At 71.4% G+C, this 57,671-nt stretch carries 44 protein-coding genes (1 of these 44 running past the window's edge); 27 read left to right on the top strand and 17 right to left on the bottom strand.

From position 1 onward, the window contains the following. Window positions 1-70: 70 nt before the first annotated feature. Entirely contained in the window at window positions 71-979 is a 909-nt protein-coding gene (locus ACGFZQ_RS32130; protein ID WP_393843444.1) for a lysylphosphatidylglycerol synthase domain-containing protein, read from the top strand. A gap of 64 nt (window positions 980-1,043) precedes the next feature. On the opposite strand, the gene ACGFZQ_RS32135 is transcribed toward ACGFZQ_RS32130, so the two are convergent. From ACGFZQ_RS32135 to ACGFZQ_RS32150, 4 genes are all read right to left on the bottom strand, one after another. Continuing rightward, on the bottom strand, window positions 1,044-1,790 hold the full coding sequence (locus ACGFZQ_RS32135) for a response regulator transcription factor (protein WP_393843264.1): 747 nt from the start codon (window positions 1,788-1,790) through the stop codon (window positions 1,044-1,046). 146 nt (window positions 1,791-1,936) lie between these two features. Next, window positions 1,937-4,588, bottom strand: coding sequence for an ABC transporter permease (locus tag ACGFZQ_RS32140; RefSeq protein WP_393843265.1), 2,652 nt, complete (start codon window positions 4,586-4,588; stop codon window positions 1,937-1,939). Between the two features lie 67 nt (window positions 4,589-4,655). Next, entirely contained in the window at window positions 4,656-5,318 is a 663-nt protein-coding gene (locus ACGFZQ_RS32145) for an ABC transporter ATP-binding protein (RefSeq protein ID WP_393843266.1), read from the bottom strand. After that, window positions 5,305-5,892 (bottom strand): ABC transporter ATP-binding protein, encoded by a 588-nt coding sequence (locus ACGFZQ_RS32150; protein WP_393843267.1) that lies wholly within the window; start codon window positions 5,890-5,892, stop codon window positions 5,305-5,307. The genes ACGFZQ_RS32145 and ACGFZQ_RS32150 overlap by 14 nt, the downstream gene beginning before the upstream one ends. Between ACGFZQ_RS32150 and ACGFZQ_RS32155 the strand changes: the two genes are divergently transcribed. The 3 genes from ACGFZQ_RS32155 to ACGFZQ_RS32165 all read left to right on the top strand — a co-directional run bounded on the left by ACGFZQ_RS32155 (window position 5,870) and on the right by ACGFZQ_RS32165 (window position 9,634). Beyond that, window positions 5,870-6,706: a sensor histidine kinase gene (locus ACGFZQ_RS32155; RefSeq protein WP_393843268.1), complete on the top strand. Its 837-nt coding sequence runs from the start codon at window positions 5,870-5,872 to the stop codon at window positions 6,704-6,706. The genes ACGFZQ_RS32150 and ACGFZQ_RS32155 overlap by 23 nt on opposite strands. 289 nt (window positions 6,707-6,995) lie before the next feature. Continuing rightward, the gene (locus tag ACGFZQ_RS32160; RefSeq protein ID WP_393843445.1) at window positions 6,996-8,801 is read left to right on the top strand and encodes a hypothetical protein; all 1,806 of its coding nucleotides are present in this window, start codon (window positions 6,996-6,998) and stop codon (window positions 8,799-8,801) included. Further along, the gene (locus tag ACGFZQ_RS32165) at window positions 8,798-9,634 is read left to right on the top strand and encodes a hypothetical protein (RefSeq protein ID WP_393843269.1); all 837 of its coding nucleotides are present in this window, start codon (window positions 8,798-8,800) and stop codon (window positions 9,632-9,634) included. Before ACGFZQ_RS32160 ends, ACGFZQ_RS32165 begins: the two co-directional genes overlap by 4 nt. 36 nt (window positions 9,635-9,670) lie before the next feature. Here ACGFZQ_RS32165 and ACGFZQ_RS32170 read toward each other — a convergent pair whose 3' ends face one another. Both ACGFZQ_RS32170 and ACGFZQ_RS32175 read right to left on the bottom strand, forming a co-directional pair. Then, window positions 9,671-11,164, bottom strand: coding sequence for a sensor histidine kinase (locus ACGFZQ_RS32170; RefSeq protein WP_393843270.1), 1,494 nt, complete (start codon window positions 11,162-11,164; stop codon window positions 9,671-9,673). Continuing rightward, on the bottom strand, window positions 11,161-11,922 hold the full coding sequence (locus ACGFZQ_RS32175) for a response regulator transcription factor (RefSeq protein WP_393843271.1): 762 nt from the start codon (window positions 11,920-11,922) through the stop codon (window positions 11,161-11,163). Before ACGFZQ_RS32175 ends, ACGFZQ_RS32170 begins: the two co-directional genes overlap by 4 nt. Before the next feature lie 536 nt (window positions 11,923-12,458). Between ACGFZQ_RS32175 and ACGFZQ_RS32180 the strand changes: the two genes are divergently transcribed. From ACGFZQ_RS32180 to ACGFZQ_RS32195, 4 genes are read left to right on the top strand one after another with little or no spacing between them, the layout of a single operon-like run. Beyond that, window positions 12,459-14,060 carry an IucA/IucC family protein gene (locus tag ACGFZQ_RS32180; protein WP_393843272.1) on the top strand — a complete coding sequence of 534 codons (1,602 nt, stop codon included), beginning with the start codon at window positions 12,459-12,461 and terminating at the stop codon, window positions 14,058-14,060. Window positions 14,061-14,077: 17 nt separating this feature from the next. Further along, window positions 14,078-15,796, top strand: a complete 1,719-nt coding sequence (locus ACGFZQ_RS32185; protein WP_393843273.1) for an IucA/IucC family protein — start codon at window positions 14,078-14,080, stop codon at window positions 15,794-15,796. Next, window positions 15,793-17,004 carry a type III PLP-dependent enzyme gene (locus tag ACGFZQ_RS32190; protein WP_393843274.1) on the top strand — a complete coding sequence of 404 codons (1,212 nt, stop codon included), beginning with the start codon at window positions 15,793-15,795 and terminating at the stop codon, window positions 17,002-17,004. Before ACGFZQ_RS32185 ends, ACGFZQ_RS32190 begins: the two co-directional genes overlap by 4 nt. Further along, a complete protein-coding gene (locus ACGFZQ_RS32195) occupies window positions 17,001-18,377 on the top strand; it encodes an MFS transporter (RefSeq protein ID WP_393843275.1) in 1,377 nt (458 codons plus the stop codon). The genes ACGFZQ_RS32190 and ACGFZQ_RS32195 overlap by 4 nt, the downstream gene beginning before the upstream one ends. A gap of 43 nt (window positions 18,378-18,420) precedes the next feature. Here ACGFZQ_RS32195 and ACGFZQ_RS32200 read toward each other — a convergent pair whose 3' ends face one another. Further along, entirely contained in the window at window positions 18,421-19,035 is a 615-nt protein-coding gene (locus ACGFZQ_RS32200) for a dihydrofolate reductase family protein (protein ID WP_393843276.1), read from the bottom strand. A 398-nt stretch (window positions 19,036-19,433) separates the two neighbouring features. Between ACGFZQ_RS32200 and ACGFZQ_RS32205 the strand changes: the two genes are divergently transcribed. Both ACGFZQ_RS32205 and ACGFZQ_RS32210 read left to right on the top strand, forming a co-directional pair. Then, a complete protein-coding gene (locus ACGFZQ_RS32205; RefSeq protein ID WP_393843277.1) occupies window positions 19,434-20,687 on the top strand; it encodes a hypothetical protein in 1,254 nt (417 codons plus the stop codon). A gap of 226 nt (window positions 20,688-20,913) precedes the next feature. After that, a complete protein-coding gene (locus ACGFZQ_RS32210) occupies window positions 20,914-23,376 on the top strand; it encodes a transglycosylase domain-containing protein (RefSeq protein ID WP_393843278.1) in 2,463 nt (820 codons plus the stop codon). Between the two features lie 81 nt (window positions 23,377-23,457). Here the strand turns inward: ACGFZQ_RS32210 and ACGFZQ_RS32215 are convergent, their stop codons facing one another. The 3 genes from ACGFZQ_RS32215 to ACGFZQ_RS32225 all read right to left on the bottom strand — a co-directional run bounded on the left by ACGFZQ_RS32215 (window position 23,458) and on the right by ACGFZQ_RS32225 (window position 27,009). Continuing rightward, complete coding sequence (locus ACGFZQ_RS32215; RefSeq protein WP_393843279.1) at window positions 23,458-25,008, bottom strand: UxaA family hydrolase; 1,551 nt, start codon at window positions 25,006-25,008, stop codon at window positions 23,458-23,460. Window positions 25,009-25,107: 99 nt separating this feature from the next. Continuing rightward, window positions 25,108-25,986 (bottom strand): SMP-30/gluconolactonase/LRE family protein, encoded by an 879-nt coding sequence (locus ACGFZQ_RS32220; protein WP_393843280.1) that lies wholly within the window; start codon window positions 25,984-25,986, stop codon window positions 25,108-25,110. Between the two features lie 111 nt (window positions 25,987-26,097). Further along, window positions 26,098-27,009, bottom strand: a complete 912-nt coding sequence (locus ACGFZQ_RS32225) for a LysR family transcriptional regulator (RefSeq protein WP_393843281.1) — start codon at window positions 27,007-27,009, stop codon at window positions 26,098-26,100. A gap of 158 nt (window positions 27,010-27,167) precedes the next feature. On the opposite strand from ACGFZQ_RS32225, the gene ACGFZQ_RS32230 reads away from it, so the two are divergent. After that, the gene (locus ACGFZQ_RS32230; protein WP_393843282.1) at window positions 27,168-28,370 is read left to right on the top strand and encodes a mandelate racemase/muconate lactonizing enzyme family protein; all 1,203 of its coding nucleotides are present in this window, start codon (window positions 27,168-27,170) and stop codon (window positions 28,368-28,370) included. A 35-nt stretch (window positions 28,371-28,405) separates the two neighbouring features. Next, window positions 28,406-29,164, top strand: coding sequence for an SDR family NAD(P)-dependent oxidoreductase (locus ACGFZQ_RS32235; RefSeq protein ID WP_393843283.1), 759 nt, complete (start codon window positions 28,406-28,408; stop codon window positions 29,162-29,164). A 21-nt stretch (window positions 29,165-29,185) separates the two neighbouring features. Here ACGFZQ_RS32235 and ACGFZQ_RS32240 read toward each other — a convergent pair whose 3' ends face one another. Together ACGFZQ_RS32240 and ACGFZQ_RS32245 are read right to left on the bottom strand one after the other, a co-directional pair. Next, window positions 29,186-31,516 carry a glycoside hydrolase N-terminal domain-containing protein gene (locus ACGFZQ_RS32240; RefSeq protein WP_393843284.1) on the bottom strand — a complete coding sequence of 777 codons (2,331 nt, stop codon included), beginning with the start codon at window positions 31,514-31,516 and terminating at the stop codon, window positions 29,186-29,188. Window positions 31,517-31,779: 263 nt separating this feature from the next. Beyond that, window positions 31,780-32,931, bottom strand: coding sequence for an ROK family protein (locus tag ACGFZQ_RS32245; protein ID WP_393843285.1), 1,152 nt, complete (start codon window positions 32,929-32,931; stop codon window positions 31,780-31,782). A 401-nt stretch (window positions 32,932-33,332) separates the two neighbouring features. Between ACGFZQ_RS32245 and ACGFZQ_RS32250 the strand changes: the two genes are divergently transcribed. The 5 genes from ACGFZQ_RS32250 (at window position 33,333) to ACGFZQ_RS32270 (ending at window position 41,155) form a co-directional block, all read left to right on the top strand. Further along, window positions 33,333-35,474, top strand: a complete 2,142-nt coding sequence (locus tag ACGFZQ_RS32250; RefSeq protein WP_393843286.1) for a fibronectin type III domain-containing protein — start codon at window positions 33,333-33,335, stop codon at window positions 35,472-35,474. Window positions 35,475-35,537: 63 nt separating this feature from the next. Next, window positions 35,538-36,557: a carbohydrate ABC transporter permease gene (locus ACGFZQ_RS32255; protein ID WP_393843287.1), complete on the top strand. Its 1,020-nt coding sequence runs from the start codon at window positions 35,538-35,540 to the stop codon at window positions 36,555-36,557. Between the two features lie 11 nt (window positions 36,558-36,568). Then, complete coding sequence (locus tag ACGFZQ_RS32260) at window positions 36,569-37,507, top strand: carbohydrate ABC transporter permease (protein ID WP_393843288.1); 939 nt, start codon at window positions 36,569-36,571, stop codon at window positions 37,505-37,507. 18 nt (window positions 37,508-37,525) lie between these two features. After that, on the top strand, window positions 37,526-38,875 hold the full coding sequence (locus ACGFZQ_RS32265) for an ABC transporter substrate-binding protein (RefSeq protein ID WP_393843289.1): 1,350 nt from the start codon (window positions 37,526-37,528) through the stop codon (window positions 38,873-38,875). A 78-nt stretch (window positions 38,876-38,953) separates the two neighbouring features. Then, a complete protein-coding gene (locus tag ACGFZQ_RS32270) occupies window positions 38,954-41,155 on the top strand; it encodes an alpha-galactosidase (RefSeq protein ID WP_393843290.1) in 2,202 nt (733 codons plus the stop codon). Between the two features lie 247 nt (window positions 41,156-41,402). Here ACGFZQ_RS32270 and ACGFZQ_RS32275 read toward each other — a convergent pair whose 3' ends face one another. Then, the gene (locus tag ACGFZQ_RS32275; protein WP_393843291.1) at window positions 41,403-41,981 is read right to left on the bottom strand and encodes a TetR/AcrR family transcriptional regulator; all 579 of its coding nucleotides are present in this window, start codon (window positions 41,979-41,981) and stop codon (window positions 41,403-41,405) included. Between the two features lie 233 nt (window positions 41,982-42,214). On the opposite strand from ACGFZQ_RS32275, the gene ACGFZQ_RS32280 reads away from it, so the two are divergent. From ACGFZQ_RS32280 to ACGFZQ_RS32325, 10 genes are all read left to right on the top strand, one after another. Beyond that, window positions 42,215-42,778, top strand: a complete 564-nt coding sequence (locus ACGFZQ_RS32280; RefSeq protein ID WP_351745897.1) for a 2Fe-2S iron-sulfur cluster-binding protein — start codon at window positions 42,215-42,217, stop codon at window positions 42,776-42,778. After that, the gene (locus ACGFZQ_RS32285) at window positions 42,775-43,767 is read left to right on the top strand and encodes an FAD binding domain-containing protein (protein ID WP_393843292.1); all 993 of its coding nucleotides are present in this window, start codon (window positions 42,775-42,777) and stop codon (window positions 43,765-43,767) included. Before ACGFZQ_RS32280 ends, ACGFZQ_RS32285 begins: the two co-directional genes overlap by 4 nt. Beyond that, a complete protein-coding gene (locus tag ACGFZQ_RS32290) occupies window positions 43,764-45,890 on the top strand; it encodes a xanthine dehydrogenase family protein molybdopterin-binding subunit (RefSeq protein ID WP_393843293.1) in 2,127 nt (708 codons plus the stop codon). Before ACGFZQ_RS32285 ends, ACGFZQ_RS32290 begins: the two co-directional genes overlap by 4 nt. Beyond that, complete coding sequence (locus tag ACGFZQ_RS32295) at window positions 45,883-47,052, top strand: XdhC family protein (RefSeq protein WP_393843294.1); 1,170 nt, start codon at window positions 45,883-45,885, stop codon at window positions 47,050-47,052. The genes ACGFZQ_RS32290 and ACGFZQ_RS32295 overlap by 8 nt, the downstream gene beginning before the upstream one ends. Beyond that, window positions 47,049-47,744, top strand: a complete 696-nt coding sequence (locus tag ACGFZQ_RS32300) for an alpha/beta fold hydrolase (RefSeq protein ID WP_393843295.1) — start codon at window positions 47,049-47,051, stop codon at window positions 47,742-47,744. Before ACGFZQ_RS32295 ends, ACGFZQ_RS32300 begins: the two co-directional genes overlap by 4 nt. 57 nt (window positions 47,745-47,801) lie before the next feature. Then, window positions 47,802-47,924 (top strand): hypothetical protein, encoded by a 123-nt coding sequence (locus ACGFZQ_RS32305; protein ID WP_393843296.1) that lies wholly within the window; start codon window positions 47,802-47,804, stop codon window positions 47,922-47,924. A gap of 85 nt (window positions 47,925-48,009) precedes the next feature. Further along, window positions 48,010-48,906 (top strand): DUF1963 domain-containing protein, encoded by an 897-nt coding sequence (locus ACGFZQ_RS32310; protein ID WP_393843297.1) that lies wholly within the window; start codon window positions 48,010-48,012, stop codon window positions 48,904-48,906. A gap of 162 nt (window positions 48,907-49,068) precedes the next feature. Next, entirely contained in the window at window positions 49,069-50,952 is a 1,884-nt protein-coding gene (locus ACGFZQ_RS32315) for a Xaa-Pro dipeptidyl-peptidase (RefSeq protein ID WP_393843298.1), read from the top strand. Window positions 50,953-51,005: 53 nt separating this feature from the next. Further along, window positions 51,006-51,524 carry a SigE family RNA polymerase sigma factor gene (locus ACGFZQ_RS32320; RefSeq protein ID WP_393843299.1) on the top strand — a complete coding sequence of 173 codons (519 nt, stop codon included), beginning with the start codon at window positions 51,006-51,008 and terminating at the stop codon, window positions 51,522-51,524. Continuing rightward, complete coding sequence (locus tag ACGFZQ_RS32325) at window positions 51,521-52,219, top strand: hypothetical protein (protein WP_393843300.1); 699 nt, start codon at window positions 51,521-51,523, stop codon at window positions 52,217-52,219. The genes ACGFZQ_RS32320 and ACGFZQ_RS32325 overlap by 4 nt, the downstream gene beginning before the upstream one ends. A 29-nt stretch (window positions 52,220-52,248) precedes the next feature. On the opposite strand, the gene ACGFZQ_RS32330 is transcribed toward ACGFZQ_RS32325, so the two are convergent. From ACGFZQ_RS32330 to ACGFZQ_RS32345, 4 genes are all read right to left on the bottom strand, one after another. Next, window positions 52,249-53,400 (bottom strand): substrate-binding domain-containing protein, encoded by a 1,152-nt coding sequence (locus tag ACGFZQ_RS32330; RefSeq protein ID WP_393843301.1) that lies wholly within the window; start codon window positions 53,398-53,400, stop codon window positions 52,249-52,251. Window positions 53,401-53,447: 47 nt separating this feature from the next. After that, the gene (locus tag ACGFZQ_RS32335; RefSeq protein WP_393843302.1) at window positions 53,448-54,518 is read right to left on the bottom strand and encodes an ABC transporter permease; all 1,071 of its coding nucleotides are present in this window, start codon (window positions 54,516-54,518) and stop codon (window positions 53,448-53,450) included. After that, window positions 54,515-56,044, bottom strand: coding sequence for a sugar ABC transporter ATP-binding protein (locus ACGFZQ_RS32340; RefSeq protein WP_393843303.1), 1,530 nt, complete (start codon window positions 56,042-56,044; stop codon window positions 54,515-54,517). The genes ACGFZQ_RS32335 and ACGFZQ_RS32340 overlap by 4 nt, the downstream gene beginning before the upstream one ends. Before the next feature lie 122 nt (window positions 56,045-56,166). Further along, window positions 56,167-57,671 carry the 3' portion of a SpoIIE family protein phosphatase gene (locus ACGFZQ_RS32345; RefSeq protein WP_393843304.1) on the bottom strand. It continues 1,321 nt past the right edge of the window, so 1,505 of the gene's 2,826 nt are visible here — the last part of the coding sequence; its start codon lies beyond the right edge, outside the window; its stop codon occupies window positions 56,167-56,169.

Here is a 57,671-nt window from a genome sequence, read left to right on the forward strand (position 1 = left end):
CGTACGTGGCACCCGAGGTACGGCAGGAGAGGTGACCGTCGTGACCGCGGCCGAGAGCCTGCCGATCGCCGTGGGCAGGCGTCTGTACGTCCAGCTGGGAATCACCCTGATGGTGCTCGCCGCCGCCGGCGGGATGCTTGCCGCGCACCGGGCCACGCTGGACAGCGGCACCGACCGGCTGGCCGCCGCCGACGGGGAGTGGCTGGTGCTCGCCTGCGTCGCCGCGGTGGGCACCTGGGTGTGCGCGGCCGTGGCGCAGCAGGGGGCGGTGGTCGAACGGCTGCCCAGGGGGCGGCTGGTGGCGGCACAGTTCGCGGCCGGCGCCGCCAACCACCTCCTTCCGGCGGGGGCCGGAGCGGCGGCGGTCAACCTGCGGTTCCTGACACGGTGCGGGCTGTCCACCCGGCGCTCGGCGACCGCGCTGGCGGTGAAGGCGGCCGTCGGCGGGATTGTTCGGTGCGTGCTGGGTGTGGCTCTGCTGGTCGCCTCGCCCGGCACGGTCCATCTCTCCGCGCGGGTCCCGCATGTCCTGGTCCTGCTCCCGGCCGCGGCCGGAGCCGTCGTCCTGGCGGTCGCGATCAGCGGGCGCCTCAGACGAGGGGCGAGGCTGGCCTTCGCCGACGTGCGGGACGTGCACCGGTGCCGGGCACGGGCCTGCGCGCTGTGGGGCGGATCGGCTGCGTTCGCCCTGCTCCATGCCGGGGTGATCGTCGCCGTGGTCCATGCGATCGGCCTCGGCCTCCCCGCCGGCCGTGTGGTCATGGCCTACCTGGTAGCCAGCGGCGCGGCGGCACTGCTGCCCACGCCGGGCGGACTGGGGTCGCTGGACGCCGCGCTCGCCCTCGCGCTCACGGCGGCCGGCGCGCCGGGACCGGCCGCGGTCTCGGCGGTCCTCGGCTACCGTCTGCTGACCGGGTGGCTGCCGATGGTCCCCGGGCTGCTGGTCCTGGCGCTGCTGGCCCGCCGCTCGGCCTTGTGAACCGTCTCGACGCCCTGCCTTCCTCCTGCTCGTCAGGCCACTGCCCAGGCCCACCGGCGGCGCGTCAGTCCGGCGGATCCGGCTGCCGTTCCAGCCGGTACCCGTGCCCCCGCAACGTGGTGATCCGGGGCAGCCGGGCCTGCCGCCCGTCCGCCTGTGCCGCCTCGGTCAGTCTGCGGCGCAGGCCCGCCAACGTCACGTCGAGGGTCTTGGTGGAGCCGAACCAGTTCTCGTCCCAGACCTCGGCCATCAGCGTCTCGCGCGAGACCGCCTCGCCGACCCGCTCGGCCAGCACCGCGAGCAGGTCGAACTCCTTGGCCCGCAGCGGGACTTCGACACCGAGCAGGGCGCAGCGCCGGGCCGTCACGTCGACGGCCAGATCGCCCAGCCGCACCGGCTCCCGGGCCGGCGCGGCCACCGCGTGCCGCCTGAGATGAGCCCGCAGCCTGGCGAGCAGCACGGTCAGGCTGAACGGCTTGACCAGGTAGTCGTCGGCGCCTGCGTCCAGCCCGGCGATGACGTCGATGTCGTCGGTCCGTGCCGTCAGGACGACGATCAGCAGGTCGGGGAGGCGGGCGCGCAGCTGCCGGGCGACGTCCAGGCCGTCCATGTCCGGCAGCCCCAGGTCCAGCAGGAGTACCTCGTACGATGCCCGCCCGGCCTCCGCCAGTGCGCCCGCTCCGGTGCGGCACCAGGTCGGCGCGTAGTCGTGGCCGCGCAGGCCGGTCTCCAGGTGGCGGCCGATGGTGTCGTCGTCCTCGACGACGAGGACACGCAGTCGGCTGCGGTCCGGTGCGGCAGGCGTGCGCATGGTCGACAGCCTAAGCGCTCCGCTGGAAGGGCCGCGATCTGCCGACTGCGGCGCCGTCGTGGCTGGTCGCGCAGTCCTCGCGCCCCTTTGGGGCGCTGCCTTTGGAGCCCCTGGCGCGAGGGGCTCGTCGTCGGTGTACACCGTGTTCACAGGTCGCGGAGCTCCTCCACGGCGGGGCGGTGGCTGCCGCGGATGCCGTTGAGGGCCGCGGCCAGGACGGCGGCGACGGCGGCTGCCCCGGTGAGTGCCAGGTAGGCGCCGGGGATCGACAGGGCCGCGGGTGGCGGATCGAAGACGCCGGTCAGAACCTTGACCAGCATCTCCGACAGGGCCCAGCCGATGAGGGCGCCTCCGGCCAGGCCGCCGACGGCCAGCAGCAAGGCCTCGGAGAGGACCATGCCGCGCAGGTGGCGCGGTCGCGCGCCGAGGACGGTGGCGATGGCGAACGTGCGGCGGCGTTCGGCGAGTCCGAGGGCGAGGACCAGGCCGCCGGCCCCGGCGGCGAGCAGGACGGCGAAGGCGAGCTCGATGCGGGTGAGGCCGGCCAGGTCGACGGAGGTCAGGCTGGTGCCGACGGTGCCGCGGGTCTGGGTGAGGTCGGTGACGGTCGCCCCGGTACCGAGCTGTCGGCGCAGGTGGGCGGCGATCCGCTGCTGGTTCGAGCCACCGGTGTCGAGGAGGAAGGCGCCGGCCGAGTCGTCGCCGGTGGCCTTGGCGATGTAGGAGGCGTTGGCGACGAAGAAGCTGTCCTTGGGGGCGGTGGGGAACTCCTTGGCGATGCCGGCGTAGTGGAAGGGGACCGTGCGCAGGGACTTGGTGCGCGCGTCCTGGACGCGCAGGTTGACGGTGTCGCCGGGGGAGAGCTGGAAGTCGTTGACGGTCTCGACGCTGACGAGGAGGTTGTCCGGGCGCTGGGCGAGGCGGCGCATCAGCTGGCCGGCGGTGCCGCCCGCGAAGTAGGCGTCCTGGAGCGAGGTGGCCCGCGCGATGGTGCCGGGGCGGACGCCGTAGAGGTCCTGGAGGTCGGAGCCGACGTAGGCGAAGCGGTGCTGGAGGGGTTCGACGTGCCGTACGCCGGAGATCTTCAGTGCTGCCCCGGCGGTGGGCGGGGTCTGGGCGCCGGGTGGTTCGGTGACGGTGACGTCGGCGCCGTTGGTCAGCCGGGCGTCGACCTCGGCCTGCTGGTGGTAGGTGGCGTTGAAGACGGCGGTGGAGATCGCGAAGGAGCCGGCGAGGGCGAGCAGCACCACCGACCGGGCGAACGGGCGGCGGCGCCGGGCCAGGACGGCGGCGGTGGTCCCGGCCAGGGTCGCGGTGAGCGGCCGGACCAGCCGGGCCAGGGCGGGGCGGCCGTGGGTGAGGGCGAGCAGGGTGAGGCGCCACAGCAGCAGGGCCGCGCCGATCCACAGCAGGGTGGGGCCGAGGAAGGCCCAGTACGACACGGAGATGCTGGGGACGCCCTCGGGTGCGAGGACGAGTGCGTACTGGTTGCCGGAGGAGGCCCGGAAGACGAGCCAGGAGCCGATCAGGAGGGCGAGGTCCAGGCCGTACCGCATCCACCAGGGCGACCGGGAGGGGCGTATGTCCTCCTGCCTGCGGGTGTCGGCCACGGTGACCGTGCGCAGGTCCCGCAGGGCGGGGACGAGGACGGCGCCCGCGGCCACCGCGGCTCCGAGGACGAAGGCGACGGCGTACCAGACGGACCAGGTCGCCGTGCTGGCGCCGAAGGAGGCCGTGCCGAAGGCGAGACGGCCGGTGAGGGCGGCGATGCCCAGCCCGGCCAGACCTCCTGCCAGGCCGATCAGGGCGGCCTCCAGTCCGGCCAGTGCGGCGATCTGACGGGGCCGCAGGCCACGCAGCCGCAGCAGCCCCTGTTCCTGGCGGCGCCGTTCGCCGCCGGCCGAGGCGACCGCCGCCGTCAGCGCGGCGGCCAGCACCGCGCCCGGCACACCGAGGAAGAGGAAGAGGATCTGGGCGTACAGGGCGTCCTGGCGGGCCGAGTCGAGAGCCGCGCCGACGTTGTTGCCGACCAGGGCCGTGCCTGAGGCGCGGGCTTCCAGGTTGTGGGCGGCGCCGGTGACGGCGGAGTACGCGGAGGCCGGGTCGGAGGGCAGCCGGGTGGTGTCGCGGGCGGCGTGGATCTGGGTGGTGACACCGGTGGCGCCGCGGGTGAGGGCGGCGAAGCGGGCGGCGGGCAGCAGGACGACGTTGTCCGGGGGCGCGGTCGGCTGGGACTGGCTGGGGGCGCCGACGGTCTGGAAGAGGAAGTCGGCCTGGGGCAGGTCGACCACACCGTCCACCTTCACCTGCCGCAGACCGGCACCGGGCAGCTGGACGCCGATGGTGTCGCCGGGGGCCGCGTGCAGGTTGGCGGCGGTCTGCTGGGCCAGCAGGACACCGGTGGACGCGCCGGAGAGCGTGCGGACGGCGTCGGGGAAGCGGGCGCGGTAGCCGTCGGGCAGGCCGAGCGCCATGCCGGGGCCGGTGGTCTGGGTGCTGCCCTGCACGCGGGCGGTGAAGCCGCTGGTGTGCGCGAAGCCGACGGGCAGGGCGGTGCGGGTGCCCGGGGTTCCGGTCACCAGGGACAGGACCGTGTGCGGGTCGGCGCCGGGCTGCACCTGGACCTGCCAGTCCACGGCGACCGAGCGCACGGCGCGCTGGGTCATGGTCGCCTTCGACGCGGTGAGGAAGGAGCCGAGCGCGGCGACCAGGGCGACCGCGAGCGCGATTCCGGTCAGGGCGGCCAGGAGCCGTCCGGCGCGGTGGCGGGCCAGCCCACGGGCCCAGGCGGTGATCATGGCATCTCCTCGGAGGCAGGCAGGTTTCCGGTGCGGTGCTGGTGCGGACCCTGCGCCCGGGCGGTGGTCACGGAACCTCCTCGGGTGCGAGCAGCCGTCCGTCGCGCATACTGCGGCGGACGGTGAGCCGGGCGGCGACGGCCGGGTCGTGGGTGGTGACGACGAGGGCCGCGCCGGTGTGGTCGGCGGCCGTCAGCAGGGCGTCCAGGACGCGGGCGCCGGTGGCGTGGTCGAGGCGGCCGGTGGGTTCGTCGGCCAGGATCAGGCGGGGCGCCTGGGCCAGGACCCGGGCGGCGGCCATCCGCTGGGCCTGGCCGCCGGAGATCTCCTCGGGGAGCCGGTCGGCCAGGTCGGCGGCGTCCACCAGGGCGAGTGCCGCGAGCGCGCACAGTCGGGCCTCGCCCTCCGGACGATCGGTGAGGACCAGGGGCAGAGCGGTGTTCTCCGCCACGTCCAGGGCGGGGATCAGGCTGTCGCCCTGGAAAACCAGGCCGATGTCGTACGGCCCCAGCGAGGCGGCGCGGGTGACGGTGCCGCTGGTGGGCTGTTCGAGCCCGGCGAGCAGATGCAGCAGCGAGCTCTTGCCCGACCCCGAGGGGCCGACGACCGCGAGCCGGTCCCCGGCCCGGATCTCCAGGTCGGCGCCGTGCACGGCCACGACCGCCTGAGGTCCCCGGCCGAAGGCCAGGGCCGCCTCCGCGCAGCCGACGAGCACTTCATCCGACGGCATCGCGCGCCTCCTCGTGGTCCTGTCGCCGGGCGTCGGTGGCCTTCCCGTCGGTCAGGGTGATCACCCGGTCCGCGATGCGGACGGCTTCCCGGCTGTGCGTGACGATCAGCACCGCGCACCCCTGCGCGGCCCGCTCCCGCAGCATCGACAGGACCAACTGCTCGGTCTCGCCGTCCAGTTCACCGGTCGGTTCGTCGGCGAGCAGGACGGCGGGCGCGTTGGCCAGCGCGACGGCGAGCCCGGCCCGCGCCAGCTCTCCGCCGGACAGCTGCCGCGGCAGGGCGTGCGCCCGGTCGGCCAGCCCCACCCGGGCCAGCAGTTCCCCGGCCGGGACGGGGGCCCGCCGGCCCCGCGCCCGCTGCGGCAGGCGGACGATGTCCCGCACGCTCAGGTGCGGCAGCAGGTTGCGGGACTGCAGCAGGACGCCGATGTGCCGGGCCCGCAACCGGGCCCGCTCGGTCTCGGGCCGGTGGCTGATGCGTACGCCGTCGACGCGGACCTCGCCGCCGGAGGGCTCGTCGAGTCCGGCCAGGCACGCCAGCAGGGTCGACTTGCCGGCCCCGGACGGGCCCACGACCGCGACCGTCTCCCCGCGCCGCACCCTCAGCGACGCGAGGTTCGCCGCGCTGACCGCACGGGCCGCCCCGAGCAGCGTCGCCGAGATCGACCAGGTCGCCCGCACGCACAACGAGATGCTGCACAGTCTCTCCGAACTCCTGCGCCACGAACGCGACTTCACCGCCAACGCCTCCCACCAGCTGCGCACCCCGCTCACCGGCCTGCAACTCGCCCTGGAGGCGGGCCTCGCCCAGGACGACGACGCCCGGCTGCGGCCCGTGCTGACCGAGGCGCTGGCCACCGCCCAACGTCTGCACCGCACGGTGGAGGAGGTGCTGCGGCTGTCCCGCTCCGGAGAGACGGCACGCCCCAGCGCCGGGACGATCGCCGTAGGACAGCTGCTGCGGGAGACGGAGGAACGGTGGCACGGTCTCTTCGCCCAGGACGGCAGACGTCTGGAGTGCGCCGGCCAGGACGTGCCGGCCGACGTGCGGGTTCCGGGCGCGGCCGTGTCGGAAGTGCTGGGCATCCTGCTGGACAACGCCCGGGTGCACGGGCGCGGCACGGTCCGCGTGGTGGTGCGGGACCTGGAGGACGCCCTTGCCTTCGACGTGCGTGACGAGGGCGCCGTGACGGGCGAGCCGTCCCGGCTCTTCGACCGCGGCCGCACCGGCGATGGGGAGGGAACGGGCATCGGCCTGGCCCTCGCCCGGGACCTGGCCGTCTCGCTCGGCGGCCGGCTCTCCCTGTCCAGGCGGCACCCGGCAACGTTCACCCTGCTTCTTCCCGTCGACCAGGACGAGACACAGGGGACAGGGACACCCGGGTGAGACGGGCCGATTACCGCCGGGCCGGGCCCCGGTGATCGAGGCGAGTACCAACCGCGCCGACTTCTCGCTCAACGGTTTCACGCAAACCGCTTACCGACTACTTCCTTGTAGACGCTGGGTGGACTGTAGATGATCGAGCAGGGGCGTCCATTCGTCCCCGCCCTGAACGGCGGATGCGGCATCCCGTGCCCGGGGCGGTCGGACGAACCTCCGGCCCGGCACCTGCGGGTGCCGTCCGACGGAGGCGAGACAGAGGAGGCAGTCCTTGGCTGACACCCATCGTGGCGGAATGGGCGTCGAGATCCGCCGTCGTACCGCGACGCACCTGGCGGCACCGCCCCCGACCCGGGCGCCGGCCCTCGGTGTCCCGGACGGTGGACCCCAGCAATGGCACCGGGGCATGACCCTGGTGGCCACGATCAGCCTGTTCATCGGCACGCGCGCCGCCTGGACCACCGCGATGGCGTCGAGCCCGCCGATCGCCGCCGTCATCTCCGTCTGCTACGCCGCCATCCTCGTCTGCGCCGTCCTCAGCCTCCTCGTACGCGGCCGACGGGCACTGATCAGGGTCGACGCGGCCGTACTGGTCACCGCCGTCGCCCTGGTGATCTGCGGCTACCTGCTCGACCACGCGGGCACGGACGAAGCCGCGCTGACCTCCCAGGCCGCGAACCAGATCCTGCACGGCCGTCCGGTCTACGGCCAACCGTGGCCCTGGTTGTTCGCCACGCACGGTGTCGGGATCACCAAGACCATGTCCGGCGGCGCCGACTACACGTACGGCTATCCGCCGCTGACCGCCCTGCTCGCCGCACCGGTGCGCGCCGTCCTCCATTCGACGGCAGCCGCCACCCTGATCCCCACCGTCGCGCTGCTGGCCTCCTCGGTCCTGCTGTGGTTCCTGCTGCCGGTGCCCTGGCGATCCGCCGGCACGGCCGTCTGCCTCGGCTTCGGTCTCCTGCCCCACTACGCCTACGCCGGCTACCCGGCCATCACGGCCCTCGCCCTGCTCATCCCCGTGGTGGTCCGCTGGCCCAGCACGGGCGAGGGCGGCCGCCTCGACCCCGGGGGCGTACTGCGGGCGGCCTGTCTGGGCGCCGCCTGCGCCGCCCAGCAACTCGCCTGGTTCCTCGCCCCGTTCCTCCTGATCGGCCTGTACGCCGTCCGGCGCGGCGAACTCGGCCCCCGGCGCGCCCTCGCGGTCACCGCCCGCTACACGGCCACCGCCGCCCTCACCTGGTCCGCGGTCAACGCGTACTTCGCCGTCCAGGACTTCCCGGCCTGGCTGAACGGGATCCTGCTGCCTCTGGAGCAGAAGGCGATCCTGCACGGTCAGGGCGTGATGGGCATCTCCTACTACTTCACCGACGGCAGCAGCCGCCTCGACTACTACTCCTACGGCAGCCAGTTGCTCCTGCTCGGCCTGCTCGCGGCCACGCTGCTGTTCGTGCGACGGCTGGGCCCGGCCCTCACCGTCCTCCCGTGGGGCGTCTTCTACCTGGCCACGCGTTCCCAGGACGGCTACTTCCTGATGATGACCCCGCTGTGGCTGGCGGCCGCCGCCACCGTCCCGGCCGCCGCGTTCGCCACCGCCTGGCAGCCACGCCTGCCCCGCCTCAGCGGCCGCCGCGCCAAGGCCGTCGTCGCGGCCGGGCTGCTCGCTCCCGCCTTCGTGTGCGTCGTGATCGCCGCCGCGAGCCCGCCGCCGCTGCGCATGAGTCTCGCGCCGCACTTCGCCAGGTACGGGTCACGTGTCGGTGTCACCACCATCGACGTCCGGGCCGTCAACACCACCGGCACGGCACTTGAACCGCACTTCGCGAGCCGTACCGGCCAGGGCGCCTCCAACTGGTGGACGATCGCCTCGGGTCCCACCGTGCTGGCCCCGCACGCCTCCGCGGACTATCGAGTGGAACCCGAGGGGGGTTTCCGCGTGATGCCCGGTGGCCACGGGCCGGGAAGCTACCTCATCGCCGTCACCGGCACGCCGATGACGATCACCTCCGCCCACATCCCGGCCGTCACTTCGGCCGCCCGGTGCGCGGCGGCGGTCAGGATATGTTCAGGAACGGGCTGGCATGGTCGGGCAGCGTGACCTATGAAACGTCTGACAGCCAGGTGGTTCCGGAGGCCGGGCGGACAGCCGCTTCGGGTCATCGCCCGCGCTGGAACAAGGTGCCCGAACTCACCGTCTACTTCTGGATCATCAAGGTCCTGTGCACGACGGTCGGTGAGACCGCGGCCGACCTGCTGAACGAGAAGGCCGGCCTGGGGCTGACCGGTGTCTCGGTGCTGATGAGCGCCCTGCTGGCCGTCGTCCTGGTGGTCCAGTTCCGCACGAGTGCCTACCGGGCGGGCGTGTACTGGCTCGCCGTGGCGCTGATCAGCGTCGTCTCCACGCTGCTCAGCGACAACCTCACCGACAACATGGGTGTGCCGCTGGAGACCAGTACGACGGTCTTCGCTCTCATCCTCGCCGTCGTGTTCGTGGTCTGGTATCGGCGCGAGCGGACCCTGTCCCTCCACCACATCGACACCGTCGGCCGCGAGTCCTTCTACTGGCTGGCGGTGCTCTTCACGTTCGCCCTGGGCACCGCCGCCGGTGACCTGGTGTCCGAGCGCCTGCGCCTCGGGTACTGGCTGTCCGCCACACTGTTCGCGGCCGCCATCGCCGCAGTGGCCATCGCGTACTTCGCGCTGGACCTGGACGCGGTGTGGAGCTTCTGGATCGCCTACCTCCTCACCCGGCCCCTCGGCGCCTCCATCGGCGACTATCTCTCCCAGCCCACCGGCGACGGCGGCCTGGGGCTGGGTACCGTCGTCACCAGCGCCCTGTTCCTGACGGTCATCCTCGGCACGGTCGTCCACCTGTCCGTCACCCGCAGGGACATCTCCGAACCGGAGCACCCGGAGTCACCCGCGGCCTGAGCTGTGGGAACAGCGGTACTGCGACATCACCGACCATCAAGGCTCCGCACCCGGGACGGCCTCGGTGATCGGCCTGTTGCCCGTCGCGCTGTTGTTGCGCAGTGGCGGGGTCTTGCGATGGGCCGCCGAGTGGGTCCGGGCGCGGACCGTCGGCACGGGCCGTAGCTTGACGACGGCGTCCAACCCGCCGCCTGGTGCCGCGTTGAGGGCGACGTCTCCACCGCCGGCCCGGGTGAGCCGCTGAACCATGGAAAGGCCCAGGCCGGTGCCGTCGTGGCGGGCGTCGGCGGCACGCCAGAAGCGGTCGAAGGCCCGTTGCCGGTCGGTTTCGGTCATGCCCGGGCCCTGGTCGATCACATGCAGTTCGACCGCGCAGCCGTCGTCTGCCGTCGCGGTGGCGGTCGCCAGGGTGATCGTGGTGCCGGGCGGGGAGACGCTCAGCGCGTTGGAGAGCAGGTTGTCGAGGATCTGTTCGAGCGCGCCCGGGACCGCCCACACCTGGCCGACTTTCGTGCCGGACACCGCGATGCCGACGCGCTGATCGCCGGCGAACGCAGTCCAGATGGCCGCGCGGTCGGCTACGACGACGTCGATGTCCACGGCCTCCGGGGTGGTCGCCGAGTTCTCCAGCCGGGCCAGGGCGAGCAGCCCCTGGACCATGCGGCTGAGGCGGGCGACTTCGTCGATCGCGTCGCCGAGACTGTCCTGGGCGCAGGCGGCGAGGTGGGGCTCGAAGTTCTCCAGACGCAGGCGCAGGGAGGTCAAGGGGGTCTTGAGCTGGTGCGATGCCTCGGAGGCGAAGGCCTGCTGGGCGTGCAGCAGGTGCTGGAGCCGGGTTGCCGTGCGGGTGAACGCGGCCGTCACCCGGCGTAGTTCGGGCGGTCCGCGGTCGGTGGCCGGAGGGTCGGTCAGGCGGCCGTCGGCAAGTTGCGTCGTGGCGCGTTCCAGAGCCCGTAGAGGGCGGGTGATCCAGCGGGCGAGCGCGGAACCGATCAGCGCGACCACCGCCAGCACGCCCAGGCCGACGACGCCGAGTGCGACCCAGGTGGCATGCACCTTCTCCGCGATCGGGGTCAGTGGGTAGAGGGTCCGGACGACGCAGGGGACGGTGTCGCCGGACCCGCCCGGCACGGTGGCGAACAGGACCTTGACGCCCGGGACGAGGTCGTCGCGGATCCCGGTGGCGGGCCGGTCGTGGAGGGCGGTGGCGATGTCCGGCTGGGAGGAGAGGTTCGTGCCCACGGCGGTGGCGTCGGCGGAGTCGGTGAGGACCGTGCCGCCCCGGTCGGTGATGACCACACCGCTGCCGGTGCGCCGGGCGTAGTCGCGGGCGAATTCCGGCAGGTCCGACGCCCGCCCGTGTTCGAGTTTCTCCTCGCACACGGAGGCGAGCGTGACCGCACCCAGCTCCGCGGTGTGGGAGAACCGGTTCAGCTCGTTGCGGGCGTAGACGAAGCCGAAGGGAACTTCCAGGGCCAGCAGGACGAGCGCCATGAGGCTGAGGTAGCTGAGCAGCAGACGGCGCGTCATCGGACGCCACTGCGGGGGTGATCCGGTGCGGCCGGGGCCGGACCGGGACCTGTGGGCGGGACAAGACGGAACCCGATGCCGCGGATGTTCTCGATCCAGGAGGGGTCACCGAGTTTGCGGCGCAGGGCGGCGATGTGTACGTCGAGGGTCTTCGTGGGGCCGAAATAGTCCGGCTCCCACACCGTGTCGAGGATCTGCTGGCGGGAGAAGACGGCTCCGGGATCTTCGGCGAGGCAGACGAGCAGGGAGAACTCCTTGGGAGCCAAGGCGATCGGCACCCGGCCCACGCGAACCTGACGGGTCCGGCGGTCGACGCTGAGGGGACCGATCCGCTGGGCGCCGGCCGCACCGGCCGGGTCCCGGCCGCCGGCTGCTGCCGTCACCGGATCACCCGCGTCGCCGGGCACGGCCCGCGTCCGTCGAGCCACGGCCCGGATCCGCGCCACCAACTCCCGGACCCCGAACGGCTTCGACACGTAGTCGTCCGCGCCCAGCTCCAGACCGAGCACCCGGTCGGCCTCGGAATCCCGCGCGGTGATCATGATGATCGGGACCGCGGAGCGGGCTCGCAGCTCCCGGCAGACGTCGATGCCGTCCATGTCGGGGAGCCCCAGGTCCAGGAGCACCATCGCCGGCTCCGCGGCGGACAGGCCGTCGGCACCGGTTCGCGCGTGTTCCACGGTGAACCCGAAACGGCCCAGTCCCTCCAGCAGGGGCTCGGCCACCCGGTCGTCGTCCTCGATCAGCAGCAGATGCATACCGACAGGCTCACAAACGGCAGCCCTGCCGCGCTGTACAACCGCCGCACTATTCCCTCGTATCAGTGACCCTTCGGTTTTCTCATGTGACGGCGGCACGCGCGAGGTCATCGATGGGCGTGCGCGGAATTCAGCCGGACGGCGCACTCGCGGACGAGGGCTGTGCCAGGACATCCAGTGTGTTGCCAGCTCCTGGTTAGGAGATGGTTAAGAAACAGGACATCAGGCTCGCCGTGATTCCGCGTGAAGCGCGTGTTGCGGGCAGTCGGGAGTAGCCCTTGACCTGTGACTTGCCGTGTTGCAGGCATGACTGCTCCGTGCTGTGGGCCCTGGCTGTGCGGTCGTCACAAGGTCGCGGCAACACGCATGCGCGACCCGATTTTCCGGCGTCTCCGGGTTTTCGTCCCGGGGTTTTCCAGAAACCACCTGTATTTACGCTTGATTGGCGCTTACACGCCTTCCCGTAGTGTCCGATGTGCGGTCCGGTCCAGGTCCGCCGCGTGCTGGAAAGACCACTCGACTTCCGGGAATTCGCCATGCCCTCAGACACCCCCGACCCGACGATCGACGAACTGCGGCGGGCGCGCCCGGATCTGGCGGAGCCGTTCGCGGCGGCCTTCCCCGGAGCGCGGGCCACCGTCCTGGGGCGGCTGTGGGGCGCCCTCGCGCGGGAGCCGCTGCCCGGCGTGACCGTCCGGCAGCGCGAGGCGGACACGCTGGTCGTGACGCTGCGGAACGGTGACCGGCTCACGGCGCCCGACAGGTGTGCCCAGCGGTTCGCCCGGATGCCCGAGGACTTCACCGTGTCGGGACCCGTGGGGCCCGTTCGCGGGCCGGCGCAACTCCTCGCCCGGCTGGGACTGTCCGGCTCGGCCGTGGACCGGCTCGCCGCCGAGCTGGACAACAGCGTCGTCAACCTCGCGCTGGCCCGCGCCGCGAATCCCGAAGGGCCCGGCAGGCCGCGCGATTCGGCCGACGCGGAGCAGGCGGTGGTCGACGGACATCCGCAGCACCCGTGCTGCCGTACCCGTACCGGCATGTCCGTCGCCGAGGTCCTGGCCTACGCGCCCGAGCACCACCCGGTGATCGAACTGGCCCTGCTGCCCGTCCCGGCCGACCGCTGGCAGAGCGCGGGCACCTGGCCGGCGGAACTGCGGGACGGCGACACGTTCCTGGTTCCGGTCCACCCCTGGCAGCGGGACCACGTACTGACGCGCCACCGCGACCTCGCCGTGACAGCGCGGACGATCCCGGCCCGGCCGCTGCTGTCGCTGCGTACGCTCGCACCGGTGGCCGAGCTGCCCGGCTGTCACATCAAGACCGCCCTCGACGTGCAGGTCACCAACTACCGGAGGACCATCTCGCCGGCGGAGGTGGCCGACGGACCGGCCCTGTCGGACCTGGTCTCGGCCGTCATCGACAAAGCCGGGTTCGGTGACAGCCTGCGGGTGCTCCGTGAGCTGGGCGGCGGCGCGGTCCGGGTGGGCGGGCGGGCGTCCGACAGCCTGTCCGCGATGCTCAGGGAGTCCACCGACTCCCACCTCGGCGACGGCGAGATCGCCGTCCCGCTGACGGCGGTGCACGCGACCGGCGCCGCCGTCGTGACGGGTGATCCGGTGCGCTGGCTGCGGGACTTCGCCACGCTGGTACTGCCGCCCGCGTTGACCCTGCTGTCCATGGGAGTCGCGCTGGAGGCCCACGGCCAGAACACCCTGGTCGTCCTTCGGAACGGGAAGCCGGTCCGCGTGCTCTACCGGGACCTGGACGGGGTCCGGGTCAGCCCGCGCAGGCTGGCCGCCTGCGGGTTCACCCTGCCGCCCCTGGCCGGCACCCGGGCGGGCGACGACCCGGACGCGCTGCGCACCAAGCTGCTCGGCGCGCTTGTCAGCGGGGTCTTCAGCGAACTGGTCGACGTCCTCGCCGGCACCCGTGCCATCGACCCCGGGACGCTGTGGGAGACGGTGGCCGAGGCCGGCCGCCGGGCGTACGCCGAACTGCCGGACCACGGGGACGAGGCCGTCTTCTTCGGCGACACCCTGCCGTTGAAGGCCACCATCGCGATGCGTCTGGCCGACGACCCCGGCAAGGCCCAGTGGATTGCCATCCCCAATCCCCTCACCCGGTACCGCCACTTCTGACGCACGGGAGCCACCCCATGACCACCTCAGCCATCGCACCCGGCACCACGACCTCGGCAGGGACCGATCAGCCGAACGAGACCGCCGACGCCGTCACCGCCCACACCCTCCTCAACTGCCTGGTCCGCGAGCTGTCCGCCCCCGAGCACCAGGTGACCGTCGACCACGACCACCTCCTGCTGCGCCTGCCGCGCCGGGACCTTCTGCTGCGGGCCCGACTCCGCCGGGTCTCGATGATCGGCGCCCACCGCTTCCAGGGCCCCGTCCAAAGGCTTCAGGACGACGCATGGGCCACCGTCGACTGGCGGGAACTGGCCGGCTATGTCCGGGAGGAACTGGAACTGCGCACCGGCACCGCCAACGACGAGTTCCTGGACCAGGTCGCCGACAGCCACGAGACCATCCGCGCCACCCTGCACCACCGCATCACCCTGGAACACCGCGCCCGTCCGGCACCGCAACAGGACCTCTATCTGGACTCGGAGCAGGCGCTGGTGTTCGGACACCGCTTCCACCCCACGCCCAAGGCCCGCACCGGGGACCCGGCGGACTGGCTGGCGTACGGACCGGAGACCGGAGCCCGCATCCGCCTGCACCACCTGGCCGTACGCCGCGAACTGGTGCGGGAGGAGGGGGAGTCGGGTGAGCTGGACGGGCTGTGTCCGACGACGGACCCGGAGTTCGTGGCGCTCCCGGTGCATCCGTGGCAGTTCCGGTTGTTGCGCGGTCACGAGGGGCTGCGCGCGGCGATGGCGGACGGCGCCGTCGTGGACGCGGGCGTCAGCGGGCCCGCATGGGTGCCCACCGCATCGGTGCGTACGCTCTACCAGCCGGACGCGGACACCTTCCTGAAGTTCAGCCTGAACGTCCGTATCACCAACTGCCTGCGCAAGAACGCCAGTTACGAACTGTCGGGTGCCGTTGCCCTGAACCGGCTGGTCCAGCCCGTCATGACCCGGCTCGCCGACCGCTTCCCCGGCTGCGCGCTGCTCGCCGAGCCCGGCTACCGCACAGTCGCCGCCGACGGTGACACCGACCTGGTCGAGGGTTTCGGCGTCATCGTGCGCTCCGGACTGCGGCCCCACCTCCGACCGGGCGTGACGCCGCTGCTGGCCGCCGCGATCGCGGACGAGTACCCCACCAGCCAGGCCCACGTCTCCCACCTGCTGGCCCGAGGCGATGGCGACCCCCTGGCCTGGTGGGAGGCGTATCTCGGCCTGCTGCTGCCACCCGTGCTGGCCGCCTACTTCGAACACGGCATCGTCCTGGAGCCCCACCTGCAGAACGTCGTCGTCGGCGTGACCGCGAACGGCATGCCCGCGCAGATGCTGTTCCGCGACCTGGAGGGCACCAAGCTCCTGCCCCGTCATCATGAGCGGTTTCTGTCCACTCTGCCGGAGGACGTCCGCGGGCCGTTGACCTACGACGCCGAACGCGGGTGGAACCGGGTCGCGTACTGCCTGCTGGTCAACCATGTCGCCGAGGTGCTCGGCGCCCTGGCCGACCTTCGGCCGGCGCTGGAACCCGCCCTGTGGGGCCTGGTCCGTGACCGCGTCGACGCATACGCCCGCACCGCCGGCGAACCGCCCCGGCTGCGGGCCCTGCTCTCCGGCGTCCCGCTGCCCGCCAAGGCCAACCTCCTGCTGCGCTGGGCCCGCCAGGCCGACCGGTACGCCCACTACATTCCCCTGCCCAGCCCGCTCGGCGCGGACTTCCCCCGCGAGGTGATGCCGTGAGGCCCGCACTTCTGCACCACATCGGCCGGTTGGCCGACGACGACCTGCCCGCCTACCTCTACGACCTGCCCGGCCTGCGCGAGCACGTCCGCGCCGTCCGGGCCGCGCTGCCCCGCCGCGTCGAACTGCTGTATGCGGCGAAGGCCAACTCCGACCCCCGCCTGCTAAAGACCCTGGCCGGGCACGTCGACGGGTTCGAGGTCGCGTCCGGCGGCGAGATCCGCCACGTCCGCAACCTCTTTCCCGAAGCCCGGATCGCCTTCGGCGGCCCCGGCAAGACCCCGGCGGAACTGGCCGGGGCCCTGGACGCGGGCGTGGAGCGCCTGCATGTCGAGAGCGAACACGAGCTGCGCACGCTGACGACCGTGCTGGGCGACCGCACGGTCGACGTGCTGCTACGCGTCAACGTGCCGGTGCTGCTCCGCTCGGCCTCACTGGTCATGGGCGGCTGTCCCAGCCCCTTCGGTCTGGACCCCGCCCACCTGGACCGATGCCTGCGGATCATCACGGCCGACGGCCGTATCCGGCTGCGCGGGCTGCACGTCCACGTGGCCAGCGGCCTCGACGCGCGCGCTCACCTGGCCCTCGTCGCACAGGTCATGGCCTGGGCGGACCGCTGGGCGCACCAACAAGGGATCGCCCTCGCCGAGGTCAACATCGGCGGCGGGATGGGCGTCGACTACACGCGTCCCGACGAGGTCTTCGACTGGGCCGCGTTCGGTGTCGGGCTGTGCCGGACGCTGGAACGCCACCCCCGTGTCACGCTGCGGATCGAACCGGGGCGCTCGCTCACGGCCTACTGCGGCTGGTACGTCACTCAGGTCCTGGACGTCAAACGCAGCCGCGGCCAGGCGTTCGCCGTTCTGCGCGGCGGCACCCACCACCTGCGCACACCGGCCGCGAAACAGCACGACCAGCCCTTCGAGGTCGTCCCCGACCAGTCCTGGCACCACTCCTGGCACCGCCCGGAGGTCCACGGCGAGCCGGTGACACTGGTCGGCCAGCTCTGCACACCCAAGGACGTCCTGGCCCGCCGCGTCATGGTCGACCGGCTGCGGATCGGCGACCGGATCGCGTTCGCCATGGCCGGTGCCTACGCGTGGAACATCTCCCACCACGCGTTCCTCATGCACCCCCACCCGACCTTCCACCACATCGACGACCTGGGCGCGCCCGTCGCGGACGCGTACGCGGGCGGACCGTCATGAGTCTGCAGTGCCGCCCGCCATGCGGCCGAGAGCACGGTTCGGCGCTCGCCGCCCTCACCGTCCGGGCCTTCCGCCGTTACCTCCTCGGCCAGCTGGCCTCCAACATCGGCACCTGGATGCAGCGAGCCGCCCAGGACCTGCTGGTCCTGCAGCTGACCGGCAACAGCGGCAGGGCGGTCGGCATCGTGACCGCACTGCAGTTCCTGCCCCAGACCCTGTTCGGCCTCACCGGGGGAGCCCTCGCCGACCGCTACCCCAGACGCCGGCTGCTGCTGATCACCCAGACCACCATGGCGGCGCAGTCACTGCTGCTCGGCGTCCTGACCGTCACCGGCACGGTGAGCCTGCCCTCCGTCTACGCCCTGGCCGTGGCCCTCGGCACCGCCACCGCCGTCGACGGTCCCGCGCGTAACGCCCTCATATCGGACTTGGTCGCCCGCGAGCAGACGGCCGCCGCGGTCAGCCTGAACTCCGCCCAGTTCAACGTCGCCCGCATCCTCGGGCCCGCCGCCGCGGGCCTGACCGTGGCCGCCGTCGGTACCGGCCCGGTGTTCCTGATCAACGCGGTCTCCTACCTGGCAGTCCTGTACGGGCTGTCCACCATTCCGTCCGGTGAACTCCGCCACCCCGGCCGACGACACCCCGGCGACAAGCGCCTGACCGACGCCTTCCGCCACATCGCCACCACACCGGAACTACTCCTGCCGATCACACTGATCGCTTTCGTCGGCACCTTCGGACTCAACTTCCAGGTCACCATCTCCCTCGTGGCCATGACCGTCTTCCACTCCGGCGCGGCGGCCTTCGGCTGCCTCTCCGCCGCCTATGCGGCGGGCAGCCTCGCGGGCGCGCTCCTCGCGGCCAACGGGAGGCAACCGCCCACCCCCCGACGTCTGATCACGGCCACGGTCGCCTTCGGCGTGCTGGAGGCCGCGCTGGGCCTGATGCCCGGCTACGGCACGTTCATGGCCCTGCTGGTCCCCGTCGGCTTCGCCGCGGTGATCGTCACCACGACTGCCAATGCCCTGACACAGCTGCATGTCGACCCGCACCTGCGTGGGCGTGTGCTGTCCGTCTACTTCCTCGTGCTCCTGGGCGGCACCCCCGTCGGCGCCCCCCTCGTCGGCGTCGTCTCCGACGCGCTCGGCCCCCGCTCCGCGCTGGTCCTCGGCGGTGTGATCTCAGCGGCCTCCGCGCTCGCTCTCACGGCCTGGACCACCAAGCGGCACCGAGCGAATCAGCGGCTGACGGCGCCAGGCCCGGCCGGTCCACCACTCACCAAGGCTCGCGACACGTTGGCCGGCACCGTCGGCGAGGCCCTGACCAGCCCGTCCCGGAGCCGAAGCAGCAGAAGCGGGCCGTGGCCAGGCTGAGGGGGGCGACGGTGAGATCGACCGTTCGGGCCGCACGGCGTTGTCACAGGACGTCGTACGTCAGGTGTGTCGCGGTCGATGTCGCGGTCACGCTTCGCTGCACCAGTGTGCGCGGCGCTGCGCCGGTGAACAGCGGTGTCCCACTGCCCAGCACGACAGGCGCGAGGTGCAGGGAAAGCACGTCGACCAGGCCGGCGTCGAGCGCCGAGCCGACCGTGGCGCCACCGCCCATGAGGATGACGTCGAGGTCCTGCCCGCTGCCCGACGGCGCCGCCTCGGCACGCTCGCGCGCGGCGGTGACGGCGTCGCGCAGGCCGGTCGTGACGAACGTCCAGTCGAGGTCGGTGAGCCGTACCGACTGCGGCGGTGAGCTCGTCACGACGACGAAGGCGGGCTTGCCGACCTCGCCGGCGCCGTAGCCGATCGTGTCGTCCCAGCCGTTCGGTCCGTCGACGATGTCGAAGAGGCGGCGGCCGAGGACGACGGCGCCCGAGCGGGCGGTCCCCTCCCGCAGGATCCGGTGATCCTCGGGGTCGTCGGAGAACGCCCAGGTGTGCAGGGCCTTGCCGCCGGTGCCCAGACCGTTGTCCGGGCCGGGGCGGGGCCCGGTGACGAAGCCGTCGAGGGAGACCGAGATGTCAGCGATGATGCGCGTCATGCCAGGGCTGACCCGATCCGCCCGTAGAACTCATCGCTCGCCGTGGCAGTCAGGATATGTTCAGGTTCCAGCTGGCACAGTCGGGCAGCATGAGCGATGAAACGTCTGATAGCCCAGTGCTTCCAGAGTCCCGGCTTGATTCTGCAGACCGGGGTTGGAATTGGCTTCACGATTTCACTGGGCCGGCCAGGAAATAGGGGACTTTCCGGTCGACCGGCATGGGCGCGGTCTGACCTGAGAAGCCGAGCGCTTCCCACGCAGGCTTGACGGGCAATCGCAGTCGTACCGCAGCCCCGCGGGTCTGAGACTGCGCCTGGCCATGCATTTCCAGAAAATTACCGTTCCGCAGACGTGAGGGACGCCCCTCCGCGCTGCCACTCGTTCCTTGCGAGGATTACATGACGACTGCGACGACGCCCGACGACCTTCGGGCGCCTGCAAGGCAGATGCTGAACAAGGTTCCCGAAGTCACGATCTGGTTCTGGGTCATCAAGATCCTCTGCACCACGGTCGGCGAAAGCTTCGCCGACTGGATCAACATGAACCTCGGTGTGGGCCTGATCAACACGGCATTGATCTTCACCGTGGTGCTGGCAGGCGTCATGGGCTGGCAACTCACCACCAAACGCTACGTCCCGTTCGTGTACTGGCTCACCGTCGTGGTGGTGAGTGTGACCGGCACCCTCTACACCGACATCCTCACCGACAGCCAGGGCGTTCCCCTCGCGTTGAGCAGTAGCGTGTTCGCCGGCCTCCTGGCCGTTGTCTTCGGGATCTGGTACGCCCGCGAGCGGACCCTGTCGGTCCACACCATCACCACGCGTCCCCGTGAACTCTTCTACTGGCTCGCGGTCCTGGTCACTTTCGCCCTCGGCACCGCGACCGGCGACTGGACCCTGGAACTGACCGGCTGGACGCCGGGTGTCTCCGTGTTCCTGCCTCTCGGCTTGATCGTCGCGATCGTCCTCGGGTGGCGCCTCGGCGCCAACGCGGTGCTCTCCTTCTGGCTTGCCTACATCCTCACCCGTCCGCTCGGTGCCAACCTCGGCGACTGGCTCGGCTCGCCCAGCGGCGACGGCGGCCTGGGCCTCGGCACCGCGGTGACCAGCGTGATCTTCCTGGGTGCGATCCTCGCCACGGTCGTGTACCTCACGGTCAGCCGCAGCGACGTCATCGAGACCGACGATCTCGCTCATTCCCCGCGAGCGCTGAACCCGGCGCGTGAGCGGATCATGCTCGGGTACTACGCCGTCGTAGCGGTCGCAACCGCGGCGCTTCTCGTCTGGGCACACCACCAGCCCCACGCGGCCGCGGCCAGTGAGGAAGACGCCCCCGCACCGGTAACCGCCCATCTCACCCCGAAGCAGGCGACGTCGCCGTTCCCTCCGGCCGAGATCGCGAAGTTCCGCACGATCGCTGCCGACACCCTGGCAAAGCTCGATTCGGGCGACCAGTCGGCGGCGACCACCCGAGTCACCGACCTCGAAACCGCCTGGGACAAGGACCAGTCCGCCCTCGAGCCCAAGAGCGAGCAGTCCTGGCACTTCCTCGACAGCGAGATCGACCAGGTCCTGACGGCGCTACGCGCCTCGAGCCCCGACAAGGCCACCGAGGTCAAGGCACTCAACACCCTCCTCACGTCACTCGGCTGACCAACCAGGACGACGGACTGCCCCGACGCATCCCAGGCGCCGGGGCAGTGAGCGGCCGTTCTTTGGGTGGGCGGTTGCCTGCCTTTTGCGAGTGCGACTTACTCTTACGACTTGTAGGAGTCTCCGGGGAGGGTGTCAGCGTGTCCAGGCCAGGCCCCCAGGAGGCACCCGGCGGACGGTCTCGCGGCGATGGCGGGGCCGTGTCCTTGGTTGAGGAGTGGAGAGAATGAGCGAACACCGGCGCCGATCGTCGGGGAGGACCGCGCCGTCCGGCATACCGTCCGGCTCTGACGGTATGCCGGACGGTGGCCGGGCCGCGGCGCGCAGGGCCGCCCAGGCCCGGGGCGGGCGTGGCCGCCGCGCGGGGGCCACGCGACGTACGGACGCCGGACGTTCCGGTCGGCGCGGTCTGATCGACTACCCGCGGGCGGGCAAGCGCGGTCTCCGGCGGTGGCTGCCCTCGTGGAAGCTGGTGTCGGGCACCTTCCTGCTGTTCGTCGGCGGCCTGGTGGGCCTGTTCGGCTATGCCTACGCCACGACGACGATCCCCGGCGCGAACCCCAGTACGCAGGCGCAGAGCAACACCTACTACTGGTCGGACGGCTCGGTCATGGCCACCCAGGGGTCGACCAACCGGCAGAACGTCGATCTCGCGCAGGTCCCGAAACTGGTCCAGTGGGACTTCCTCGCCGCGGAGAACGCGACCTTCTACTCCGATCCGGGCGTCGACACGCAGGGCATGCTCCGCGCCGTCTACCACATGGCCACGGGCGGTGAGGTGCAGTCGGGGTCCACCATCACCCAGCAGTTCGTGAAGAACACCTACCTCAGCCAGGACCAGTCGGTCACCCGAAAGCTCAGGGAGATCATGATCTCCCTGAAGATCGGCGGCCAGATGTCCAAGCAGCAGATACTGCAGGGCTACCTCAACACCTGCTACTACGGCCGGGACGCCTACGGGATCGAAGCCGCGGCCCGTACCTACTACCACGTGCACGCCTTCCAGCTGAACGTCAGCCAGGGGGCGTTCATCGCCGCCACGGTCAACGAGCCGAGCCTGCTGATGCACGCCGACACGGACCCGCAGGCCAAGGCCCAGGCCAAGGCGCGCTGGAAGTACGTGCTGGACCGGATGGCCAAGATCCACCAGATCACCGACGCCCAGGAACAGCACTACCTGGCATCGGGGTTCCCCACGCCCAAGCCGTACTCGCCGTCGGCGGGAATGGCCGGGCAGACCGGTTACCTGGTGCAGGCCGCGGAGAAGTACGTCGAAGCCCACGCCTCCCTCACGGACCAGCAGCTGGGGCGCGGTGGCTACCAGATCTACACGACCTTCGACAAGAAGAAGGTGAACGCGCTGTCGGCGTCCGTCGCGGCGATGGAGCACCGGCACCTCGACCCGCAGCACCGCTCGGCCGACAAGGACGTCCAGGTCGGTGCGGCGTCGATCAGTCCGTCCACCGGCGCGATCGTGGCGCTGTACGGCGGGGCCGGCTGGAACAAGGGGCACTGGACGGACAACGCGGACGCGACCGGCGTGCCGGTCGGCTCCACCTTCAAACCCGTCGATCTGGCCGCCGCCCTCGACCACGGCGCCGTCCTCTCCCCGGGGCAGCCGGCCTCACCGATCACCCCCGCCTCGAAGTTCGACGGCGACGACGGCATCACCATCAAGAACCAGCAGGGCCAGGAGCTGGCGGACTCGAACGACCCCACGGGGCTCCTGCACCAGCGCAACGACGTCTCCACCAAGTGGGGTTACATCACCCTGCGCAAGGCGATGGAGCAGTCGGTCAACACCCCCTACGTCCAGCTCGGCGAGTACGTCGGCTACGGCAACGTGGAGGGCGAGGCCCTGAAAGCGGGGCTCCTGCGTACGAGCCTGCAGTACGACACCCCGGGCTTCTACATCGGTACCTCCACACCGTCGGCGATCCGCATGGCAGACGCGTACGCCACCTTCGACGACGGCGGGATCCAGCACGAGCCGTACTCGGTGACCAAGGTCGTCGCCGACGGCCGGCAGTTGCCCGGCTTCGACAAACCCAAGGGCACCGTGGCCATGCCCGCCGAGACCGCCGACACCGTCACCGACGTCCTGCGAGGCGTCGTCAAGAACGGCACCGGTACCAACGCCCAGGCCCTGGGCCGCCCGGCGGCCGGCAAGACCGGTACGACCGACGACTACAAGTCCGCCTGGTTCATCGGCTACACCCCGCAACTGACCACGGCTGTGAGCATGTTCAAGGAGGACCCGAAGAAGGCCGGCCTGCAGTCCATGCAGGGCGTCGGCGGCTACGCCAAGGTATTCGGCGCCGACATGCCCACCGAGGTGTGGACCGGCTACATGACCGCCGCCCTCCAGGGACAACCCGTCCAGCAGTTCCCGCCCGCACCCCAACTGGGCCAGAGCACGGACGAATACGGCGCACCCTCGCCCACACCCTCCGCGACCGTCCCCCAGAGCACCCCCACGGCCACCCCGACCGCACCGGCCTCCCCTACCCCCACCACCACACCGTGCCACCGGCACAGGAGGCACTGCGTCAGCCCAAGTCCGACCGACACCACCGGCACCACCGCAGGCACCGGCGGCGGGCTGCTCGGCGGCACAACCGGCGGTAACACCTCACCCTCACCGACGACCAGCTCACCGGCCCCGGCCGTGACCCGCGGAGGGCCTTGAGCGTTCTGGCCGCGACCTTTCGTTCGTAGGGCGCTGAAGCGCCGTGTCGATGCGCCGTACGTCGAAGAGGTCCTGCTCGCGTCACAGGACCGCCCCCATGCGCCAGGGGACGATCTCCTCCGTCCCGAAGCCGAGTGCCTCGGACTTGCTCCCGGCGCCCGACGCCATGTCCACGAGGGCCTCGAACAGGGCGGTGCCGTACGAGACCTGGTCGGCGTGGCTCATGGCCGGGCCGGCGTCGAAGTCGATGTCGCCGCGCATCCGCTCGTACAGCCCGCTGGTGGTGCTGATCTTCAGGCAGGGGACCGGACGGGAACCGAACAGCGAGCCGCGTCCGGTGGTGAAGGCGAGCAGGTTGGCGCCGCCGGCGACCATGCCGGTGGCCGACACGGGGTCGTAGCCGGGCGTGTCCATGAAGGTGAGGCCCGGTGCGGTGACCGGCTCGCCGTATCCGACGACGTCGTTCAGCGGGCTGGTCCCGGACTTGAGTACGGCGCCCAGGGACTTCTCCCAGATGGTGGTGATCCCGCCGGCCCGGTTTCCGCGCGACGGATTGTTGTCGAGCGTGGCGCCGCCCGCCGCCGTGTACTGCTGCCACCAGACGATGAGTTCGTCGATGCGGGCCGCCGCCCCGGGGTTCGACGCCCGGTCCCGCAGCAGGTGGTGGGCGCCGTAGATCTCGGGCGTCTCGCCGAGGACGACCTTCCCGCCGGCCGCGACGAGCAGGTCGGCCGCGACGCCGAGGGTGGGGTTGGCGGTCAGCCCCGAGTACGCGTCGCTGCCGCCGCACTGGAGGCCCAGCGTCAGTTCCGCGAGGGGGATCGGTGTGCGGCTCGATCGCGCGATCCCCGGGACCAGGTGCTCGATGCGGTCGAGGGCCGCGTTCACCGTCGCCGCGGTGCCGCCGAGATCCTGGATGGTCAGGGTCTCGGTTGCGTCGTCGTCGCCGAGGAGGTTCTCCGGCTGGTTCACCTCGCAGCCGAGGCTGATCACAAGGGCGGCCGCCACGTTGGCGTGGCCGAGGTAGCCGCGCAGGGTGCGCCGCAGGATGGCGTCCCCGGGGGTGCCCTCCGCCATACCGCAGCCGAGGTCGTGCGGGAGCGCGATGACGCCGTCGAGGCCTGGAGTCCCCCTGTGCCGGTCGTCGGCCCGCTGGGCGATCATCCGGGCCACCGTGGCGGAGCAGTTCACGGTCGGCACCACGACGATGTAGTTCCGGGTGGCCGCCCGCCCGTCCGCCCTGCGGTATCCGAGGAAGTGGTCGCGGGTGGGGCCGGCGGAGGCGGGCCGCGTGCGGGCCGGCGACGGCCGCGCCGCCGGCTCCTCCCACCCGCCGATGCCCAGGTTGTGCACATGCACGTGGCCGCCCGCCGGGATGTCGGCCAGGGCCACGCCGATCACCTCGCCGTACTTGCGGACCGGCGCACCCTTCGGAATGTCGCGCAACGCGACCTTGTGCCCGGCGGCGATGTCCTCGACGACCGGTGCCGTGCCGTCGGCGAGTTCGACGGGCGTCCCCCGGGACACATCCCCGAGGAGCAGCCCGATGTCGTCCCGACCGGGCCGGGGCACCAGCGGCCTGACGGCTGCCACCGGGCCCGCTGCCTCTGCGTCACGACGTTCACTGTCCATGCCATCGACCGTATGGCCCCAATACCGCACAAGGGAAAGACGGTTATCGATGGTCATTCATCCGGAATGCGAATGCCCCGTGCCCCGGGGGCGGTTCCGTCAGGCCCGGAACGGCCGGACGGGGACCCCCTGCGTACCGGTCTCGATGACGAAGACCGAACCGGACAGCGGGGACCTTGCCAACTCCTCGGCGGACAGGCCGTTGCGGGCCGAGGTGATGTACAGGCGGCCGTCCGGGCCGAAGGCGCAACTGGTCGGCTGGAGGACGGGCACCGGAACGACTCCGACGACCCGCCCGGCCGGGTCGTACCGCCGCACCTCGCGGCCCCCGTGCATGGCCACCCAGAAACACCCCTCCACGTCGACGGCGAGACCGTCGGGAACGCCGGCCCCCTCGGTCTTGGCCAGCACCTCCAGGCGGCCGAGCTCTCCCGGCCCGGCGTGGAAGTCGGCCCGGTAGAGGAGGTTGGCATAGCTGTCGGCCAGGTACAGGATGGTGTCCTCGGCGTTCCAGCCGAGGCCGTTCGGCAGGACGAGACCGTCCGCGACGACGACGCTCGGTCCGTCGCCGTCCCACCGGTGCAGCCGGCCCTGGCCCGGCGCGAACTCCATGTCGTTGCTGCCGGCCCAGAACCGGCCGTGGGAGTCCACCTTGCCGTCGTTCATGCGCAGGTTCGGCTCGGGCAGCACCGGGTCGACCAGCGTCAGCCCGTCGGCGGTGACGAAACCGAACCCGTCCGCCACCGCGGCGGCGAAGCCCTCCTGCGCGGTGCGGGGCGCGACCGCACCGACCATCGTGCCGACCTCCGTGACGGTCTGCCTCCCGGTGGACAGATCGTCGTCGTACACCTTGCAGCCGTAGATGTCGACCCAGAGGAGATGCCCGGTACGCGGGTCGAACACCGGCCCCTCACCCACGTCCGCCGTATCGCTGCGTACCGCCACATCGAGATTCGAGTACGTACGGACAGTGGCCATCGCGACTCCGATCCTTGCGGCTTTCGACCAACCTCACCCCGGTCACCCCGAGATCGTCAACGGCGATTCACGGATGGGGGTTATTCGCCCCGCGAATGCGTCCCCGCCTCGTCAAAGCGGTGGAATGGCGGTCGTCCCCTCGGGCCGCGGAGCCTTTATCACCGCTTGGATGAAAGCCTGTGCGGCCGCGCCGAGCGGTCGCTCGGAGTGCCACCAGATTCCCACGTCCCGATACCGGTTGAGACGGCGAATGGGACGCATTTCCATTCCCTCGCGCAGGACCATCACCCCGCCCAGGTAGTTGATGACGCCGATTCCGTGCCCGGCACGCACCATCGCGCCGAGCGTGGTCGGCTGATGGGACACGATTCCGCTCGGCGCGACCAGGTCCTTGATGCTCAACTCGACCTCGGCCTCGTAACCGACCACCGTGTTGGCGAGCGGATCGCCGATCGTGATGACGCGCTGTCCCGTGAAGTCCGCGAGATCGACCTCGCTCTTCTCCAGCAGGGGATGGCCGGTCGGGGCGAGCATGACGAAGGGCTCCCGCCACAACGGACGCATGGTGAAGGCGTGGTCGTGCGGCTCCGGCCGGACCGTGCGCAGGGCCACCGAGACCCGGCGCTCGGACAGTGCCGCCTCGATGAAGTCCACGTCACCGTCCAGGACCGCCACCCGGATCCCCGGGTGCTCCTCCTGCAGCGCCGTGATGACCCCAGGGAGGAACTCCGAACTCCCGCTGGCGAAGCTCGCGACGGTGACGGTTCCCGTGATGTCGCCCCGGTCGGTCTGGCGGGCGGTGACCAGTTCGTCCGCCGCCGCGAGCACCGCCCGCGCCCGGGCCAGCAGAGCGCGGCCGTCGTCGGTGAGGGTGAGCGGCCGGATTCGGCGCTCGATAAGCAGACAGCCGAGTTCGCGTTCCAGATTCGCGATGTGCGCCGAGACGCGTGGTTGCGACAAATGCAACTTTTCGGCCGCTCTGGTAAAGCCGCCGGTATCCACGACCTCGACCCAGGTGCGCAACCAGGCCAGTTCGAGAGTCATTGACCGAACCTCCTCGCCGCACAGCCGGGCCGCCGCCGGTACGGAATTCCTTCCGGCGGCAGGGCATCTGCGCGGCAGATCATGTGTATTCGCATTTCGCCGTTGACGAGTTCCGACGGCCATGGCCGACTGGAACAATGACCGATCAGACTTCCTTCGGCACCGCCCGCGGCCTGTTGTCCGCGCACGGAGCGGACCTCCTGCGCGGCGACGACGGTGCGGTGATCACCTCCGTGGAGACCTACGCCCTCGCCGTGCCCCTGAAGCGGCCCATCGCCGACTCCACCGCCGCCATGGCGCACTGGACGGTACCCGTGGTCGAGATCCGCACCGCCGACGGCCGTATCGGCACGGGTATCTCCGGCGTGCACTGCGCTCCCGAGCTCCTCTCCGACGTGATCCTTTCCTACTACGCCGATGCCCTTCTGGACACCTCGTCGGAGGACATCCTGGGCACCTGGAAGCGTCTGTACTGGCTGCCCACGCACTGGATGGGCCGGGCGGGCGTCGTGCACATGGCGCTGGCGATGGTCGACATCGCCCTGTGGGACCTCGCCGCGCAGCGGGCCGGCATGCCCCTGTGGCGCCTCCTCGGTGGCACGCAGGAGAGCGTGGAGGCGTACAACACCGACGGAGGCTGGCTCAACCTCTCCGACAGCGAACTCGTCCGGGACCTCACCGCGCTCGTCGACCACGGCTGGTCCCGGGTGAAGATCAAGGTGGGCCGGTCCGACTGGCGGGAGGACGCCCGCCGCGTGCGCGCGGTCCGCCGGGCGCTCGGCGACGACGTGACCCTGATGTGCGACGCCAACCAGCGCTGGGACCTGTCGACGGCGAACCAGATCATGCCGGTCCTGGAGGAGGCGGCGATGGACTGGGTCGAGGAACCCTTCCACGCCGACGACCTCCAGGCGCACGCCCGCCTCCAGGCGTCGACGCGGCTGGACGTGGCGGCCGGGGAGAGCATCTACTCCTACCACCAGTTCGCCTCCTTCATGGCGGCCGACGCCATCCGGGTCGTCCAGGCCGACGTCACCCGGGTCGGCGGGGTGACCGAGTTCCTGCAGATCGCCTCGCACGCGGCGGCGCGGGGACTGCGGTTCGCGCCGCACGCCGGCGACATGATGCAGGTGCACCAGCACCTGGTGGGGACGGTCCTGTCCGAGGTGCCGCCGCTGGTGGAGTTCATCCCCTGGACGCAGGAGGCCTTCGTCGAGCGCAGCGTCGTACGCGAAGGGCTCATGGAGCGTCCGCAGTCGCCGGGCGCCTCGACCGCGATCGATCCGGCCGCGCGCGTCCGCTGGCAGATCCCCGAAGTGGGGTCGGCCAGGACCCTGTGAAGCCGCCCCACGCATCCACCGACGGAAGGAAGAAGATGACCGAGTCGCCCCTGAGGCACACCGACGAGCGAGTGGCCGTCGTGACCGGCGCGGGCCAGGGAATCGGGCGCGCCATCGCCGTGGCGCTCGCGGCCCGTGGCGTACGGGTGGTCGTCACCGACCGCAACACGGAGACCGGCACCGCCGTGGCCAAGGAGGTGGGCGGCGACTTCCTGCCCCTGGACGTCTCCGACCCCCGGGCCGTCGCGGAGACGGCCGACGAGGTCGTACGGCGCTTCGACCGCGTCGACGTCCTGGTCAACAACGCCGGTATCGCCCACGAGGACGCGGCCCTCGACGTGTCGGACGACCTCTGGAACCGCATCCTCGCCGTCGACCTGACCGGCACCTTCGTGGCCTGCCGCGAGTTCGGACGGCACTTCGTGGGCCGACGCTCCGGCTCGATCGTGAACATCTCCTCCATCGCCGCCTTCATCGGCTCCAATCCCGAGTACCACGTCGCCTACGACGTGGCGAAGGCCGGAGTAGCCCAGCTGGCGCGGTCCCTCGCGGTCGAGTGGGCGCCGCACGGAGTGCGGGTCAACGCCGTCGCGCCGGGCCGGACCCGCACCCCCATCCTGGACACCGTCGGGATGGACGATCCGCTGCGGATGACGCAGTGGATCGGCCAGATCCCGATGGGACGGCTGCTGGAGGCCGAGGAGATCGCGACGGCCGTGGCGTTCGTGGCGCTCGACGCGACCGCGATGACCGGGCAGACCCTGCTCGTCGACGGCGGCCAGATCGCCCAGTGACGACGTCACCGGCGCTTGCCCTCAGCCGAGGCCGAAGGCAAGCGTCTCTCCCCCGGCGAGCCGTACGTCGAGGAGACCGGCGCCGTACCGCAGCCGGACGTCGGCGGCCCGGGACGCCCGGATCCGCGCGGCTTCCAGCCGCCCGTCCCGCCACCGGATGTCCACGGTGAGCCCGCCACGGGCGCGCAGCCCGCACACGCTTCCCTCGGGCCAGCCGGACGGCAGCGCGGGCAGCAGTTCGACCTCGCGGCCGTCGGACTGCAGGAGCATCTCGGCGACTCCCGCCGTGCCGCCGGCGTTGCCGTCGAAGGAGTAGATGTTCTGCGCCGCGCCCGCCACCCCGCCGGCGGAGAACGTCATCAGGTTCGCCTCGCTGGCGTCCGCGATCAGGCTGGTGAGGTGCTTGAGGGCCGAGTCGCCGTCGAGGAGACGGGCGAAGTAGACCGTGAAGTTGGCCTCGACCCACTCGGTCTGCTCCCAGCCCGGGGCCTGCTGCCTGCGCTCGATGGTGACCTCGGCGGCGCGGGCGAGCTCCGGTGTGCCGCGCGGGGTGATCTGGCGCTCCGGGAACAGGGCACTGAGATGGGACGTGTGCCGGTGGCTCGGCTCGGCCTCCTCGTAGTCGTGCAGCCACTCCTGCAGTTGCCCGTGCCGCCCGATCCGGAACGGCGGCAGCCGGCGGCGCGCGGCGGCGATCCTGGTCCGCAGGTCGGCATCCACACCGAGCAACTCGGCGCTCTGCGCGCAGATCCGCAGCAGGGCGTCCATGAACACCCGGTCCGCGGTGGCCCCCATGGACACCGAACACCGGCTGCCGTCGGGCGCGAGATACCAGTTCTCCGGCGATTCCGACGGCCCGGTGACGAGCAGGCCGTGCTCCGGTTCCTCGACCGCGTAGGCGAGGAGGAACTCGGCGGCCCCGCGCAGGACCGGGTACGCGCGCTCCCGGAGGAACGTCTCGTCACGGCCGTACTCGAAGTGCTCCCACAACTGGAGGGCGAGCCAGGCCCCGCCGGTCACGTTCATGCCCCAGCCGATGCCGGAACCGGGTGCCGTGTACCCCCATGCGTTGGTCACCGTGTGGGCGACCCAGCCCGGTGCGCCGTACATCTGCCCGGCGGTGGCCCGGCCGTGGTCCGCCAGCAGCTCCAGGAGACCGAAGAGCGGTTCCTGGCACTCGGCGAGGTTGGCCGGCTCGGCGGCCCAGTAGTTCTGCTGGGTGTTCATGTCCAGGTGGAAGTCGTTCGTCCAGGCCGCGCTGCTGGCCAGGCCGTCGTTCCACAGCCCCTGCAGGGCAAGCGGCAGCGGGGAGTTGTGGCGGGAGCCGGCCACGGTCAGGTAGCGGCCGTACTGGAAGTACAGCGCTATGAGAGCGTCGTCGGCCTGGCCGGCGGCGAGCCGGTCGCGGCGGGTGCCGGTGGGCAGGGCCGCGATGTCGGGCGGTGCCGATCCGAGATCCAGGGAGACCCGCCGCATCAGCGCCCGGTGGTCCGCGACGTGGGCCGCCCGGACGGCTTCGTAGCCTGCTTCCAGCCCGGCGGACAGGAGCGATTCCGCCCGCGCACGCGGGTCCGCCCCTGCCCAGTCGGTGCCGACGACGACGTAGACGACCGCGCTGTCGGCGCCTTCCAGGCGGAGCGCCTCGCCCGCGCGGTGCACGGTGCCGCCGTCGGCTTCGAGGCGGGCGTGGATCTCCAGGGCGACGCCCTGCTGCCCGTCGCTGTGCAGGCTCTCGTGGGCGTGGCCGCTGAAGACGACGGAGGAGTCCGTGGTGGTCGTGTCGCCGGGGAGCAGGCCGTCCTGGATGGACAGGGTGAAGCCGAGCGATCCGGGGCGGTCCGTGGTGAGGCGGATCGCGATCAGGCCGTGCGGGTTGGTGGCGAACACCTCGCGGGTGACGCGGACGCCGTCCTGTTCGTAGGTGACCGAGGCGAGGCCCGTGTCCAGGTCGAGGGCCCGGTGGTAGTCCTGGACCGGAGGCCCGTCGGGGAAGGCGAGTTGGACCTCGGGGAGGGGGAGGTTCGTCCCGAACGACCTTGGCCTGCCCAATAGATGCTCGGCCGCGAGCCGCTGTGCCTCGGCGTGTTCTCCGGCGAAGAGAAGTTCGCGGATGCGCGGCACCTGCGCTCCGGCGGTCGGACTGAGGTCCGTTGCCGACGGACCGCCCGACCAGGCGGTGGACTCGGAGAGCTGGATCCGCTCGCGGTCGGTGCCGCCGTGGACCATGCCGCCCAGGCGGCCGTTGCCCAGGGGCAGCGCTTCGAGCCAGCGGGTGGCGGGACGGTCGTACCAGAGCGTTCCGGGCGGGCGGTGGACAGGGTGGAAGTCCTGGGCGGAGAAAGCTTTCAGCATGGCGTGCGCTTTCGAGACGGGTGACTGCGAGACGGGCGACTGCGAGACGGGGGACTGACGGAGGACGGCTCACGCGGGGCGGGCGCGGGCGCGGCGCGGGGCGCGGGGCGCGGAGAGAGGCGCTCGCGGGTTGCTCGGTGGTGCGGCGCGGAGGAGAGGCGCTCGCGGGTTGTTCGGCGGTGCGAAGAGGTGCTTGCTGACTGCTTGGCGGGGGCGAAGAGGCGCTTGCGGGTTGTTCGGCGGTGTGAAGAGGCGCTCGCCGGTTACTTGGCCGGGGCGAAGATGCGCTGCGCGGCGACGGCGGCGCCCCCGCGGGCCCATTCCTCGAACGGCAGGGGTCTGACGACGAGGTCGCAGTCGGCCGCGGCACCGAAGGCACGGGCCGCGAAGGTGGCACGGATCTGCTCCTCGTAGAGGTCGTAGGTGGCCACGCCCTCGCCCGAGATGATGATGCGTTCGGGCCCGATGAGGTTGGCCACGGAAGCCAGCGCCAGGCCCAGGGCATGGCCGGCCCGGGCGAAGACGGCGCGGACGTCGGCGTTGCCGGCATGGGCGAGGCGGACCGCCTGGTCCATCGTCAGCACCGGATCGCCCGTCGCCTGGCGGGCCTGCTCCGTGATGGCCTGGGTGGAGGCGACGGCCTCGACGCAGCCGGTGTTGCCGCAGGTGCACACCCGGTCGGTCCCGCCCACGGGGAGGTGCCCCACTTCCCCCGAGACGCCGTGGGCCCCGGAGACGACCCGGCCGCCGAGGGAGATGCCGCAGCCGATGCCCGCGCCGACGGTGACCAGGGCGAAGGACGACAGTCCGACCCCGACGCCGAACCACTGTTCCGCGACGGTCAGGGCGCGTACGTCGTTCTCGATCACGGTCGGTATGCCGGTGGCGGTCTGGACGAGCTGGGCGAGGGGAACGCGGCGCCAGTTCAGGAAGGGGGAGTACTGGACGGTGCCGGTGTGGCCGTCGACGTCGCCGGAGATCGTGACGCCGATGCCGTGCAGGGCGCCGGCCGCACGGGGCGGTGCCTGCGCGGTCAGCCGGTCGACGAGCCGGGCGATGGCCAGCACGACCGTACCCACGTCACGGGAGGTGAGGGTGGCGCGGGCGGTGGCCAGGGGCCGTGCGGTGAGGTCGGCCAGCACACCGATGAGTTCGTCACCGGTCACCTTCACGCCCACGAACCGGGCGCGGTCGGCCCGCACCGCGATCAGCGTGGCCGGCCGGCCGGCGGTGCGCTCGGCCGTGCGGCCCAGCTCGGTGATCCAGCCGTCGGTCAGCAGGGGAGTGGCGACCTTGGTGATCGCGCCGGGTGACAGACCGGTGCGGCGGCCGATCTCGGCGCGGGTGAGCGGGCCGTGCGCGAGCAGGGTCTGGAACAGCAGAGCGGCCGCGGGTGGCTGATCGGCGAGCGTCATGCGGCGACCATACATTTCCATTGGAAAAGAAGAAAGAAGAGGTTCGTCGCCGGTCAGCGCCCGTCTTCCGTACTCATCGCCCGAATCCCGATCCATTCTTTCCGCGAATGTCGATGATTCGGGCCGTGCAATATGTTGACGCTGGAAGAAAAGCGTGGCTACATTCGCGGCACCTCGCGACAGGTGGATGGGACGTCCACCGACGCAGGTGGCGGCCGGTTTCCTCCTCGACCGGCCGCGTAAGTCATCGCGGGCTGCGCTACCGAACGGGCGTCGCCTTACGGCCACTTGGGCGCCCGAACGCCCACTCGGCCAATTCCCCATGCGGCTGACCGTGCAGGGGCACTTCCGGGTCTTCCGAAGGCCCTGCCGTGCCTTTCGCGCCGAGATGGAGTAATCACATGGCTCGTCCAGCAGGACCTGCGGCATCCGTAAGCCACAGACTCCGCACGGGCGGTGCGCGCCTGCGGCGCCTGCCCGTGCTGGCCGCCACCGCCCTGGTGGTGTCCCTCGCCGCGCCGACCGCCGCGACGGCGGCCGACGTCTCCCCGTCGACGGCTGACGCCACCTCGTCGGCGTCGAGCGCCTCGCTGTCGAGTGCCTCGCCGTCGGGTGCCGGCCGCCAACAGGCACTCCTGGTCGCCAAGCCGTACATGGGCTGGAGCAGTTGGAGCCTGGAGGCCACCAGCTACCCCGGCTACGGCGGGGTGAACTGGCTCACCGAGGCCCACATCAAGCAGCAGGCCGACGTGGTCGCCGCCAAGCTCACGTCCCACGGCTACGAGTACATCAACGTCGACGCCGGCTGGGCGAACGGCTTCGACCAGTACGCCCGTCCGACCGCGAACCCCACCACGTTCCCGCACGGCATGAAGTCCCTGGGCGACTACCTCCACCACAAGGGCCTCAAGTTCGGGCTCTACCTGGCCGTGGGCCTCGACCCCGCCGCGTACGGCGACGGGACGACCGCGATCCACAACGCACCCGGCTGCACCACCGCGGACCTCGTCTACCCCGACCTGCGCAAGACCAACGGGTGGAACTCCGCGTACAAGATGGACTTCGCCAACCCCTGCTCGCAGAAGTACATCGACTCCCTGGCCGACCAACTGGCCGGGTACGGCGTGGACTTCCTCAAGGTCGACGGCGTGGGTCCGGGCTCCTGGCAGGGTGACGCGGACCACGACAACACCCCGGACGTGCGGGCCTGGCACACCGCGCTCCAACAGACCGGCCGCCGCATCCAGTTGACGCTGTCCTGGTCGCTCAGCCACACCAAGGCCGAGACCTGGAAGGCCAACTCCAACGGCTGGCGGATCGACACCGACGTCGAGTGCTACTGCAGCACGCTGGTGACCTGGAACAACTCCGTGAAGGGACGCTGGAACGACGTCGTGCAGTGGATCGACGACGCCGGTCCCGGCCACTGGAACAACCTCGACTCCCTGAACGTCGGAGTCGGCGCCATGCACGGCCTCACCGAGGCCGAGCGGCAGAGCTACATGACCCTGTGGGCCATCGAGTCGGCGCCCCTGTACTCGGGCGACGACCTCACCAAGCTCGACTCCTACGGGCTGAAGCTGCTCACCAACGACGAGGTGATCGCCGTGGACCAGGCCGGCCACCCGGCGCGGCCGGTCAGCCAGACCACCGACCAGCAGACCTGGTACGCCCGTAATCCCGACGGCAGTTACACAGTCGCCCTGTTCAACCTGGGTTCCGGCGCCGCCGACGTCACCGCCGACTTCGCCGACCTGGGCATCGACGGCACCGCGGCGGTCCGCGACCTGTGGAACCACAAGAACCTCGGCCGCGTCTCCGGCCACCTCGCACAGAACCTGCCCCCGCACGGCTCACGGCTCTTCACCTTCACCCCGACCCGCCACGGCGACCAGCCCGGCACCCCGCTCGGCGTGCACGGCACCGCCGCCACCCCGACGAGCGTCTCGCTGGCCTGGGACAAGGTGAACACCGGCGCCTCGCCCGTCAACCGCTACACCGTCTACGCCGACGGCCGTCCGGTGACCACCACCACCGGCACCACGGCCACGGTCAACGGCTTGAGCGCCGCCGCCGCCCACACCTTCACCGTCGTCGCCCGCGACGCCAAGGGCCGTACGTCGGTTCCGAGCAAGGCCCTCGCGCTCACCACGCCCGCGTCCACCGGTCCCACCGCCTACGAGGCCGAGGCCTCCGGCAACCCCCTCACCGGCAATGCCGTCGTCGCCGGCTGCGACGGCTGCTCCGGCGGGCAGAAGATCGGCAATCTCGGCGGCGGCGAGGTGGCCGTCACCCACGTCAGCGCCCCGAAGGACGGCACGTACCTGCTGAAGCTGGACTACGTGGACGGCGACTCGAGTCGCGTCATCGACCTCACCGTCGGCGGCAGCACCCTTCACGTCCCGGTGCCGGGCACCAACGACAACAACTGGGGTGCGCCGCAGTCCCTCACCGTCCCCGTACCGCTGAAGGCCGGAGACAACACGCTCAGCTTCGGCAACGCCACCGACTACGCACCCGACATCGACAAGATCACCGTCTGATCCACCGGTCCACCAGCTCGTACCGCTCGTACCGCACGCTCGTATCGCACTAAGGAGGGTGCTGTGGTGGTCACATCACAGGGCAACCACGCAACGCCGGTGAAACCGCGGTCCGGTGAACCGGGCGCGGTGGCCACCACGGCCACCTCGCCGGTCAACAAGAAGACCACACCGAGGAAGGGACGGCGGCCCAGCGCCACCAGGTCGGCGGCGGCACGCCGCCGGGACCTGCCGGTCGCCCTGCTGCTCATCCTGCCCGCCGTGGTCGGCTTCGCGGGCTTCTACGCCTATCCGACCCTGCGCGGCATCTACCTCAGCTTCACCGACTTCCACGTCCTGAGCCCGCCGCAGTGGGTGGGACTGGCCAACTTCCGGGAGCTGATCGGGGACGACGTCTTCTGGCACTCGCTGCTCGTCACCGTCTACTTCGTCCTGCTGTCCGTGGTCTTCGGCACCTTGATCTCCCTGGTGACGGCGGTGGTGCTGGATCGGGTGACCAGGTCGTCGGTCCTGCGCGGAGTGATCCTGCTGCCGTTCCTGATCTCCAACGTCATCGCCGCCCTGGTGTGGCAGTGGATGCTCGATCCGACCCTCGGCATCGTCAACATCGCGCTGAAGCACGTGACCGGCCACTCCATCCTGTTCTTCGGCAGCGGGGGATGGGCGATCCCCTCGCTCGCCGCGATCAGCGTGTGGAAGTGGATGGGCTACTACGCCCTGCTGATCTTCGCCGGCCTGGGGACCATCCCGCCGACCATCTACGAGGCCGGCCGCGTCGACGGCGCGAGCGAGATACAGATGTTCCGCCGGCTGACCGTGCCCCTGCTGCGGCCGATCCTCGTCATGGTGGTCGTCCTGACGGTGATCAACTCCTTCCAGGTGTTCGACATCGTCCAGGTCACCACCGAGGGCGGTCCGGCCAACGCCTCGAACGTGCTGCAGATGTACATCTACCGCAAGGCCTTCCGGCAGTTCGACTTCGGTTACGCCGCCACCATGTCGCTGGCCCTGTTCGCCCTGCTCATCGCGGTCACCTTCACCCAGCTGCGGCTCGCCCGCGCCAACGAATCCGACCTGAACTGAAGGAGACCGCCATGGCTGTCACCATCGCACCCGGCCGGGCGACCCTCCCCAAGCGCTCGCCCCGCACCAGCACCCGCAGGTTCTCGCCCGGCAGGGCCGTGGCCTGGATCTACCTCGGCGTCATCGTCCTCGTCACGCTCTTCCCGTTCTACTGGATCCTGCGCACCGCGCTGTCGAACAACTACAAGCTGGCGACCAATCCGTCCTCGCCGCTGCCGGTCGGTTTCACCTGGGGCGCCTTCGAGCGGGTCCTGGGCCTCGCCTCCACCGCGGAGGCCCAGGCCCAGGGCGGCTCCGGCGCCACCCTCGACATCGCGCTCTATCTGCGCAACTCGGTGATCTACGCATCGGTGCAGACCGCGCTGATCGTGCTGATCTCCGCGGCCGCCGCCTACGCGTTCTCCCGGCTGCACTGGCGCGGCCGCGACCTGGTGTTCAACATCCTGATCAGCGCCCTGATGGTGCCCAGCGTGTTCACGCTGCTGCCCAACTTCGTCCTCGTGAAGGACCTGGGACTCACCGACACCTTTGCCGGACTCATCCTGCCCGGCGGCCTCTTCCAGGCCTTCACGCTGTTCTTCCTGCGGCAGTTCATGCTCGGCCTGAGCAGCGAGGTCGAGGAGGCCGCCATCATCGACGGCGCCGGCCCGCTGCGGATCTTCTTCCGGATCATCCTGCCGATGTCGACCGCGCCGATCGCCACCGTGTCGCTGCTGATGTTCGTCAACGCCTGGAACGACTACTTCTGGCCGCTGCTGATCGCCAACGACCAGAACGTCCAACCGCTCACCCTCGCACTCGGCGTCTTCAAGCAGTCCTCGCCCCAAGCCGCCCCCGACTGGGCGGGCCTGATGGCCGCCGCCCTCATCGCGGCGCTGCCGATGCTGCTGCTCTTCGTCGCCTTCGGTAAACGCATCGTCAACTCCATCGGCTTCTCCGGCCTCAAGTGATCAGTGAAAGAAGGAACCATGAGAGTTCGCAAGGCTGTGGCCCTGGGAGCCTCGCTCACCCTGGCGGCCCTCCTCTCCGCCTGCTCCTCCAACTCCGACGGCGGTTCCGGCTCCGGCACCCTGAACTGGTGGACCTGGGACGACAAGCAGGCGGCCGCCTACAAGGTCTGCGCCAAGGACTTCGAGAAGGCCAACCCGGGCGTCACGGTGAAGATCACCCAGTACAACGTCGTGGACTACTTCACCAAGCTCACCGCCGGCTTCGTGGCCAACAAGGCCCCCGACGCGTTCCAGAACAGCGTCCAGTTCTTCCCGCAGTACGCCGACCAGCACCAGCTGCTCCCGCTGGACGACTACATCAAGAAGGACGGCTTCGACCTGTCGCGCTTCTCCGTCGGCGTCGACTCCTGGAAGTACACCGACGGCAAGCAGTACGGCCTGCCCCTGGACTGGGCGGCCACCGGCCTCTACTACAACAGCGACATGCTCACCAAGGCCGGATACAGCGCCAAGGACGTCCAGAACCTGAACTGGAACCCCGACAACGGCGGCACGATCGGCAAGATGATCGCCCATCTGACCCTCGACACCAAGGGCCGACGCGGTGACCAGCCGGGCTTCGACAAGGCACACATCAAGACCTACGGCTTCGGCCAGCTCGCCGCCAAGGACTTCCTGGGCCAGTCCACCTGGAGCTCCTTCGTCTCCACGACGGGCTGGCGGCTCGGCAACAAGGCCAACTGGCCGACCGAGCTGAACTACAACGACCCGCGCCTGGTGAAGACCATGGACTGGATCCGCACCCTGGTCGCGAAGGGCTACGCACCCAAGATCGGTACGTTCACCAACACCGTCTCCGACGTCGACCTGCTCTCCTCGGGCAAGGTCGCGATGGAGACCGGCGGATCGTGGTCGGCGTCCACCTTCGCCAAGATCCCCAACATCAAGGTCGGTATCGGTCCCACGGTCCTCGGCCCCGACGGCAAGACCCGTGCCGTCTTCAGCAACTCCAACGGGAACACCATCTGGGCCGGCACGAAGAACCCGGACCTGGCCTGGAAGTGGGTCTCCTACATGGGCTCCGAGACCTGCCAGACGAAGGCGTCGGCGACCGGCACCTTCTTCCCGTCCATCCCCGCCTCGATGGACGCCTCCGCCAAGGCGCTCAAGGCGCAGGGCGTCGACCTCACGGTCTTCACCGACATGCTCAAGAACAAGGAGCTCTACCCCTCTCCGGACTTCAACAACGGCGCGGAGCTGCAGGACGCGATCGAGCCGCTGATCGAGGCATACTTCGGCGGGCAGAAGGACGACAGCGTCTTCGCCGACATGCAGGCCAAGACGAAGGACATCCTGACCAAGAAGTGACCGCCGCCTCTTCGGCGCATCGCGACCGGGACGCGGCCCGTACGGCGCGTCCTGCCGCCCTCCCTGAAAAGAGACCGTATGCCCACCACCCCCGCGCGAATCGTCAGCCTGCGCGCGGCCGGCACCTGCTTCGCCGTCGAACTGACCGAACCGGTGCCCAGAGTCCTGCACTGGGGAGCCGACCTGGGTGAACTGACCACCGAGGACCTGACGGCCCTGAGCCTGACCGCAGAACCCGCGCTGCTCAACAACGCCCTGGACACCCCGCGCCGCTTCACCGTCTGGCCCACCGAGGCGGACGGCTGGTCCGGTACCCCGGCCCACCACGGCCATCTGTCCGGCACGGCCGGCGCTCCCCGTCCGACCCTGACCGGAGCCACCCACCGCGCCGACCCCGAGGGCGGCGGCGAGCTCGAACTGCGGTTGACCGAAGCGGCGTCCGGACTGGACATCACACTCACCTACGCTTTGGACACCCACGGGATCCTCACCGCCGACGCCGTCCTCTCCCGCGCCGAGGGCGCCGACAGCGCCGAGAGCAGCGACCCGGCGCCGTACGACCTGTCCGGCGCACTGACCCTGCTGCCCCTGCCGCGCCGGGCCACCGAGATCCTGGACTTCACCGGAAAGTGGAGCCGGGAGCGCTCCCCTCAGCGGCGCCCGCTGCACCAGGGGTCCCATGTCCGTGACGTGCGACGCGGCAAACCCGGCGTCGACTCTCCCTATCTCCTGACGGTGGGAGTGCCCGGCTTCGGATTCCGCACCGGTGAAGTGTGGGCCGTGCACGTGGCCTGGAGCGGCGACCAGCGCTACCTGGTCGAGCAACTCCCGGAAGGAGCAGGCGTACACGCCTCGGCGCTCGGCGGTGGCGAACTCCTGCGGGCGGGCGAGATCCGCCTGGCGCCCGGCGACTCGTACCGCACCCCGCGCTGCCACTTCGCATGGTCGGCGGACGGCCTGGACGGCATCGCGGACCGCTTCCACCGCCACCTGCGGGCACGCCCCCAGCATCCGCGCGGCCCCCGGCCCCTCGTCCTCAACAGCTGGGAAGGGGTCTACTTCGACCACGACCTCGGCCGGCTCAAGGCCCTGGCCGAGCGTGCCGCCGCGGTGGGGGTCGAGCGCTTCGTGCTCGACGACGGCTGGTTCCGCGGCCGTCGCGCCGACACCGCGGGGCTCGGCGACTGGCTCCCCGACCCGGCCGTCTGGCCCGAGGGACTCACCCCGCTCGCCGACCATGTCCGGGCGCTGGGCATGGACTTCGGACTCTGGGTCGAGCCGGAGATGGTGAACCTCGACTCCCACCTGGCCCGTACCCACCCCGACTGGATCCTGGGTCCCGCCGCCGGCCTCGGCCCGTCCGCACGCCATCAGCACGTCCTGGACCTCTCCCGCCCCGAGGTCTTCGACTACCTCCTGAAGTCACTGGACGCACTCGTCGGAAGCTACGACATCGCCTTCCTGAAGTGGGACCACAACCGGGAACTCCACGAAGCCGTGCACGCTCCCGGCGACCGGCCCGCGGCCCACGCCCAGGTCGAGGCGCTGTACCGGCTGCTGGACGCGGTCAAGCAGCAGCACCCCGCTCTGGAGATCGAGAGCTGCGCCAGTGGCGGCGGCCGTGTCGACCTGGGCGTACTCGCCCGCACCGACCGGGTGTGGCCCTCGGACTGCAACGACCCCGTGGAACGCCAGGCGATCCAGAACTGGACCGGCCAACTCCTCCCGCCCGAACTGGTCGGCTCCCACGTGGGCGCCGCGCGCAGCCACACGACGGACCGCGTCACCTCCGACACGTTCCGCCTGATCACCGCCTTGTTCGGGCACGCGGGCATCGAGCAGGACCTGAACGAGTGCTCGGCGGAGGAGCTGACCAGGCTGACCGCCTGGGGCACCCTCTACCGCGAGCTGCGCCCCCTGCTCCACACCGGTCGCACGGTCCGTGCCGACCTTGAGGACGAGTCCCGCGTCCTGCACGGAGTGGTGGCTCAGGACGGATCGAGGGCGCTGTACTCCTGGGCGCGCGTGGCCACTTCCCCCGAAGGCCAGTCCGGCCGTACTCCCTTTCCCGGTCTGGACCCCGACGCCCGCTACCGGCTCCGCGTGCGCACCGAGCTCGGCCTGCCCTCGTTCCACCAGGTGGCACCACCCCTGTGGCTGACGGCAGCCGTGGACGACTGGCTCACCCTGCCCGGCGCCGTCCTGACCACCGCCGGCCTGCCGATGCCCACCCTCAACCCGGCGCAGGCGCTCCTCGTCGAGGTCCACCGCCAGGACTGAAGTCGTCCTGCCACACCGGGAGTTCGGGTTCTCCGTGACCACGACGGGCACGGAAGGCCGAGGGCCCCTTCCGGCGGCCGCGGAACCGCGGGTGCGGCCAGGAGAAGGGGCTCAGGGCCCTGCGTCAACCGGTAGGGCCCTCCGGCGCTGGTCCGTAGCGGCCGGGTGCGATGGTGCCGTGCGGGTCCAGCGCCTGCTTGATCCGGCGCAGGAGCTGCTGTGCCGTGCTGTCCGGGGGCGTGCCCGCTCAGTCGGTCTTCGCCCCGGGCGCTCCCGCCCGCAGTCCGTCCATGACCAGGTCGAAGAGGCGGGCGGCACGCGCTTCCCAGTCGCCCTGCGGATCGATCGTGAACAGGCCGACGATGGCGAGGAAGAAGTCGTCCGCGGTGACGCCGGGGCGGATGGTGCCGGCCTTCTCGGCGGCGCGGAGCAGGAGTTCGGACGCGGCGGTCACCGGGGTGTACTCGGGCTTCGCCGCCGTGCCGGTGGCCTGACGGATCGCGTCGGCCAGACCGGCCTTGGCCATGGCGAACCGGGCGAGCCGGTCCATCCACTCGCGCAGGGCCCGGTCGGGTTCCCGGGTCTCGAGCAGGTGGGCCGCGCAGTCGGCGACCTGCTGCATCTCGTGGCGGTAGATCTCCAGGACGAGCGCCTCGCGGTTGGGGAAGTTGCGGTAGAACGTGCCCTGACCGACGCCCGCCTTCTTGGCGATCGCGCTCAGCGGGGTGTCGGCGCAGCGGGTCAGTTCGGTCAGTGCCACTTCCAGGATGCGTTCGCGGTTGCGCTGCGCGTCGGAGCGCAGCGGTGCGTCCTTCTTCTCCGGCACTCGAGCCCTCCTCGCGGGCTCGCGAAGGGGCCCGGCCTTGCTGAGCGGACAGCTGTCCGGTACGTTTCCTGGTAGCGGACAGCTGTCCGGTTGGATCCATCATAGCCCTGGCCGAGCTGATCCAGCCACGTACTGAGCTGCCTATTCGTCTTCCGGTGCACCCGATTCTCCAACACGCCTGCGTGCCGGACCGCCTTCTCGGCGTGTTCCGGACCTGTGAAAGAAGGCTGATCATGGCTTTGGCCGGTCCGTCGACGCACAGTGCCATCACCCTGAACATCAACGGCGAGAAACACTCCCTGTCCGTCGACCATCGCACCACCCTCCTCGACGCCCTGCGCGAGCGGCTTGCTCTCACCGGTACCAAGAAGGGCTGCGACCAGGGGCAGTGCGGGGCCTGCACGGTTCTGGTCGACGGCCGCCGGGCCGTGGCCTGTCTGCAACTGGCGGTGGCCGCCGAGGGGCGGGAGATCACCACCGTCGAAGGCCTGGCCGACGGCGAACGGCTGCACCCCGTGCAGCAGGCCTTCCTCGACCTCGACGGCTACCAGTGCGGTTACTGCACACCTGGCCAGATCTGTTCGGCCGTCGCGGTGATCGAGGAGCACGCGGCCGGCTGGCCGAGCGCCGTCACCGGCGACGTGCGGCCCGAGGCGGGACCGCCGCCGCTGACCGCCGAGGAGATCCGTGAGCGGATGAGCGGCAACCTGTGCCGCTGCGGTGCGTATGTGTCGATCGTCCAGGCGGTCGCCCAGGCGGCAGCGGCCGAGACGGAGACCACGGAGGCGGCGGCATGAGGGAGTTCGGCTATCGGCGTGCGCTCGACGTCTCCGGTGCGGTCGCGCTGCTCGAAGCCGATCCGGACGCGCGGTTCCTCGGCGGCGGTACGAACCTCGTCGACCTCATGAAGACCGGCGTCGAGCGGCCCGCCCGGCTCGTCGACATACGTGAACTCCCGCTGGACCGCATCGAGTCGACGCCCCACGGCGGCCTCCGGATCGGCGCCACCGTCACCAACAGCGACCTCGCCGCCCACCCCGAAGTGCGGCGCCACTACCCGGCGTTGGCGCAGGCGGTGCTGGCCGGCGCCTCCGGGCAGCTGCGCAACATGGCCACGGTCGGCGGGAACCTGCTCCAGCGCACCCGCTGCGGCTACTTCGCCGACGTGACCCAGCCCTGCAACAAGCGCACCCCGGGCAGCGGTTGCCCCGCCATCGCGGGCGAGCACCACAACGCCGCGATCCTCGGCGCCTCCGACCACTGCGTGGCCGTACACCCGTCGGACATGTGCGTGGCGCTCACCGCCTTCGACGCCGTCGTGGCGTACGAAACGGCCGACGGGCCCGGGGAGTTGCCGCTCGCCGAGTTCTATCTGCCGGTCGGTGACACCCCGCACCGGGAGACCGCCCTGCCGCAGGGCGCGCTGATCACCGGCGTCACCCTGCCGCCCGCCCCGGTCGCCGCCACCTCGCGCTACCGGAAGGTGCGGGAGCGGGCCTCGTACGCGTTCGCGATCGGGTCGGTCGCCGCCGCACTCGACGTCGAGGCGGGCGTGGTACGCGAGGTGCGACTGGCGCTCGGCGCGGTCGCGTCGAGGCCCTGGCGGGCCCTGGAGGCCGAGCGGGTGCTCAAGGGCTCACCGGCCGATGCCCGCACCTTCGCCGCCGCCGCGGACGCCGAACTGGCCGCGGCCCGGCCTCTGCCGCACAACGGATACAAGGTGACCCTGATGCGCAACCTCGTGGTGGCCGTGCTGACCGAACTCACCGAGGAGGCAGCCCGATGACCACCGTCACCCCCCTGAAGGGCTCCGTCGGCACGGCGCGCACCCGCGTGGAGGGGCGTGACAAGGTCACCGGCGCCGCCCGCTACGCGGGAGAGATCCCCTTCGCCGAACTCGCCCATGGCTGGCTGGTGTTGTCCACGGTCGCCCGCGGCCACATCCGGGCTGTGGAAGCCGACGCCGTCCTGGCCATGCCCGGCGTCCTCACCGTCCTGCACCACGGGAACGCCCCGCACCTGGAGACCGACTACGACGGGCTCATGGGGAACAAGCCAGACCCGTCCATCGCGCTCTTCCAGCACGACCGGGTGCCGCACGCGGGCTGGCCCGTGGCGCTGGTCGTCGCCGAGACCTCCGAGCAGGCCAGGGAGGCCGCGGAGACGCTAGTGGTGCACTACGACCGGGAGCCGCACGACACAGCGTTCACCGGCGGACGCCCGGACGCGTACACCGCGGCGGACGCGCCCCACGCCGCGGCCGTGACCGCGAAGGGCGACCTGGAGGCCGAACTCGCCCGTTCCGCCGTGGTCGTGGACGCCGAGTACACCACGCCCGAGGAACACCACAACCCGATGGAGCCCCACGCGGCGACCGCCCACTGGGACGGCGGCCGCCTGGAGGTCGTCGACTCCAACCAGGGTGCCATCTGGGTGAAGGGCGAACTCGCGAACCTGTTCTCGCTCGACCCGGCCTCCGTGCGTGTACGCTCCGAACACATCGGCGGCGGCTTCGGGTCCAAGGGCGTCCGCGCCCACCAGGTGGCCGCCGTCATGGCCACGACCCTCCTCCGCCGCCCCGTCCGCGTCGTGCTGACCCGCCGTCAGATGTTCTCCCTGGTCGGCTACCGCAGCCCCACCGCGCAGCGCGTCAGGCTCGGCGCCGACCCCGACGGACGGCTGCGCGCACTGGAGCACCAGTCGCTGAACCTCTCCTCGACGGTGCACGAGTTCCTGGAACCCAGCGCCATGCCGGCCCGGGTGCTGTACGACGCCCCCGCCCACCACACGGCCCACCGGATCGTACGGCTCGACGTACCCACCCCGACCTGGATGCGCGCGCCGGGCGAGGCACCGGGGTCGTTCGCGCTGGAGTCGGCGCTCGATGAACTGGCCGAGAAGTGCGGGGTCGACCCGATCGAGCTGCGCGCCCGCAACGAGCCCGACAGGGGGCCCGTCTCCGGGCTGCCCTTCGCGGGCCGCGGTCTGACCGCCTGCTTCCGGGAGGGCGCCCGGCGGTTCGGCTGGGCGGACCGCGATCCACGTCCCGGCCTGCGCCGCGACGGCCGCTGGCTGCTCGGCACCGGAACGGCGGCGGCGACCTTCCACGCCGGAGCCGTTCCGTCCACGGCGGCCGTGACCGCGGAGGCCGACGGCGGCTTCACCGTCCGCATCTCCGCGGCGGACCTCGGCACCGGCGCACGTACGGCCCTCACCCTGATCGCCGCCGACGCGCTGGAGGTGACACCGGACCGCGTCCGGGTCCTGATCGGGGACAGCGACTTCGGCCCGGCGATGATCGCGGGCGGCTCGATGGGCACCAGCTCCTGGTCCTGGGCGGTCACCGCGGCCGCCGACGAACTGCGCGAGCGGCTCGCCCTGGGCGGCGGCGTCCCTCCGGAGGGCATCACCGTCCGCTCGAACACGGCGGAGGCCATCGCCGCACTCCCGCAGAAGGAACGGCACTCCTACGGCGCCCACTTCGCCGAGGCCGCCGTCGACGTCACGACCGGCGAGGTGCGGGTCCGCCGGATGCTCGGCATTTTCGCGGCGGGCCGGATCATCAACCCGCTGACCGCCCGCAACCAGTTCGTCGGCGGCATGATCTGGGGCATCTCCATGGCCCTGCACGAGGAGGCGGTCCGGGACCGGGCTTCGGGCGCCCACATCGGCGCCGACCTCGCGGGCTACCACTTCGCGGCCAGCGCCGACGTCCCGCTCATCGAGGCGGACTGGCTGCCCGGGGACCCGGACGAGGACGACCCCCTCGCCATCAAGGGCATCGGCGAGATCGGCATCGTGGGCGCCGCGGCGGCGGTCGGCAACGCGGTCTGGCACGCGACCGGCGTACGCCATCGCAGCCTGCCCATCCGCCCCGACCGCGTCCTGCGGGCAGGCCGGGATGCTTGACCTCGCCGCGGAGTTGAGCAAGTGGGCAGAGGAGGGCCGCGACTTCGCCGTCGCCACGGTGGTGTCCGTCGGCGGCAGCGCGCCGCGCCCTCCCGGCGCCGCCCTCGCGGTCGACAGCGCGGGCACGGCGATCGGCTCGGTCTCCGGCGGATGCGTGGAGGGAGCGGTGTACGACCTGTGCGTACAGGTCCTCGATGACGGCGAGCCGGTCCTGGAGACATTCGGCTACAGCGACGAGGACGCGTTCGCGGTGGGCCTGACGTGCGGTGGAGTGATCCAGATCCTGGTCACTCCGGTGACGCGGGACGCACCGGACAGAGAACTGTACGAGGCGGCGCTGGCGTCCGCGGCCCGGGGGGAGCCCACAGCACTGGCCAGGGTGATCCGTGGACCTGCCGAGCTTCTCGGCACAGCCGTGCACGCACCCGACCAGGGGCGCGGGGCTGTGACCCCGGTGGATCGCGTCACCGCCGAGGCCCTGGCCATGCTGACCGCCGGAGGCACCCGCACCCTCGACATCTCGGAGGACGGCACCCACTGCCCCGGCGGCCTCACCCTGTTCATCGAGACCCGTGTCCCACCACCCCGCATGATCGTCTTCGGCGCGATCGACTTCGCCGCCGCACTCGTGCGCGCCGGAAAGCTCCTCGGCTACCACGTGACCGTGTGCGACGCCCGCCCCGTCTTCGCCACCCGGGCCCGTTTCCCCGATGCGGACGAGGTCGTGGTCGACTGGCCGGACCGCTACCTCCGGAGTACGGAGACCGACGCGCGCACGGTCCTGTGCGTGCTGACCCACGACGCCAAGTTCGACGTACCCCTGCTGGAGGCGGCCCTGCGGATGCCGGTCGCCTACGTCGGCGCGATGGGCTCCCGCCGGACGCACGCCGACCGGGAGCGCAGGCTTCGTGAAGTCGGCCTGGAAGATGCCGAGTTGGCCCGGCTCCGGTCGCCCATCGGCCTCGACCTCGGCGCCCGTACGCCCGAGGAGACGGCGCTGTCGATCGCGGCGGAGATCGTCGCGGTCCGGCGGGGCGGGACGGGCACACCGCTGACCGGCTCGGAGACGCCGATTCACCGGGGCACGGCGGAGTGGGCCGGGCTGACCGCCGTGATCACGGCGGAGGAGGCGCCGGCGCCGGAGAGCGCGAAGGTGGCGTGACCTACGATGACGCGGTGAAGTTCGTGATGGTGCCGGGCGGCTGGCAAGGCGGATGGGTGTTCGACTCGGTCGCCGCCGAGCTGCACCGAGACGGTCACCACGTCGAGGCGGTGACCCTGGCGGGGCTGGAGCCGGACGGCCCGGTCGATGTGGACCGTCCGCCGAACCTCGACACCCATATCGACCAGGTGGCCGAGATCATCGACCGTAGCGACGGAGCGCCCCTCGCACTGTGCGGGCACAGCTACGGCGGGATGGTGATCGCCGGCGTCGCGGATCGGCTCGGCGACCGCCTGGATCAGCTCGTCTTCATCGACGCCTACGTCCCGGACGACGGGGATTCGTGCTGGTCCTTGACCAGTGACAGCTTCCGGGAGTTGTTCATGGCGGGCGCCCGCGCCGACGGCCGATGGGTCGAGGTCCCTGAGGGGCTCGACCCTCGCGCGCGCCCGCACCCACTGGCGAGCTTCGTCCAGTCGGTCAGGCTGGGAGGCAACCCCGGCCGCGCGCTCGGCCGAACGTTCATCAGCGGTGGCGCGTGGACAGGCAGCCCGTTCGTGACCCTGACCGAACGGCTACGCAACGACTCGGGCTGGCGGGTTCACGAGATTCCCGTCGGTCACAACATCGCCCGCCGCGACCCGCACAGCCTCGCGGCCGTTCTCAGCGCCTTGGCGCGGGACTCTGCCTGACGCACCGCCGCTCACGGCGAGGCAGGCGACCGGCCCTTCGAGCTGCCGACGGATACCGTGTCCGACGCCTATTTCGTGGCCTTCTCGGCATTCGCCGAGCACCCCGCCGATCAGCACTACGCGGCCCAGAACGAGGGACTGCTCAAGCTGATCGCCGACTCGACAGGAATGCGCGCATAGCCGACCACCAGCCAGGTCGCGGCCACCGCCGACGGCCTGCCCCAGCCACGTCACCGCCCAGCGGGTGGGGCATATGTTCTCGCCCATGACTCCTGACCTGATCCGCCGGCTGGCGCCGTTCCGTGAGGAAGCACTGGGGCGCGGCATACCCTCGCAGGACATCGAGCGGTGGATCGCCACCGCCCGCCTGTCCGGGACACTCGTCACCAGCGGGGACGGACCGGTCGTCGGCCGGTTCGGCGGCCCGCTGATGCTGCCCGCCGATGCCCCCGACCCCTGGTTCCCCCTGCTCGCCACCCTCGACTGCGCGGCCCTGCCCGAGGAGGTGACGGGCCTTCCGCTGCCGGCCGACGGCCATCTGCTGCTCCTCGGCTTCCCCGAGATGACGTACTACAGCGCAAGCGCCGGCGAGGTCGTGTACGTCCCCGCCGGGACACCCGTCGAGGAGCGGGAGGCCAAGTACCCCTGCGTCCACGGCGAGGAGGGGGACGCATTCGACGACGACCAGACGCTGCACATCTACGAGCAGTTCCCGCAGGACGAGTTGCGCCTGTCGGCCGACGTCTCCCTGCCGTACCACTTCCTGGTCGCGTCCCCTGAGCCCTTCCAGGAGGCCGCTCCGCTCCCGGGCCATCCCCGCGCCTTGGAACTGGCCGAGGCGTGGACGGACACGTGCGGCGACATCGTCGTCGACGGCCCCCTGCACATCGGCGGGTACGCCTTCCACGAGTGCACGGAAACGGATCCTGTCGTAGACGCCGCGCAGGAGGCGGCGGAATATCGACGGCAGCGAACCACGGGGCCGGGCGAGCCCGTCGACGCTGTGGAACCGCCCGCCCCCGAGAACTGGGTCCTGCTCGCCCAGTGGGACATCGGTCTCACAGGGCGGGAGGGATCCACTCTGCACTGGGTGATCGCACGACAGGACCTGGCCGAGCGACGCTTCGACCGCGCGCACGTTTCGTTCTTCTGGAATCCCTGAGCCGACTCGTCCGGCCGCACGGCGAGAAGTGAGTTCCCGCGGCATGGCAACCTCCAACGGGGGCCAGACGGTTACCCGTTCGTGCATCCCGACAATTCTGTGCCGTCACCTCGCGAACACCGACACCGACACCGACACCGACGCCGACTGCCGCTCACGACGGTGGCCGTCATCGCGACCGTGGTCATCACCCTGCTGGCCGGCTGCTCCTCCTCGACGAGTCCTTCGGCCCCGGGGGCGGGCGGCCCGCCGCGGACGACCGCCGGTGCGGCGGGCCCTTCCGGAGAGAGCAAGCCGGTCTACACGTACAAGAAGGCCGTCCGGGAGACCGTGTGGGTCGACACCGGGCTCGACAAGGACGGGGACGGGAAGAACGACCGGGTGGCCGTCGACATCGTGCGCCCGGGTGAACCCGCGGCCAAGGGCCGCAAGGTACCGGTCATCATGGAGGCCAGCCCCTATTACTCCTGCTGCGGCCGTGGCAACGAGAACCAGAAGAAGTCCTACGACGCGGGCGGGCAGCCGGTCCGCTTCCCGCTCTTCTACGACAACTACTTCGTCCCGCGCGGCTATGCCTTCGTCGCGGTCGACCTCCCCGGCACCGGCCGCTCCGACGGCTGCACGGACGCCGGCGGGCCCATCGACATCCAGTCCACGAAATCCGTCATCGACTGGCTGAACGGGCGCGCCCACGGCTACACCAGCCATACGGGCAGCACCCGCACACAGGCCACCTGGACCGACGGCGCCACCGGCATGATCGGCAAGAGCTGGGACGGCAGCATCGCCAACGGGGTCGCCGCCACCGGTGTCGAGGGACTGAAGACGATCGTCCCGATCAGCTCCATCTCCTCCTGGTACGACGCCTACTTCTCGCAGGGAGCCTGGCTGGTCGGGAGCGCCCCCACGCCCGGTGCGCTGATCCGCATGGTCGAGAGCGACGCCGCCGGCCAGCGCTGCGCCGCCGTCAACAAGCCGCTCGGCGACCCGGCGGTCGTCAAGTCCGGTGACTGGTCGTCGACGTGGGCCGAGCGGGACTACGTGGCGGACGCGGACAAGGTCAGGGCGAGCGTCTTCGTCGTGCACGGCCAGCAGGACCTCACGGTCCGCACCAAGGAGTTCGGCCAGTGGTGGGACGCCCTCGCCGAGAACGGTGTCGAGCGCAAGATCTGGCTCTCCGGGACCGGGCACGTCGACCCCTTCGACTACCGGCGCGGCGCCTGGGTCGACACCCTGCACCGCTGGTTCGACCACGAACTCCTCGGCTACGACAACGGCATCGACCGCGAGCCCATGGCCGACATCGAACGCACCCCCGACCACTGGACCACGGACGCCGTCTGGCCCCCGAAGTCGACGGCCACCGTGGCCCTCGGCCCCGGCCAGGGCACGCAGCCGGGCGTGGGCACGCTCACTGCCCACGCCGGAAGCGGGACAGAGACCTTCACCGACGATCCGGAGAAGGGCGAGACCGACTGGGCCGCGCACATCGACCAGCCGACCGGGGAGAAGGCCGGCTTTGTCACCACGCCGCTGGTGAAGCCCCTCCGCGTCTCCGGGGCCTCGAAGGTCACGGTCACTGCCACCTCGACGACCGTGACCGCGAACCTGTCGGCGGTCCTCGTCGACCTGGGCCCCGCCACCATCCGCGACTACCACCCGGCCGGCCTGGGCATCTCCACGTTCTCCGGAACGTCCTGCTGGGGTGAGAGCACGGCACAGGACAGCGCCTGTTACAAGAAGACGGCGACCGACACCATGCACGTCACGAGCACCGTCTTCAGCCGGGGCTGGGCCGCGCTCGGCACCGCCGCCGACGCGCACAAGGTCCAGCCGCTCACGCCCGGCAAGCCCTACACCCTCACCCTCACGCTCGCGAGCACCGACCACGTCGTCCCGGCCGGCCACCGGCTCGCCCTGATCGTCGCGGGGACCGACCGGGGCATCGCCTACCATGCGGCGGACCGGCCGACGATCACCCTGGATCTGGCCCGCACGTCCCTGCGGCTGCCGGTGGTCGGGCAACCCGGTTGGCCCTCCACCTAGTTCCCTGAGTATGGGACCCATGAATACGGCGGGGGCAAAACGGAGTGAACCAGGTGGAGGCGGCGGATACCGACTGGAGTTTCGAGGAGTTCGTCGCTGCCCGCGGAAACCGTCTGTACCGGGCCGCGTGGCTGCTGACGGGCGACGCCCACGCGGCCGAGGACCTGTTGCAGACCACGCTGGCCAAGGTGTGGCCCAAATGGTCGCGCATCGCCGGCGACAACCCCGAGGCGTACGCACGCCGGGCACTGGTCAACACCCATGCCTCGTGGTGGCGTCGGCGCTGGCGTGGCGAGACCCCCACGCCGGAACTGCCGGACGTCACCGCGGTCCGGGACGTCTTCGCCGAGGTGGACCTGGAGCAGTCGCTGGCCGCAGCGGTCCGGCGGCTGCCACCGAGGCAACGGGCGGTCGTCGTCCTGCGCTACTTCGAGGACCTCAGCGTCGAGGAGACCGCACAGGTGCTGGGATGCCGCCCCGGCACGGTGAAGAGCCAGGCCGCCAAGGCACTGCGGATCCTGCGTCAGCACCTGGGGCCGTCGCACGTACTGGAGGTGGGTGAGCAGCCGTGACACGCACGACAGAGGACGCGGAGGAACACGAGGACGGGCACGCGGAAGAGGAACTGCTGCGTGTGGTGCTGGGCCGGATCACCCCGGCGGGCTGGAATCCCCGGCGCATGCAGGAGATCCGGCAGCGTGTGGTGGCCCGGCGCCGGCGCCGTGTCGCGCTGACGGGCGCCGCCGCTCTCGCGTTGGCGGTGGCCGTCACGACGCAGGTCCGGGATTCGCCCCCGGTCAGGGACCGGACCGCGGCGACGCCCGAGGTGTCCTGGGCACCGCCCGGCTTCACCGGGCTTCCCCTGTCCGGCCTGTCCGCAGGCCCGTCCGCCGGGTGGCACACCGTGCTGCGTCCGGACGGAAAGCCGGGAACGGCGGTCGTCGCCGCGTTCAGCCCGAAAGCGTCCGCCGCCCCGCTGACTCCCGTCGTCGAGGGCGGGGCACTGGTGTTCTACTTCCAGACCGAGGCCGCGATCCCGCGTTCCGCCGTACGCCGACTGAACCGGGTCGAGGGTTGGTGCGTGCGGGCGGGCGGCTCACAGGAACTGATGCGCATCGTGGCTCCGGCCGAGGACGGGCATGCGGCGCGCACCGGCTACGCGTGCCTCAACGACCCCTCCCCGACCCTGATCCAGCAGACCACCGAGATCCTGGCCACTGCCACTGCCACTGCCACTGCCACTGCCACTGCCACTGCCGGCCGTTGATGCGATCGCCGCGAGGCGTTGCGCGTCTGTCACCTGCCCCAGATCTTCCGGTACGCCTGCCGGTAGCCCGTCGGGTCCCAGGCCGAGGCCCCTTCGCTGTTGGCCGCCGTGGAGACGTGCACAGGTGCGACGTAGCCGCTGGCCGGACGGCCGGAGAAGGCGCGGTTGAACTCGTCGGCGATCTGCCAGCCCTGCAGTGACAGCGGCTCGGGGACGGTGGCCGCCTGGTACTCGTCGCCGTTGATGCGCTGGAAGGCGGACGGGTCGCCGTCACCGGCGCCGATGTTGAAGGGCGGCCCTGCGCCGCTCTCGCCGGCCGCGCGGAAGGCGGGGGCGGCGTCGGCGAAGTACAGGTCGTTGATCGCGACGGAGTAGCTCCACCGGCTTCCGAAGCGGGCGAGGAGGGTGGAGACCTCCCTGGCGGTACGGCTGCTCGTGTCCGGGATCGGGATGTTCTCGTACGCCAGCAGCCGCACGCCCGCGCAGGCGGCCAGCCCCTTCCTGATCAGCTCGGACTTATGGTGGGCGAACGGGATCGAGGCGTCGGTGAAGAGGACGACCCCGGCGGTGCCCCGGGAGTGCGCGATGACCCACTGCGCGCTGATCGCGGCGACGTCGCCGACCTCGGTGGTGACGTTGGTGAACAGCTTGGGCTTCGCACTGGGGCCGGGGGAGGTGACCGCGTGCCAGCCGATGAGGGGGATGCCCGCCGCGTTGGCCCGCTGGACCTGCTGCGCGGTCGAGTCGGGGTCGAAGCCGCCGATGACGATGCCCGGGGGCCGGAGGGCCACGGCCTCGCTCAGCGCCGCCTGGATACCGGCGGGGGTGCCCTCGCCGTCGATCACCCGGACGTTCCAGCCGATGACCTTCGCGGCCTCCCGCAGGCCTTTGGCGACGCCCGCGACTCCGGGGTTGGTCATGGTCTGCGCGACGAAGACGATCGTCTTGCCGGACACCGCCGTGGGGCCGCCGGTCGGCCCGTTCCAGGGGACGTCGGTCCGCTCCGCCCGGGTGACGGCGGCCTGGGCCCGTGCCTGGACCGCGGGGCAGCCGCTCGGGCCGGTGGCGGTGGCCGCGGGGCCGTTCGGCAGGCCGCGTTCGCAGCCCGCGAGGGCGGTCGCCGCCGCCAGCAGGACGAGGGAGACACATCGGGCGGGGGAGGCCTTGCGACTGCGGTGCACGGGGACTCCTCGCGGAGGAGAAGGCGGAGGAGAAGGACGCGGGGGACTCATGGCGTGGGGCCCGCCGTGTCACCGTCCCGGGCCGAGGGGTGCGGCTCGGGGGGTACGGCGGACGCGTCGGTCCCCGTGCGCAGACGGCGGGCGGAGTAGCCGGCCAGTCCGACGGCGAGCAGCAGCGTGCCGCCGTAGAACAGCGGGATCGTCCAGAAGTCCGCGCCCAGCTGGCCGATGCCGGTGAGGCCGACCGCGAGCACGGCGACGGCGACCAGCGTGCCCAGGGCGTTGGGGCGGCCGGGCCTGATCGCGGTGGAGCCGAGGAGGGCACCGGCGAAGGCGGGCAGCAGATAGTCGAGGCCGACACTGGGATTGCCGATCTGCTGCTGGGCCGCGAGCAGCACACCGGCGAAACCGACCAGCAGCCCCGATGCGGCGAACGCGTAGACGGTGTACCTGCGGGTCGGGATGCCGACGAGCTCGGCCGCGCGCGGGTTCGAGCCCACGACGTAGAGGTAGCGGCCGAGCGGCAGCCGCTCCAGCACCAGCCAGAGGACGACGGCGAGGGCCAGCACGTAGAAGGCGGGAACCGGAAGCCCGAGGAACCTGGAGTTGTAGAGATCGGTGAAGGCGGCGGGGAGTCCCTGCGGGCCGGGGACGATCCGGCCGCCGTCGGTGATCCAGCCGGTCACGGCGTACATCATGCTGCCGGTCCCGAGGGTGGCGATGAAGGAGTCGATCCGGCCGAACTCGACGACCACACCGTTGAGGACGCCCACGACCGCCCCGCCGGCGACCACCACCAGGCAGGCCCACGGCCAGGGCCACCGCTCGTCGACCACGAGGTGTATCACCATCACGTGCGCCAGGCCGAGGCCGTAGCCGAGGGAGAGGTCGAACGCGCCGGTCACGATGGGGACCGTGGCGGCGAGCGCGAGGACGGCCGGGATCGACTGGTTGAACAGGATCGAGTCCACCGTGTCCCGCGTGGGAAACGTGCGGGGCAGCGTGAGCGAGAAGACCAGGAAGAGCAGCGCGGTGAGGGCGAGCAGGCCGTAGGCGCCGACGTGGTGTCCGGCGGGGCCCCGGCGCGGCCGGGACGGGGACCTGGGCGAGGCGGTCATGAGGCCGTCGAGGTTCCTGCGGGTGGCCTGGCCGAGGCCGCCCGGGTGAGTCCGGCGACCGTGAGGTCGGGACCGCTCAGCTCGGCCGTCACGGAGCCGCGGACGAACACCAGGGCCCGCCGGCACACCGCCGCGACCTCCTCGAAGTCCGTGGCGACCAGCAGCACCGCGAGGCCGGCGGCGAGTGCCTCGTCGAGCAGCCGGTAGACGGCGGACTTGGCCCCGACGTCCACGCTCGCGGTCGGCTCCTCCAGGATCAGCAGGCGCAGGCCCACCGGATGCCAGCGGCCGATCATGACCTTCTGCTGGTTTCCGCCGGACAGCGTGCCGATCGGGGCCTCGCCGTCCGGGGGACGCACCGAGAACCGTTCGATCAGGCCGGCGGCCACCGCACGTTCCCGGCGGGGGGCGATCCAGTGCAGCGCCGGCACGCCCGCGGCGCGCGGGTTGGCCAGCAGGTTCTCCCGCACGGTCAGTTCGGCGGCGCAGCCCTCCCGCTGTCTGTCGCCGGGCACCAGGCCGACCCCGAGGCGGACGGCGGCGGCGACCGTGCGGGGGCGGTACGGCCGGCCGCCGAGCAGCACCCGGCCGCCGAGGAGGGGCCGGGCACCGGCCAGGGCCCGGCCCACTTCCACGTGCCCGGCGCCGGAGAGGCCGACCAGCCCGAGGACCTCGCCGGCCCTGAGGTCCAGGCCGACCGGACCGGCACCGGCGGTCCGTACGCCGTCGAGGGTCAGGACGGCCGGGCCGCGCGCGGGGACGGTGGCGGGGCGGTAGCGGGTGAGTTCCGCGCCGACGATGTCGCGCACCAGACGGGCGGGACTGTGGGCCGCCAGGTCGCCGTGGCTCACGAGCCGGCCGTCGCGCAGGACGGCGAAGGCGTCGGCGACCTCGTACACCTCGTCCAGCCGGTGGGTGACGTAGAGCAGGCCGTGCCCCTGGTCGCGCAGGGTGTGCAGGACGCGGAACAGCCGGGCGCAGTCCGTGGCGGGCAGCCGGGCGGTCGGCTCGTCGAGGACGACGAGTCTCGCCCGGGTGGCCAGGGCCCGGGCGATGGCGACCAGCGACCGCTCGGCGGGGGAGAGCCGGGCGACCGGCGCGTCGGGGTCGAGGTGTCCGGCGACGGTCCGCAGGGCGTCGGCGCACCGCTCCCGGGTGCGTCGCCAGGAGATCAGTCCGGCGCGGCGCGGGTATCCGGTGCTCAGGGCGATGTTCTCGGCGACCGTCATCCACTCCACCAGACCGAGGTCCTGGTGGATGAAGGACATCGAGCCGGAGGCGGCGTCGCTGCCGAGCGGGTGCCCGTCCACCGTGACCTGTCCCGCCTCGGCGTGGTGGATGCCGGCGAGCACCTTGATGAGGGTGGACTTCCCGGCTCCGTTGGGGCCGAGGAGGGCGAGGACGCCGCCCGCGCGGACGTCGAGGTCGACCCTGTCCAGCGCGAGGGTCCCGCCGAACCTTTTGGTGAGCCCGCGGATGCGGACCAGCGGGTGCGCAGAGGTGTCGGGAGGGTCGTGCACGGACATCTCCGAGGGTCGGCCTGACGAGTTCGTCCCGACTGTCGCCAGCGATCCTAATGCGACTATCTACATCATTTCGGGCACCTGTCGTGCTGTGTGACACCAACGGGTCAGTGGCGTCGCAGGTCTCAGCCGCCCGCGAGGCCACCCCCGAGGCCGCACTCGGCCCAGATCACCTTGCCCTGGGGCAGATAGCGCGTCCCCCAGCTCTGTGCCAGCTGGGCGACGAGGAACAGGCCCCTGCCGCCCTCGTCGGTGCTGGCCGCCCGGCGCAGATGCGGGGCGGTGTTGCTGGTGTCGGAGACCTCGCAGATCAGGCTGCGGTCGAACAGCAGCCGTACCCGGATCGGGCCGGAACCGTGGCGGATGGCGTTGGTGACCAGCTCGCTCAGCATCAGTTCCGCGGCGAACGCGGCTTCGTCGAGTCCCCAGTCGGCCAGCTGCCGCATGGCGTCGGCCCGGACCTCGCCGACGAGTGCCGGGTCCGGTTCCAGGTCCCAGGCGGCGATCCGGTCGGCGGGCAGGGCACGGGTGCGGGCGACGAGCAGGGCGATGTCGTCGCCCGGGTGGACGGGCGCCACGTTGTTCAGGATGACCTGGCAGGTCTCGTCCGGTGTGCGCCCCGGTTGCGCCAGGACCTCGCGGAGCCGGCCGAGGGTCACGTCGACGTCGTGGTACCGGTCCTCGATGAGCCCGTCGGTGTAGAGGACCAGCAGGCTGCCCTCGGGGAGGTCGACGTCGACGGCTTCGAAGGGCAGGCCGCCGAGGCCGAGCGGAGGTCCGGCGGGCAGCTCGGGGAAGGACACCGTGCCGTCGGGGCGGACCAGCGCCGGCGGGGGATGGCCGGCACGGGCCATGGTGCACCGCTGGGTGGTCGGGTCGTAGACGGCGTACAGGCAGGTCGCGCCGAGGATGTCCGCCTCCGCGGCGAAGTCCTCCCGGTCCAGGCGTCCCACCAGGTTGTCGAGGTGGGTGAGGACTTCGTCCGGGGGGAAGTCGAGTTCGGCGAAGCTGAGGGCGGCGGTACGCAGCCGGCCCATGGTGGCGGCGGAGAGCATGCCGTGGCCGACGACGTCCCCGACCATGAGGCCGACCCGGGTCCCGGAGAGGGGGATGACGTCGTACCAGTCGCCGCCCACGTCGGACTCGGCCGGCAGATAGCGATGGGCGACCTCGACGGCGTCCTGGTCGGGCAGGCCCTGGGGGAGCAGGCTGCGCTGGAGGGCCAGGACCATGGTGCGTTCGCGGGTGTAGCGCCGGGCGTTGTCGATGGACAGGGCGGCGCGGGCGGCGAGTTCCTGGGCCAGCGAACGGTCGTCGTCGCCGAAGGGCGCGGGGTCCTGGCCGCGGTAGAAGGCGGCGACGCCCAGGACGACACCGCGGGCCATCAGCGGGACCGCGATCAGGGAGTGGACGTGGGCGAGCAGTTCCGCGGTGTGCTCGGGGTCGTGGGCGAGCCAGCCCGCGGCGGCCTCCAGATCCGGTTCCAGCACCGGCTCCCCGCCGGTCAGGCAGCGCAGCTGCGGAGTGGCCGGGCCGTAGTCGACCTGCTTGCCGACCGGATGGAAGGGGCAGTCGTCGCGGATGCCGTGCACCACCGTACGGCGCAGGTCGCCGTGCGGGTCGGCGGACT

Source organism: Streptomyces sp. NPDC048254 (assembly GCF_043201895.1).
Classification (GTDB): domain Bacteria; phylum Actinomycetota; class Actinomycetes; order Streptomycetales; family Streptomycetaceae; genus Streptomyces.

What these genes read in the sequence shown, in the direction of transcription:
- ACGFZQ_RS32135 (WP_393843264.1), bottom strand. Translation starts at nt 1,790, where the DNA reads ATGCGCACGCCTGCCGCACCGGACCGCAGCCGACTGCGTGTCCTCGTC.
- ACGFZQ_RS32140 (WP_393843265.1), bottom strand. Translation starts at nt 4,588, where the DNA reads ATGATCACCGCCTGGGCCCGTGGGCTGGCCCGCCACCGCGCCGGACGG.
- ACGFZQ_RS32145 (WP_393843266.1), bottom strand. Translation starts at nt 5,318, where the DNA reads ATGCCGTCGGATGAAGTGCTCGTCGGCTGCGCGGAGGCGGCCCTGGCC.
- ACGFZQ_RS32160 (WP_393843445.1), top strand. Translation starts at nt 6,996, where the DNA reads ATGGGCGTCGAGATCCGCCGTCGTACCGCGACGCACCTGGCGGCACCG.
- ACGFZQ_RS32170 (WP_393843270.1), bottom strand. Translation starts at nt 11,164, where the DNA reads ATGACGCGCCGTCTGCTGCTCAGCTACCTCAGCCTCATGGCGCTCGTC.
- ACGFZQ_RS32175 (WP_393843271.1), bottom strand. Translation starts at nt 11,922, where the DNA reads ATGCATCTGCTGCTGATCGAGGACGACGACCGGGTGGCCGAGCCCCTG.
- ACGFZQ_RS32180 (WP_393843272.1), top strand. Translation starts at nt 12,459, where the DNA reads ATGCCCTCAGACACCCCCGACCCGACGATCGACGAACTGCGGCGGGCG.
- ACGFZQ_RS32185 (WP_393843273.1), top strand. Translation starts at nt 14,078, where the DNA reads ATGACCACCTCAGCCATCGCACCCGGCACCACGACCTCGGCAGGGACC.
- ACGFZQ_RS32195 (WP_393843275.1), top strand. Translation starts at nt 17,001, where the DNA reads ATGAGTCTGCAGTGCCGCCCGCCATGCGGCCGAGAGCACGGTTCGGCG.
- ACGFZQ_RS32200 (WP_393843276.1), bottom strand. Translation starts at nt 19,035, where the DNA reads ATGACGCGCATCATCGCTGACATCTCGGTCTCCCTCGACGGCTTCGTC.
- ACGFZQ_RS32205 (WP_393843277.1), top strand. Translation starts at nt 19,434, where the DNA reads ATGACGACTGCGACGACGCCCGACGACCTTCGGGCGCCTGCAAGGCAG.
- ACGFZQ_RS32210 (WP_393843278.1), top strand. Translation starts at nt 20,914, where the DNA reads ATGAGCGAACACCGGCGCCGATCGTCGGGGAGGACCGCGCCGTCCGGC.
- ACGFZQ_RS32215 (WP_393843279.1), bottom strand. Translation starts at nt 25,008, where the DNA reads ATGGACAGTGAACGTCGTGACGCAGAGGCAGCGGGCCCGGTGGCAGCC.
- ACGFZQ_RS32220 (WP_393843280.1), bottom strand. Translation starts at nt 25,986, where the DNA reads ATGGCCACTGTCCGTACGTACTCGAATCTCGATGTGGCGGTACGCAGC.
- ACGFZQ_RS32230 (WP_393843282.1), top strand. Translation starts at nt 27,168, where the DNA reads ATGACCGATCAGACTTCCTTCGGCACCGCCCGCGGCCTGTTGTCCGCG.
- ACGFZQ_RS32235 (WP_393843283.1), top strand. Translation starts at nt 28,406, where the DNA reads ATGACCGAGTCGCCCCTGAGGCACACCGACGAGCGAGTGGCCGTCGTG.
- ACGFZQ_RS32240 (WP_393843284.1), bottom strand. Translation starts at nt 31,516, where the DNA reads ATGCTGAAAGCTTTCTCCGCCCAGGACTTCCACCCTGTCCACCGCCCG.
- ACGFZQ_RS32245 (WP_393843285.1), bottom strand. Translation starts at nt 32,931, where the DNA reads ATGACGCTCGCCGATCAGCCACCCGCGGCCGCTCTGCTGTTCCAGACC.
- ACGFZQ_RS32250 (WP_393843286.1), top strand. Translation starts at nt 33,333, where the DNA reads ATGGCTCGTCCAGCAGGACCTGCGGCATCCGTAAGCCACAGACTCCGC.
- ACGFZQ_RS32260 (WP_393843288.1), top strand. Translation starts at nt 36,569, where the DNA reads ATGGCTGTCACCATCGCACCCGGCCGGGCGACCCTCCCCAAGCGCTCG.
- ACGFZQ_RS32265 (WP_393843289.1), top strand. Translation starts at nt 37,526, where the DNA reads ATGAGAGTTCGCAAGGCTGTGGCCCTGGGAGCCTCGCTCACCCTGGCG.
- ACGFZQ_RS32270 (WP_393843290.1), top strand. Translation starts at nt 38,954, where the DNA reads ATGCCCACCACCCCCGCGCGAATCGTCAGCCTGCGCGCGGCCGGCACC.
- ACGFZQ_RS32280 (WP_351745897.1), top strand. Translation starts at nt 42,215, where the DNA reads ATGGCTTTGGCCGGTCCGTCGACGCACAGTGCCATCACCCTGAACATC.
- ACGFZQ_RS32285 (WP_393843292.1), top strand. Translation starts at nt 42,775, where the DNA reads ATGAGGGAGTTCGGCTATCGGCGTGCGCTCGACGTCTCCGGTGCGGTC.
- ACGFZQ_RS32290 (WP_393843293.1), top strand. Translation starts at nt 43,764, where the DNA reads ATGACCACCGTCACCCCCCTGAAGGGCTCCGTCGGCACGGCGCGCACC.
- ACGFZQ_RS32295 (WP_393843294.1), top strand. Translation starts at nt 45,883, where the DNA reads ATGCTTGACCTCGCCGCGGAGTTGAGCAAGTGGGCAGAGGAGGGCCGC.
- ACGFZQ_RS32310 (WP_393843297.1), top strand. Translation starts at nt 48,010, where the DNA reads ATGACTCCTGACCTGATCCGCCGGCTGGCGCCGTTCCGTGAGGAAGCA.
- ACGFZQ_RS32335 (WP_393843302.1), bottom strand. Translation starts at nt 54,518, where the DNA reads ATGACCGCCTCGCCCAGGTCCCCGTCCCGGCCGCGCCGGGGCCCCGCC.
- ACGFZQ_RS32340 (WP_393843303.1), bottom strand. Translation starts at nt 56,044, where the DNA reads ATGTCCGTGCACGACCCTCCCGACACCTCTGCGCACCCGCTGGTCCGC.